42 protein-coding genes and 3 pseudogenes (1 of these 45 cut by a window edge) are annotated in these 57,671 nt (G+C 72.9%); 30 read left to right on the plus strand and 15 right to left on the minus strand.

Annotated elements, in window-relative coordinates:
* Window positions 1-811: 811 nt before the first annotated feature.
* Together RZ84_RS28170 and RZ84_RS28175 are read right to left on the minus strand one after the other, a co-directional pair.
* Window positions 812-1,546, minus strand: coding sequence for a hypothetical protein (locus RZ84_RS28170; protein ID WP_078894282.1), 735 nt, complete (start codon window positions 1,544-1,546; stop codon window positions 812-814).
* On the minus strand, window positions 1,543-1,737 hold the full coding sequence (locus tag RZ84_RS28175; protein ID WP_043266891.1) for a hypothetical protein: 195 nt from the start codon (window positions 1,735-1,737) through the stop codon (window positions 1,543-1,545). The genes RZ84_RS28170 and RZ84_RS28175 overlap by 4 nt, the downstream gene beginning before the upstream one ends.
* 255 nt (window positions 1,738-1,992) lie before the next feature.
* On the opposite strand from RZ84_RS28175, the gene RZ84_RS28180 reads away from it, so the two are divergent.
* Window positions 1,993-3,435: a nucleobase:cation symporter-2 family protein gene (locus RZ84_RS28180; RefSeq protein WP_043266893.1), complete on the plus strand. Its 1,443-nt coding sequence runs from the start codon at window positions 1,993-1,995 to the stop codon at window positions 3,433-3,435.
* A 69-nt stretch (window positions 3,436-3,504) separates the two neighbouring features.
* Here RZ84_RS28180 and RZ84_RS28185 read toward each other — a convergent pair whose 3' ends face one another.
* Window positions 3,505-4,224, minus strand: a complete 720-nt coding sequence (locus RZ84_RS28185) for a transcriptional regulator (RefSeq protein ID WP_241777887.1) — start codon at window positions 4,222-4,224, stop codon at window positions 3,505-3,507.
* 720 nt (window positions 4,225-4,944) lie between these two features.
* Here RZ84_RS28185 and RZ84_RS28190 point away from each other — a divergent pair.
* From RZ84_RS28190 to RZ84_RS28200, 3 genes are all read left to right on the plus strand, one after another.
* A complete protein-coding gene (locus RZ84_RS28190) occupies window positions 4,945-7,314 on the plus strand; it encodes a glycosyltransferase (protein ID WP_043266895.1) in 2,370 nt (789 codons plus the stop codon).
* A complete protein-coding gene (locus RZ84_RS28195; protein WP_241777888.1) occupies window positions 7,311-8,531 on the plus strand; it encodes an acyltransferase family protein in 1,221 nt (406 codons plus the stop codon). The genes RZ84_RS28190 and RZ84_RS28195 overlap by 4 nt, the downstream gene beginning before the upstream one ends.
* 217 nt (window positions 8,532-8,748) lie before the next feature.
* On the plus strand, window positions 8,749-8,970 hold the full coding sequence (locus RZ84_RS28200) for a hypothetical protein (protein ID WP_043266899.1): 222 nt from the start codon (window positions 8,749-8,751) through the stop codon (window positions 8,968-8,970).
* On the opposite strand, the gene RZ84_RS28205 is transcribed toward RZ84_RS28200, so the two are convergent.
* Window positions 8,921-11,044, minus strand: a complete 2,124-nt coding sequence (locus RZ84_RS28205; protein ID WP_241777889.1) for an APC family permease — start codon at window positions 11,042-11,044, stop codon at window positions 8,921-8,923. The two genes, RZ84_RS28200 and RZ84_RS28205, sit on opposite strands and share 50 nt — an antisense overlap.
* A 272-nt stretch (window positions 11,045-11,316) precedes the next feature.
* Between RZ84_RS28205 and RZ84_RS41835 the strand changes: the two genes are divergently transcribed.
* On the plus strand, window positions 11,317-11,778 hold the full coding sequence (locus RZ84_RS41835) for a DUF4118 domain-containing protein (protein ID WP_241777890.1): 462 nt from the start codon (window positions 11,317-11,319) through the stop codon (window positions 11,776-11,778).
* Window positions 11,779-11,800: 22 nt separating this feature from the next.
* Here RZ84_RS41835 and RZ84_RS28215 read toward each other — a convergent pair whose 3' ends face one another.
* Window positions 11,801-14,605 (minus strand): SpoIIE family protein phosphatase, encoded by a 2,805-nt coding sequence (locus RZ84_RS28215; protein WP_052230196.1) that lies wholly within the window; start codon window positions 14,603-14,605, stop codon window positions 11,801-11,803.
* 411 nt (window positions 14,606-15,016) lie between these two features.
* Between RZ84_RS28215 and RZ84_RS28220 the strand changes: the two genes are divergently transcribed.
* The gene (locus tag RZ84_RS28220) at window positions 15,017-16,399 is read left to right on the plus strand and encodes a family 2B encapsulin nanocompartment shell protein (protein WP_043266901.1); all 1,383 of its coding nucleotides are present in this window, start codon (window positions 15,017-15,019) and stop codon (window positions 16,397-16,399) included.
* Window positions 16,386-17,693 (plus strand): cysteine desulfurase, encoded by a 1,308-nt coding sequence (locus RZ84_RS28225; protein ID WP_043266904.1) that lies wholly within the window; start codon window positions 16,386-16,388, stop codon window positions 17,691-17,693. The genes RZ84_RS28220 and RZ84_RS28225 overlap by 14 nt, the downstream gene beginning before the upstream one ends.
* Window positions 17,694-17,803: 110 nt before the next feature.
* Here the strand turns inward: RZ84_RS28225 and RZ84_RS28230 are convergent.
* A pseudogene (locus RZ84_RS28230) lies at window positions 17,804-18,351 on the minus strand (cation diffusion facilitator family transporter); the annotation flags it as partial.
* A gap of 136 nt (window positions 18,352-18,487) precedes the next feature.
* Here RZ84_RS28230 and RZ84_RS28235 point away from each other — a divergent pair.
* The 5 genes and pseudogenes from RZ84_RS28235 to RZ84_RS41840 all read left to right on the plus strand — a co-directional run.
* Entirely contained in the window at window positions 18,488-18,889 is a 402-nt protein-coding gene (locus RZ84_RS28235) for an ArsR/SmtB family transcription factor (RefSeq protein ID WP_241777891.1), read from the plus strand.
* 99 nt (window positions 18,890-18,988) lie between these two features.
* On the plus strand, window positions 18,989-19,678 hold the full coding sequence (locus tag RZ84_RS28240) for a response regulator transcription factor (RefSeq protein WP_043266907.1): 690 nt from the start codon (window positions 18,989-18,991) through the stop codon (window positions 19,676-19,678).
* A gap of 313 nt (window positions 19,679-19,991) precedes the next feature.
* Window positions 19,992-20,426, plus strand: coding sequence for a hypothetical protein (locus RZ84_RS28245; RefSeq protein ID WP_043266909.1), 435 nt, complete (start codon window positions 19,992-19,994; stop codon window positions 20,424-20,426).
* A 721-nt stretch (window positions 20,427-21,147) separates the two neighbouring features.
* Complete coding sequence (rsgA, locus tag RZ84_RS28250) at window positions 21,148-22,293, plus strand: ribosome small subunit-dependent GTPase A (protein WP_043266911.1); 1,146 nt, start codon at window positions 21,148-21,150, stop codon at window positions 22,291-22,293.
* A gap of 383 nt (window positions 22,294-22,676) precedes the next feature.
* Window positions 22,677-23,247: pseudogene (locus RZ84_RS41840) on the plus strand (AlkA N-terminal domain-containing protein); the annotation flags it as partial.
* Window positions 23,248-23,341: 94 nt separating this feature from the next.
* Here RZ84_RS41840 and RZ84_RS28255 read toward each other — a convergent pair.
* Window positions 23,342-23,824 (minus strand): DUF456 domain-containing protein, encoded by a 483-nt coding sequence (locus RZ84_RS28255; RefSeq protein WP_198540062.1) that lies wholly within the window; start codon window positions 23,822-23,824, stop codon window positions 23,342-23,344.
* Window positions 23,825-25,148: 1,324 nt separating this feature from the next.
* Here RZ84_RS28255 and RZ84_RS41850 point away from each other — a divergent pair.
* Both RZ84_RS41850 and RZ84_RS28265 read left to right on the plus strand, forming a co-directional pair.
* The gene (locus RZ84_RS41850) at window positions 25,149-26,027 is read left to right on the plus strand and encodes a protein phosphatase 2C domain-containing protein (protein WP_052230197.1); all 879 of its coding nucleotides are present in this window, start codon (window positions 25,149-25,151) and stop codon (window positions 26,025-26,027) included.
* A gap of 163 nt (window positions 26,028-26,190) precedes the next feature.
* Entirely contained in the window at window positions 26,191-27,933 is a 1,743-nt protein-coding gene (locus RZ84_RS28265; protein ID WP_043266917.1) for a pyruvate dehydrogenase, read from the plus strand.
* A 45-nt stretch (window positions 27,934-27,978) separates the two neighbouring features.
* On the opposite strand, the pseudogene RZ84_RS28270 reads toward RZ84_RS28265, so the two are convergent.
* Window positions 27,979-31,098: pseudogene (locus RZ84_RS28270) on the minus strand (glycoside hydrolase family 38 C-terminal domain-containing protein).
* A 341-nt stretch (window positions 31,099-31,439) separates the two neighbouring features.
* On the opposite strand from RZ84_RS28270, the gene RZ84_RS28275 reads away from it, so the two are divergent.
* Window positions 31,440-31,826, plus strand: coding sequence for an ATP-binding protein (locus tag RZ84_RS28275; protein ID WP_043271047.1), 387 nt, complete (start codon window positions 31,440-31,442; stop codon window positions 31,824-31,826).
* Window positions 31,827-31,866: 40 nt separating this feature from the next.
* Here RZ84_RS28275 and RZ84_RS28280 read toward each other — a convergent pair whose 3' ends face one another.
* A complete protein-coding gene (locus RZ84_RS28280; RefSeq protein WP_043266918.1) occupies window positions 31,867-32,997 on the minus strand; it encodes a DUF2637 domain-containing protein in 1,131 nt (376 codons plus the stop codon).
* Window positions 32,998-33,201: 204 nt separating this feature from the next.
* Window positions 33,202-34,041, minus strand: a complete 840-nt coding sequence (locus tag RZ84_RS28285; RefSeq protein ID WP_043266920.1) for a (2Fe-2S)-binding protein — start codon at window positions 34,039-34,041, stop codon at window positions 33,202-33,204.
* 129 nt (window positions 34,042-34,170) lie between these two features.
* On the opposite strand from RZ84_RS28285, the gene RZ84_RS28290 reads away from it, so the two are divergent.
* Window positions 34,171-34,938 carry a GntR family transcriptional regulator gene (locus tag RZ84_RS28290; RefSeq protein ID WP_043266923.1) on the plus strand — a complete coding sequence of 256 codons (768 nt, stop codon included), beginning with the start codon at window positions 34,171-34,173 and terminating at the stop codon, window positions 34,936-34,938.
* Between the two features lie 159 nt (window positions 34,939-35,097).
* On the opposite strand, the gene RZ84_RS28295 is transcribed toward RZ84_RS28290, so the two are convergent.
* The 3 genes from RZ84_RS28295 to RZ84_RS28305 all read right to left on the minus strand — a co-directional run bounded on the left by RZ84_RS28295 (window position 35,098) and on the right by RZ84_RS28305 (window position 39,852).
* On the minus strand, window positions 35,098-35,964 hold the full coding sequence (locus RZ84_RS28295; protein WP_043266925.1) for a hypothetical protein: 867 nt from the start codon (window positions 35,962-35,964) through the stop codon (window positions 35,098-35,100).
* Window positions 35,965-36,778: 814 nt separating this feature from the next.
* A complete protein-coding gene (locus RZ84_RS28300) occupies window positions 36,779-37,651 on the minus strand; it encodes a hypothetical protein (protein ID WP_241777892.1) in 873 nt (290 codons plus the stop codon).
* A 479-nt stretch (window positions 37,652-38,130) separates the two neighbouring features.
* On the minus strand, window positions 38,131-39,852 hold the full coding sequence (locus RZ84_RS28305; protein ID WP_043266928.1) for a PucR family transcriptional regulator: 1,722 nt from the start codon (window positions 39,850-39,852) through the stop codon (window positions 38,131-38,133).
* A gap of 262 nt (window positions 39,853-40,114) precedes the next feature.
* Between RZ84_RS28305 and RZ84_RS28310 the strand changes: the two genes are divergently transcribed.
* The 6 genes from RZ84_RS28310 to RZ84_RS37160 all read left to right on the plus strand — a co-directional run bounded on the left by RZ84_RS28310 (window position 40,115) and on the right by RZ84_RS37160 (window position 47,466).
* Window positions 40,115-41,002, plus strand: a complete 888-nt coding sequence (locus RZ84_RS28310) for an FAD binding domain-containing protein (RefSeq protein WP_043266930.1) — start codon at window positions 40,115-40,117, stop codon at window positions 41,000-41,002.
* On the plus strand, window positions 40,993-41,607 hold the full coding sequence (locus tag RZ84_RS28315; RefSeq protein ID WP_043266932.1) for a (2Fe-2S)-binding protein: 615 nt from the start codon (window positions 40,993-40,995) through the stop codon (window positions 41,605-41,607). Before RZ84_RS28310 ends, RZ84_RS28315 begins: the two co-directional genes overlap by 10 nt.
* A gap of 2 nt (window positions 41,608-41,609) precedes the next feature.
* A complete protein-coding gene (locus RZ84_RS28320; protein WP_043266935.1) occupies window positions 41,610-43,997 on the plus strand; it encodes a xanthine dehydrogenase family protein molybdopterin-binding subunit in 2,388 nt (795 codons plus the stop codon).
* A 254-nt stretch (window positions 43,998-44,251) separates the two neighbouring features.
* Window positions 44,252-45,712, plus strand: a complete 1,461-nt coding sequence (locus tag RZ84_RS28325) for an NCS2 family permease (protein WP_043266937.1) — start codon at window positions 44,252-44,254, stop codon at window positions 45,710-45,712.
* Between the two features lie 66 nt (window positions 45,713-45,778).
* Window positions 45,779-46,972: an XdhC family protein gene (locus RZ84_RS28330; protein ID WP_043266939.1), complete on the plus strand. Its 1,194-nt coding sequence runs from the start codon at window positions 45,779-45,781 to the stop codon at window positions 46,970-46,972.
* Window positions 46,973-47,307: 335 nt separating this feature from the next.
* Window positions 47,308-47,466, plus strand: coding sequence for a hypothetical protein (locus tag RZ84_RS37160; RefSeq protein WP_198540063.1), 159 nt, complete (start codon window positions 47,308-47,310; stop codon window positions 47,464-47,466).
* A gap of 78 nt (window positions 47,467-47,544) precedes the next feature.
* Here RZ84_RS37160 and RZ84_RS28335 read toward each other — a convergent pair whose 3' ends face one another.
* Entirely contained in the window at window positions 47,545-48,795 is a 1,251-nt protein-coding gene (locus RZ84_RS28335; RefSeq protein ID WP_052230198.1) for an MFS transporter, read from the minus strand.
* A gap of 168 nt (window positions 48,796-48,963) precedes the next feature.
* Here RZ84_RS28335 and RZ84_RS28340 point away from each other — a divergent pair, with 168 nt between their 5' ends.
* A complete protein-coding gene (locus RZ84_RS28340; protein WP_043266941.1) occupies window positions 48,964-49,944 on the plus strand; it encodes a winged helix-turn-helix domain-containing protein in 981 nt (326 codons plus the stop codon).
* A gap of 273 nt (window positions 49,945-50,217) precedes the next feature.
* Here the strand turns inward: RZ84_RS28340 and RZ84_RS28345 are convergent, their stop codons facing one another.
* Entirely contained in the window at window positions 50,218-50,778 is a 561-nt protein-coding gene (locus RZ84_RS28345; RefSeq protein ID WP_043271051.1) for a GNAT family N-acetyltransferase, read from the minus strand.
* Window positions 50,779-50,890: 112 nt separating this feature from the next.
* Between RZ84_RS28345 and RZ84_RS28350 the strand changes: the two genes are divergently transcribed.
* From RZ84_RS28350 to RZ84_RS28380, 7 genes are all read left to right on the plus strand, one after another.
* A complete protein-coding gene (locus RZ84_RS28350; protein ID WP_043266943.1) occupies window positions 50,891-51,814 on the plus strand; it encodes a LysR family transcriptional regulator in 924 nt (307 codons plus the stop codon).
* A 202-nt stretch (window positions 51,815-52,016) separates the two neighbouring features.
* Complete coding sequence (gene dmpI / locus RZ84_RS28355; RefSeq protein ID WP_043266945.1) at window positions 52,017-52,199, plus strand: 4-oxalocrotonate tautomerase DmpI; 183 nt, start codon at window positions 52,017-52,019, stop codon at window positions 52,197-52,199.
* A gap of 254 nt (window positions 52,200-52,453) precedes the next feature.
* On the plus strand, window positions 52,454-53,995 hold the full coding sequence (locus RZ84_RS28360; protein WP_043266947.1) for an AMP-binding protein: 1,542 nt from the start codon (window positions 52,454-52,456) through the stop codon (window positions 53,993-53,995).
* Window positions 53,996-53,998: 3 nt separating this feature from the next.
* On the plus strand, window positions 53,999-54,592 hold the full coding sequence (locus tag RZ84_RS28365; protein WP_043266949.1) for an SUKH-4 family immunity protein: 594 nt from the start codon (window positions 53,999-54,001) through the stop codon (window positions 54,590-54,592).
* 310 nt (window positions 54,593-54,902) lie between these two features.
* Window positions 54,903-55,091: a hypothetical protein gene (locus RZ84_RS28370; protein WP_043266951.1), complete on the plus strand. Its 189-nt coding sequence runs from the start codon at window positions 54,903-54,905 to the stop codon at window positions 55,089-55,091.
* Complete coding sequence (locus RZ84_RS28375; protein ID WP_241777893.1) at window positions 55,088-56,794, plus strand: AMP-binding protein; 1,707 nt, start codon at window positions 55,088-55,090, stop codon at window positions 56,792-56,794. Before RZ84_RS28370 ends, RZ84_RS28375 begins: the two co-directional genes overlap by 4 nt.
* Before the next feature lie 306 nt (window positions 56,795-57,100).
* Window positions 57,101-57,671, plus strand: the 5' portion of a protein-coding gene (locus RZ84_RS28380; protein ID WP_043266953.1) for a hypothetical protein. The gene runs 107 nt beyond the window's last position; only the first 571 of its 678 coding nucleotides appear in the window; the start codon lies at window positions 57,101-57,103; the stop codon falls past the right edge of the window.

Consider the following 57,671-nt stretch of genomic DNA (forward strand, 5'->3'; position numbering starts at 1 on the left):
GCGGTCATCAGGAGCCCGGCCGCCAGCAGGGCGGGTATCAACCGGGCGGTGTGGCGACGTGTTCCGGCGTGCACGAAGGTCCCTCCAAAGCAGAACAACTGAGAGCGGCGGAGCCCGAGCCTGTGGCATCCGCCGCATATCCAGACGTTTTGTCTGCTTCGGAGGTTGTGTGGTGCATCGGTTAATTAGGACACAGTTCGGTATCTACGCGGCCGGAGGGGGTCGGAGGGAGTCGGAGGGGGTCGGAGGGGGTCGGAGGGGGCCGGGTGTCCTGGCCGGACGGCCACCGGCCCCGCCGCCCGTGCCACCGCCTCCGCCCCCCCGTCGCCCCCGCCGCCGGGGCCGCGCGAGGGGAGCCGGCCCGCCCGGCGTGGTGGGCTGCTACGGCTGCCGCCAGGGGCGGGTCGGTTCGTGCGGGGCTCGGACGGGGGCGCGGACGGTGGCCCCCGCACGGGGGGCCGGTCGGGCGCCCCGGCGGCCGGCCTTCCGGCGGCGGTGGAGAGGTCACGGGGCCCTCTTCCGACGCTTTCGGATCATCCGGAATCGGGCGTTTCGGCCGTACTTGTCCGTATTGGGTGCATTGTGTGCGGCTGCCCGGCGTGCTGCGCAAGCGGGGCCGAGGCCCCGTGCTTGCCGTGGCCGGGACGCCACCCCCGCCCCGGGAAGCCGCATCCAGGGCCCGCTCCTGCACCCCCGTACCGCGTCTCCAGCGGCAGCCCTCCGTCGCGGTCCAGCGGTGCCCGCAGATCGCTGCCCCGGACGTAGCGCGTCGCGATGGGGGTGGCGTGGTCCCGCCGCGCGGGCCGCCCGTTCACCGGAAGTCGCCGGGACGCCGCGGCGGTTCGGGCGGCGGACCGCCCGGCTCGGCGGAGCCGCCGGCGTCGGCCGGGGAGCCGGCGTCCGGCCGCTGCTGCGGCGGCTCGGGCTCTCCCTCCGGCCAGAAGGGGACGTGCGCCGGCGCCGGCCCCGCACCCGTACCCCGTCCCGCGTCCACCTCCGCCCCCGCTGTCATCCCTGCGCTCCCCTCACCACCCGCCTCCCCGGGCTCGCCCGCATCCGCCGAGGGCGCCTGAGCCACCACGCACGTCCGGAGCGCCGCCCCGTCGCAGTAGCACCACCGCTCGTGCCGTGCGTCGTAGAGCCACACCGCGTCGCCGTCGACCACCACCCCGACCCGCGTCCCCCGGGTCCGCGCACCGAACGACTCCTCGTCCAGCCGCCCGGTCAGCAGCTCGTCCACCAGCTGCCGGTAGCGGGCAAGGGCGTCCTCCACGGTGCCCAGCAGCGGCCGGGGGTCCGTGGTGCGGGCGGCGGGCTGCCCGGCGGCCGGCGGGCCGTGCGGCACGGACAGCAGCAGCCGCCCGTCCACCCACGCCGACCAGCCGTTGGAGCAGAGCGCCAGCGCCCAGTCGCCGCGCCGCTCGACGACCTGCACGGGCAGCAGCGGATCGAGCGGCACCAGCGGCCGGGTGGCGTCCGGCGCCGCCCAGGTCGCCAGCCCGCCCGGCGGGACGACATGGCTGGGAAGGAAGTCCGGCGAGGTCACAGGAGGCTCCTCGGTGCGCGCCTACGTGGCACCACCGGCATCCGCAGATCCAGCGGCCACGGGCCGGCCGCGTGCCGGAACGGTGGGTCCGAGCTGATCGGCCCCGGCTGCGACCGGTGCGGGTCGACGGTGCCGCCGTCGGATTCGACGACGAATTCGGGCGCGGTGGGCGCATCCGGCCGCTCAGCCATATCCCAGATTTTACGGCGGCTGCCGCGCGCCCGCCCCCGGCTACTCGCGCGGAACGGCGGAGGTCAACTAGGGTGATCGCCCCGATGCGCCGGCACCTGCAAATCCCAAGGAAATGCCGGACTTTGCTCCGCTGATCGAAGGATGTCCAGGCGAAACGGGACACACTACGCAACGCCGGGCACCGCAATGCAGGCACTGTCATGCAGGGCCCGCTGTTCCCTCTTATTCACCTACCTCATGAAGGCAAGGCAGAGATGGCACGACGCGCGCGACAATCCCCCCAGCAATTCCCCGGCCCGGAAGCCCATCCCGTCGACGAGGTGCTCCCGCTCGGCAAACTCACGCTCTACGGTTTCCAGCACGTCCTCGCCTTCTACGCGGCGGCGGTCATCGTTCCGATCCTGCTCGGCAACGCCATCGGTCTGTCCCGGGACCAACTCGTCTACCTGATCAACGCGGACCTGCTGACCTGCGGAATCGCCTCGATCATCCAGGCGTTCGGCATCTGGAGGATCGGCGCGCGGCTGCCGCTCGTCCAGGGCGCCACCTTCACCGCGGTCTCGCCGATGATCGCCATCGGACTGGGCGCCGGCGGTGGCACCGCCGGACTGCTGGTCGTCTACGGCGCGGTCATCACGGCCGGTATCGCGACATTCCTTTTCGCCCCGTTCTTCAGCAAGTTGGTGAAGTATTTCCCGCCGGTCGTCATCGGCACCATCCTCACCATCATCGGCTTCACCCTCATACCCCAGGCCCTCCAGGACGCGGCCGGCGGCGCCCAGTTGCTGGGCAAGCCCGAATACGGCGACGTCAAGAACCTCGGATACGCCCTCGGTACCCTGCTGTTCATTCTCGTCGTCGTCCGGCTCGGGAAGCCGATTCTCAGCAGCGTCGCGGTACTTCTCGGACTCGTCGCCGGAACCGCCGCCGCCTGGCTGCTCGGTGATGCGGATTTCAGCGCGGTGGGGCACGCCGACTGGTTCGGCGTCAGCACCCCGTTCCATTACGGATTGCCCAAGTTCGAACCGTTCCCGATCCTCGCGATGATCGTTGTCATGCTGATCACGATGGTGGAGACCACCGGCGACGTCTACGCCATCGGCGAGATCACCCGCAAGCCGGTCAGCAACGACACCGTCGCCCGGGCCCTGCGCGCCGACGGCGTCGCCACCGTCCTCGGCGGAATCTTCAACTCCTTTCCCTACGTGGCCTTCGCCGAGAACATCGGCCTGGTCCGGATGTCCAAGGTGATGAGCCGGTTCGTGGTGGTCGCGGCCGGCGGCTTCATGATCGTGCTGGGGCTGCTGCCGAAGGCCGGCTCGCTGGTCGCCGCGATCCCGCACCCGGTGCTCGGCGGCGCCGCGCTCTCCATGTTCGGCATGGTCGCCGCGGTCGGTATCCAGATCCTGGGCAAGGTGGACCTCCGAGAGGAGCGCAACGCCCTGATCCTGGCCGTCAGTCTGGGCGCGGCCTTCCTGCCCACCGCCGTCGGTCCGTTCTTCGACCGGATGCCCCAGGAGGTCAGGGCGGTCCTCGACAGCGGCATCACGCTCGGCGGACTGACCGCGATCGTGCTCAACCTCTTCTTCAACGTCCTCACCCGCCGCAAGTCGGTGGAGATCGACTGGGACGAGTTCGCGGACGACGACGAGCCGGCGGCGGCCGAGCCGCCGCCGCACCCCCAGGGCGCGTACTGACACCCGGAGTTGCCCGGGGAGGAGGGGGCGGGGCAGCGACCCGCCCCCTCCCCGCTGTCGGCCGTGCGCTCACTGCACCGAGTGGAACGGCGGTGCCTCGCCCGCCTCCCCGATCAACTCCCAGAAGTGGTCCACCAGTCGGCGCAGATATGCCGATCGCTCCGCCGCGACCTCCTTGAGCCGGGCGTCGGCGTTACGGGCCACCACATGCCCCATGTACCGCTCGGCGAACGCCGCGAACTCCCCGTGCATCACCCGCAGCGCATCGCCCACCCGCGTCTTGTTCAGCGTCGTGATCTCGCAGACCGGCCCGACATGCGACTTCCAGCGCCCCTCGACGGCCGCCCGCAGATGCCCGGCCAACTCGTCGACCCGGCCCATCACTCCGATCAGCTTGCGCAGCGACAACCCCAGCGCCTCCACCAGCGCCTTGGTCTGCCGGTAGTCGCCGTGCCACCGGTTGGCCGCCTCCGCCGACCGGTACGCGTCCGGATCCATCCCGATCAGCTGCGCCAGCCGCTCCGCGCTCAGCTGCCGCGCCATCCGGTGCTCGGCCAGCGTCCGCGGCTCCACACCCATCAGCACGGCCGGCGGGCACCACAGCACATCGGCCAGTGCGAACAGCTGCGGCTCGGTGGGCCCCTGGGAGCCGTACTCCCATGCCTCGACCAGCTCGGGGCGTACCGGCGCACCGCACGCCGACATGGCCTGGGCGACCTGAGCCGTGGTCAGGCCCACCCGGGCCCGCGCGGATCGCGCCTGTGCGGGAGAGAACGGAACGCTGTACACGAACGGGACACCTCGCTGCACCCGGCGAGCAGAGGGTGCTTCGGGGGAGGGGAGATGGAGGAACCTCCAGGGGCGGGCAGATTAACAGATGGGAGAGACGTACGAATCTCCAGCTCAGAACTCCCGTACCGGGTATAGCCGATTCACCCTCCCTTACCGGTTGGTAGCGCACTCCGGGGTCGCCGCGACTGCTGGACGTAATCAAGGTGTTACGTGGATGAAGGTGTGGTGTCACAGTGATCACGGAGGCTGGCTTTGCCGACGGGCCTTGCCGAGCAGAGTCCGTCGGTGTACACCTGACATCCGGTCCTCCCCCCACAATCCGATCAGGATGGGACCCTTCCTATGCGATACGAACTCGACCGCGTCCGCGCGGTCCGAGACCTGGAGCCTGCCTTAACGGCCGTGCGCCGGTACGCCACCGTCCGTTCCGCGGAGAGAAGACGGATCCACGGGCGACCGCCGCAGTTCCCGCTGTCATGCATCTGACAATCATGCCCGCGTACGCCGCCTGATTGCCGCCGGGCGCGCCCCCACGCGCACCCCGGACACGCCGGCCCCCACGTAAGGCCGCCGGGAAACCCGGAACTCGCCCACGCCGACGGGCGGTTGAGCCGCCCTGCCCGCGTACGGCCACCGGGCACCCCCACGGCCACCGCCGGCTTCCGCATGCCATCGGACGGAACACCGCCGGACTTCAGCCTGAAAGGACACCCCCAGGTGCTCACTTCGCAGCGAGCCACCCCCCAGGGCTCACCCACGGCCCTGCTCCCCGCAACGGACGACCGGCCCGCCCCCGGGACACCCCCACCCGGCGGCCACGTCCTCGTGGTCGGCACTCCAGGGCCGCGCCTGGAGCGCCTCACCCGGACCCTGCGCGCCACCGGCCACGACGTCAGCCACGCGCCCCCCGGTGAGGTGGACCCCCACGTCCGCCAGGCACCCCCGGACGCCATCGTCGCCCTCGACGAACCCGGCGACCGGCACGCCGGCGTCGACGTCATCCGCGAGGTTCGCACCGTCCCCGCCGGACGGGCGCTCCCGCTGCTCATGGTCACCGACACCCCGGAGCCGGCCGGCGTCGTCGACATGCTCCGCCAGGGTGCCGACGACTGCATACCCGAGGCATCCGACCCGGTGGAACTCTCCGCCCGCATCGAGGCCAAGCTCCGCCGTGTCCCGGTCCCCGTCGAGAACCTGCTGCGCGACCCGCGCACCGGGCTGTACTCCCGGCCGCACTTCGTCGACGAACTCGACCGCGAACTGAGGCGCCCCGGCGCCGCCCGGCACGGCGGCGTGCTCGCCGTCATCGGCGTCGCCGAGACCGACACCCTCGAAGCCCGGCTCGGCCCCCGGGTCCGCCGCGAGATCGCCGAACGGCTGGCCGGCGTCGCCCAGCAACTCGGCAGCTTCTGCGACCGGCTCGGCCGGGACGACGAGGGCCGGCTGCTGATGCTGCTGCCCGGCGTCGACGAGGAGACCGCACTGCGCGGCCTGCGCAAGTTCGCCGCCACCGTCGCCGGCACCCGCTTCATCGTCGCCGACGAGAACGTCCGGCTCACCCCCGCCATCGGCTGGCTGCCGCTCGGCGAGTGCACCGACGGCGGCCCCTCCGTCGAACAGGCCCAGGACGCGGTACGCGAAGCCCTCCGGCACCGCGACCTCCAGCCCGTCCGGTACGCACCGTGGATGCGCGGCGCCCCCAACCGGCACCGGCGCCCCCCGCTGCGCACCCTCATCCGCCCCGCGGTCTCCGCCTTCTCGCCGGTCCTCGCGCTGCTGCTCGGCATCGGCGTGCCGTTCCTCCTCTACCAGCAGGCGTACCTGGCCGGCTGGGACCTCGGCTCGGCCATGTACTGGGTGGTGGTCGCCGGACTGGTGCTGTCCGCGCTGCTGATCGTCCTGGAATGCCTCTACTCGCTCGACGCCCCGTCCCGGCCCGAACGGCCCGGCGCGCCCTATCCGCCGGCCAGTGCGGTGATCGCCGCGTACCTGCCGAACGAGGCCGCCACCATCGTCGACACCGTCGAGTCGTTCCTGCGCCTGGACTACCCCAACGACCTGGAGGTCGTCCTCGCCTACAACACCCCGCACCCGCTGCCCGTCGAGGACACCCTCCGCGAGATCGCCGCCCGCGACCCGCGCCTGGTCCTGATGCCGGTCGCCGGCAGCACCTCCAAGGCACAGAACATCAACGCCGCGGTCACCCGCGTCCGCGGCGAGTTCGTCGGCATCTTCGACGCCGACCACCACCCCGCCCGGCACTCCTTCCGCGACGCCTGGCACTGGCTCTCCCACGGCTACGACGTCGTCCAGGGCCACTGCGTCATCCGCAACGGCGAGAGCTCCCGGGTCGCCGAGACCGTCGCCGTCGAGTTCGAGGCCATCTACGCCGTCAGCCACCCCGGCCGCACCCGCCTCTACGGCTTCGGCGTCTTCGGCGGCTCCAACCGCTTCTGGCGCACCGACCTGCTCGCCCGCACCCGGATGCACGGCTCGATGCTCACCGAGGACATCGACTCCACGATGCGGGCCCTGAACGAGGGCGCCCGTATCGCCGTCGACCGCACCCTGATCTCCCGTGAACTGGCGCCCACCACCCTCAAGGCGCTGTGGAACCAGCGCTCGCGCTGGGCCCAGGGCTGGCTCCAGGTCTCCCTCAAACACCTCTGGCGCGGCCTGCGTTCGCCCGTCTTCACGGTCCGTCAGAAACTGGGCCTGCTCGTCCTGCTGGGCTGGCGCGAGGTCCAGCCCTGGCTGACCCTCCAGATCCTGCCGATCCTGGCGTACTCCGCCTGGAAGGCCGGCGGGCTCCAGCGGCTCCACTGGACGGTGCCGGTCTGCGTCCTCGCCATGCTCTTCACCCTCGCCGCCGGTCCCGTGCAGGCACTCTTCGCCTGGCGGCTCGCGGTCCCCGAACTCCGCGCCCGCACACCGTGGTTCTGGGCCTACTTCGTCATCTCCACCGTCTTCTACAGCCACTTCAAGAACATGGTGGCCCGCCAGGCACACCTCAAGGAGGCCCTGGGCGACCGGCAGTGGCGGGTCACCCCGCGCGCCGCGGCGGTCAAGGCGGTGGCCCGCCGATGACCACCGCGACCGCCCCTGCCGCCCGGCCGCCCGGCCGGGAGGCCGACCCGCCCCGCCGCCGGACCCGCGACCTCGACGGCTTCCGCGGACTGGCCGCGCTCAGCACCGTCGCCTTCCACGTCTGGCAGGAGTACTTCGTCTACGACGGCACAGGCGGCCACCCGCCGGTGAAGAACCCGGCCCTCGGCGCGGTGCTCTCCCTCGAAGTCATCGACCTGTTCTTCGTGGTCTCCGCGTTCCTGCTGACCCTGTCGTACGCGCGCGCCGCCATCGACGGCGGCTCCACCCGGCCCGCCCGCGCCTTCCTCTTCCGGCGCGCGGTCCGCATCCTGCCGCTGTACTTCCTCGCCGTCCTGGTGGTCTGGGCCACCCGCAACCCCGACCTGCCCGGCAACTGGCAGGACCTGCTCGAACACCTCACGTTCACGCACGTCTTCGACCAGGAGCGGATCTTCTACACCCTCGGTCCCACCTGGTCCCTCTCACTCGAAGTCCTCTTCTACTTCGTCCTGGTGGGCCTCGGCCCGCTCGCGGTGCGTGCCTGCCGGCCGCTGCGCCGGCGCGGCAGCCGGATCGCGGTCTGCGCGGCCGGCTGCCTGTTCCTGTACGCCGCGCCGCTCGTCTGGATCACCGTCGCGCACTACGGGCTCGGCATCCCGCCCACCGACTGGGTCGCCTACTTCGGCCCGCAGGCCCGCTTCGGCGGCTTCGCGGCCGGGATGGCACTGGCGGTGGCGGTGACCGCCCTCGGCGACCGTGCCCGCCTCACCCCGCGCACCGCGCTGCCGCTCACCGCGCTCGCCCTGGCCGGCCTCTTCTGCCTGTCCCGGTACTCCGACGCGGAGGGGAACACATTCACCTACTACCACCCCATCGCCTCCGCCCTGTGGGTGCTGCTCCTCTTCAGCACCCTGCACATCCGCCGACGCACCTTCTGGAACCGCTTTCTGACGGCGCGTTGGCTCACCCCCATCGGCCTGATCAGCTACAGCCTCTTCATCTGGCACGAGCCGGTGATGCTGCTGCTCCACAACGCCGGACTGCTGCCCGCCGGCCCGTCCGGCTTCCCCCTGGCCATGCCGATCGTCTTCCTCGCGGCCCTCCCCACCGCCGCGGTCAGCTACTGGATCATCGAATACCCGGCCGGACTCCTCGGCCGCCTCAAGGACGCCGGCGGACGCCCCCGCGAGTTCTACCCCGAACCCGCCCTCCGCTGACGCCCGTTGGCACCGGGGCCGGCGTCCACGGACGGCGGCCCCCGGCCTCGGCTCCGTCCGCGTTCCCGGACGCGTCCCCGGGCGCGGCGGGACCGTCGGTGAAGATCGTCCCCGGCCGGGTAGTCCAGCGTCCGCCGGGCGTCCGCCGGACGGACCCGCGGGCCGGCTCCGCCGCGACCCCACCCACACCCCGTGCGCGGACTCCCGGAGGAGCGCCATGAAGTACGACGCCCTGCAGATCACCGGCGCGGTCCTGACGGCCCTCGCCACGCAGAGCGTGATCCGCCTGCTCGTCGACCACGGCGACACCGGGCTGCTGGGCGGCCTCGGCCCCGGGTTCCCGGCCCTGCTCACCGTCTACGCGGCGCTCACCACGGTCGGTGTGCTGCTCACCGGCTGGTCCCACTCCCGCGCGAAAGCTCCCGGCCGCCGGAACTGATCCGGCGGCCGGGAGAGCGGGGAACGGAGGCGGGCGGACGGGCAGTCGGTACCGCCCCTCCCCCCCCCGGGCGGGGGGGGCAGCCCACGTGCACGCGCGGGCGCCGGCTCAGGTCCGGCTCGGCGCGGCGCAGCACCTCGCGGGTGACCGGGGCGACCTCGCCGTCGCCGAAGACCAGGAACCGCAGCAGATGGCTGAACGGATGGCCCTCGGTCCAGTGGAAGTACGCGTGCGGGACCTGGCCGGTGCGCTCCCGCAGCTGCATCAGCACCGCGGCCATGGTGTTGGCCACCACCGCGCCCTCCACCCGCAGGATCCGCGCGCCGGACCGCTCCTCGCCGTGCACGTCCAGCACGGTCGTGAAGTCGGAGGAGTCCTTGACGACCACCTCCAGGAACAGCACCGGGCCGCCGTCGGGGATGTGCGTCTCCTCGCGCCGGCGGTACTCCTTCTCCCGGTAGTCCTCCGCCACGTCCCGGTCGTCGGGCTCGTTGGCGATCACCCGGAGCGGTCCGGCCGCGATCGCCTCGTCGATCAGCCGCGCGGCGGTCTCGTCGAAGGCGACCTCCACGGCGCGCAGTTCGAAGGCGCGGTGGACACGGGACGCGAACGAGGTCAGCAGGATGCCGAGGATGAACAGCAGCGCGATCTTCAGGCCGTCCGGCCGCTCGATGACGTTGGTGACCGTGGTGTAGCCGAAGACCAGGGTGATCGCACCGAACCCGATGGTCGCCTTCCGGTTCCGGCGGTGCCGCGCGGCGACCGTCGAGGCGAACGAGGCGGACAGCATGAGCACCAGCACACCGGTCGCGTAGGCGCCGCTCTGGTCGTCGACGCTGGCGTCGAAGAACACCGTGATGGCGAAGGCGATCACCATGAAGATCAGCACCAACGGGCGGACCGCACGTGTCCATTCGGGAGCCATGCCGTAGCGCGGCAGATAGCGCGGTACGAGGTTGAGCAGCCCGGCCATCGCCGACGCCCCGGCGAACCACAGGATGGCGATGGTCGAGATGTCGTAGACGGTGCCGAACGCCTCGCCGAGGTGCTGGTGCGCCAGGTACGCCAGCGCGCGCCCGTTGGCCGCGCCGCCGGCCGCGAACTCCTTCTGCGGGATCAGGATGGTGGTCGCCAGGCTCGACAGCAGCAGGAAGCCGCTCATGATCAGCGCCGCGGTGGTCAGCAGCCGCCGGGTGTCCCGGATCCGCCCGGCCGGCTTCGCCGGGTCGTCACCGGCATCGCCGTCGATCTGCGGCATCACCGCCACACCCGTCTCGAAACCGGACATGCCCAGCGCCAGCTTCGGGAAGACCAGCAGCGCCACGCCGACGATCGCCAGCGGAGAGGAGTGCTGGGCCGTCATCGCGTCCCACCAGTTGCCGATCGCCACCGGCTTGGACAGCACCTGCCACGCCGACGTGGCCAGCACGACGACATTGAGCACCAGGTAGACGCCGACCAGCGCCACGGCGATCCCGATGGCCTCGCGGAACCCCTTGAGGAACACCGCGCCCAGGGCGGCGAGCAGCAGCAGCGTGATCCAGAGGTTCGCGCCGTGCAGCATCGCCGGGGCGAACGGGTTCTCCACGACATGGGCGGAGGCGTCCGCCGCCGACAGCGTCATCGTGATGAGGAAGTCGGTCGCCGCGAAGCCCAGCAGCACCAGCACCAGCAGCTTCCCGGCCCACCAGGGCAGCAGCCGCTCCAGCATCGCGATCGAACCCTCGCCGTGCGGGCTCTCCTTGGCCACCCGCCGGTAGACCGGCAGCGCACCCAGCAGCGTCAGCGCGATCAGCACCAGCGTCGCGAACGGCGACAGCAGTCCCGCCGCCAGCGCCGCGATACCGGGCTGATAGCCCAGCGTCGAGAAGTAGTCCACACCCGTCAGGCACATCACGCGCCACCACGAGTGCCCCTTGTGTTCTGCCGGCGGCGTGCCGTGCGGCCCGGGGTGCCGGGCGCTCTGCTCGCTCAGCCCGTCCAGCAGCCAGGACCGCCACCTCGGCGAGGCGGGGGTGGGGGGCGGAGTCTGGTCCACCGGGGGCGGAGTGGGGTCCACCTGTATACCGGTCATGCGGGCACGTCCTGCCGATCGTCGTTCGTCGGATTTGGCAACGAGGAGCGAGTATGCAACACACCCCCCTCGGCCCTTCGCGTCAGGGGCGCATCAGGAAACATCCGCTTCCCGTACCCGCCCCGTTAAAGTCCCCACCCGAGCGCTCCGCACCGCACTCACCGGCGCAACCTGGCACCGGGTCCCCGCCCCCGGGGACCCGCGCGCTCCGGAGGTCCCCGGCCCGCCCGGCCCCGGAGCCGCGGCGACCGGGTCCGCGCAGGAGGTGCCCCATGGCCACCACCCATCACGCAGTCACCACGCGCTCCGTCGCCGGGCGCCGCCCCGCCGCGGCGCGTGCCGCGGCCGTGCGGCGCGCGGTGGCCCGCCGCCCGCCGCCCGCCCCCGACCTCGGGCGCGACCTCGCACTGCCGGTCGGCGCGGCCGTGACGGCGATGCTGGTGACCGCCCTGCTGGTGACCGGCCAGGCCGCGCACCTCTCCTTCTCGCTGGCGGTCTTCGCCCTGCTGACCTTCGCCGTCGCCGCCCCGGCCCGGCCGCTCCTGGTCCCCGCCGTCGTCCTGGTCTCCTGGATGTTCTTCGACGGCTTCGTGGTGCACCAGCGCGCGGAGCTGGCCTGGCAGCAGGCGGACCGGACCAGCCTCTGCGTCCTGGCCGGTGCCGGCCTGGCGGGCGCGGGCTGCGCTGCGGTCGTCCGGGCGGTCCGGCGGCGTACCGCGCGGCGGGGAACGTAACGGGCGGCCCGGCGCCCCGGGTTCACCCTGCGGAGTCGTCCCACTGGTCGAGGAGGGCGTCGATCCGGTCGCCCTCCGGGGCGGCCGGGCCGGGTACCTCGTCCAGGGCCTGCTCGGTCCAGATGACCTTGCCGCCGGGGGTGTAGCGGGTACCCCAGCGCTGCGCGAACTGAGCCACCAGGAACAGGCCCCGGCCGCCCTCGTCGGTGGTGGCGGCGCGGCGCAGGTGCGGGGAGGCGCTGGTGCCGTCGGAGACCTCGCAGATCAGGGCGCGGTCGCGGAGCAGCCGGACGCGGATGGGCTGGGCGCCGTAGCGGATGGCGTTGGTGATCAGTTCGCTGAGGATCAGTTCGGTGGTGAAGCCGATCTCGTCCAGTCCCCAGGTCTCCAGGGTGCTCATGCAGGCGGAGCGGACGGTGCCGACGGCGGCCGGGTCGGAGGGGACGTGCCATTCGGCGATCCGGTCCGGGTCCAGCAGCCGGGTACGGGCCACCAGCAGGGCGATGTCGTCGCTCGGGCGCGCGGGGAGCATGGCGTCCAGGACGGCGGTGCAGGTCTGCTCCGGTGTGCGGTCCGGTGCGCCGGCCAGGGTGGTGCGCAGCAGGTCCAGGCCGGTGTCGATGTCCCGGTCGCGGTCCTCGACGAGTCCGTTGGTGTAGAGGACCAGCCGGGAGCCTTCGGGCAGCGTCAGTTCGGCGGTTTCGACGGGCATGCTGCCGCCGAGGCCGAGCGGCGGGGAGACCGGCACGTCGGGGAAGGAGACGGTGCCGTCGGGGAGGACCAGGGCGGGGCCGGGGTGGCCCGCCCTGGCGAGGGTGGTGCGGCCGTCGACCGGGTCGTAGATGGCGTAGAGGCAGGTCGCGCCGGTGATTCCGGCGCTGCGGTCGCCGGCCGGCGCCCCGTCCGCCCCGGCGGGCCGGTCCGCGGACCGCTCGCCCTCGGGGGGCGGGACGTCGGCCGCGGACCGCACGGCGCCCTCCCGCGCCTCGTCCGTGTCGATGTGGCTGACCAACTCGTCCAGGTGGCCCAGGAGTTCGTCGGGCGGGAGGTCCAGGGCGGAGAAGTTGAGGACGGCGGTGCGCAGCCGACCCATGGTGGCGGCGGCGTGCAGACCGTGGCCGACGACATCGCCGACGACGAGGGCGACCCGGGCGCCGGGGAGCGGGATGAGGTCGAACCAGTCACCGCCGACGCCCGCCTGGGCGGGCCGGTACCGGTGCGCGACCTCCAGGGCCGTCTGCGCGGGGAGGGCCTGGGGGAGCAGGCTGCGCTGGAGGGTGATGGTGGTGGCGTGCTCGCGGGTGAAGCGGCGGGCGTTGTCGATGGAGACCGCGGCACGGGTGGCCAGCTCCTCGGCGAAGGACAGGTCCTCCTCCTCGAAGACGTCGGAGGTCTCGGCGCGCCAGAAGTTGACCAGGCCCAGGACCACGCCGCGGGCGCGCAGCGGTACGGCGAGCAGCGAGCGGATGCCGTTGTCCAGCACGCGCTGGGTGCCGACCGGGTCCTGGGCGCGCCAGTCCTGTGAGGCGTGCAGGTCGCGGACGAGGACCGGGCGGCTGTCGGCGAGGCTCACGGTGAGCAGGGCGCCGGGCGCGTACCGGATCTGCTCGCCGACCCGGTAGATCGCCGAGTCCTCGGGCACGCCGATGACCGCCAGCCGGCGCATCGGGCCGTGCTCCCCGCCCGGCTCGTCGCCGCGCAGCACCTGCTCCAGCAGCTCGACGGAGACCAGGTCGGCGAACCGCGGGACCGCGACATCGGCGAGTTCCTCCGCGGTCCGGGCCACGTCCAGGGTGCTGCCGATCCGCATCCCGGCGTCGTACAGCAGCTTGAGGCGTCCCTGGGCCACCTCCGCCCTGCCGGTGAGCGCCTGGAGTTCGGTGGTGTCCCGGAGGGTGACGGCGGTGCCGGCGGGGCCGCCGTGCGGGGCGGTGGGGCGGATGTTCACCGCCAGCAGCCGGCCGCCCGCGGGGTGCACCTCGTCGGTGGCCGGCCGTCCGGAGGCGAGCAGGGCGGCGGTGCCGGGCTCCAGGCCCAGTTCGGTGACCGGGCGGTGTTCGGCGTCGTCGGGCAGGCCGAGCAGCCGCCGCGCCTCGTCGTTGGCGAGCAGCAGCCGGCCGTCGCTCCCGATGATGAGGACGCCTTCGCGTACGGCGTGCAGCACGGCGTCGTGGTGGTCGTACATCCGCGTCATCTCGGCCGGGTCGAGTCCGCGGGTCTGACGGCGCAGCCGCCGGCTCACCAGCGCCGCCCCGGCCGTGCCGACGACCAGCGCACCGGCGGCCGCCCCGATCAGCAGCGGCAGCCGCTGGAGCGCCCATTCGTCGGTGCGCTGCACCGTGATGCCGGCGGCGACCAGACCGACGACCGAGCCGTGGGAGTCCTGGACCGCGACGGTGGTGTCCACGGCGCGGCCGGAGGCGGAGTGCGAGGTGGCGGTGTACGGCTCGCCGGCCAGCGCCTTGCGGTAGTCGCCGGGGACGCGTCCGCCGATCAGCTTCGGGTCGGGGTGGGTCCAGCGGACACCGGACGGGCTGAACGCGACGAGGTAGTCGAGCCCGGCTTCCTTGCGGGCCTCCTCGGCCCTGGGGCGGAGCGCGGCGCCGGGGTCGGCGGACCGCATCGCGGCGCGGGTGCCGGGGGCGTGCGCGAACGCCTGGGCGGCGACGACCGAGCGCTGTTCGGCCTCCGCCAGGCTCGCCCCCCGCGCCTGCAACACGAGCGCGACCCCGGCCGCCACCACCAGCAGCACGACGAGGCCGAGCTGTAGCGCGAGCACCTGGCCGGCGACGCTGTGCACGCTCAGCAACGAGCGAACGCGGCGCATTGCGTCAGCTTTTCGCCCGAAATTTTCCCTCACGCGCCATATTTAGCATTCTGTGCTCTGTATCGCGATCACCTGCGCCGGCCTCATAAGCAATCCTTTCGGAATAACAAAGTGCCTTTATGAGGGCAAATTTGGTCGCTTGTGGGAACCGGCGGGCCGCCGGTAAGCGGTGTGTGACCTCTTCGGATCACCCGCCCCGGCCGCCTCCACGCGTGGTAGTGGGCGTGGCACGCAAGGTAGTCGCACGCATATGCGGAATCACGGATTCACGGCATCGAGCGTTTCCGGCCGCGGGTCCGCCAACGGCCCGTTGCGGGCGCCCGATTCCGGGCACGACGATCCGGTCATTCCGCGTGTCACCGGCCGTACGCGGCCGGCCGGCATGCCCATTCACCCTGCGAGGAGGTCCCTGTGAACGACCGGATGAGTCTCGGCCCGGATGCGGCACGGCAGCTCGCCACCACCACCAAGACCACTCCGCAGATGCGCGGTATCACCCCGCGCTACCTGCTGCGCGCGCTGCCCTGGGTGGACGTCGAATCCGGTGTCTTCCGCGTCAACCGACGCCGCACCTACGTCGTCGGCGACGACCGCATCAGCACCTTCACCGAAGGCGACGACATCCGGGTCATCCCCGGCGATCTGCGCGAACTCCCCTACCTGCGGGCCGCCGACGACGAGCTGCTCACCGAACTCGCCGCCGCATTCACCCAGGTGCCCTTCGAGGCCGGGCAAATGCTCGTCGAGGACGGCGAGATGACGGACCGTCTGATGGTGATCGCCCAGGGCCGCGCCGAGAAGCGGGCGCACGGCCGCTACGGCGAGGACGCCCTCCTCGAAGTCATCGGCGACGGCCAGTTCTTCGACCTCGACTCCTGGACCCGCTCCGCTCCCATGCCGTACCGGGTCAAGGCGCTCACCCCCGGTGTGGCGCTCTGCCTCGACCGCGCCGCGCTCGCCCGGCTGCGCGACCGCGACGCCGGCATCCGCACGGCGATCGACGCCTACCTCGCGGCGGACGGCGTACTGCCCGGCGCCGAGGTGCCGGTGGACCTGTCCGCCGGGCACAGCGGCGAACCCGACCTGCCGGCCACCTTCGTCGACTACGAGGACGCGCCGCGCGAGTACCACATGACCCTCGCGCAGACCGTGCTGCGCATCCACACCCGGGTCTCCGACCTCTACAACGGCCCCATCGACCAGACCCGCGCCCAGTCCAACCTCACCGTGCACGCGCTCCGCGAACGGCAGGAGGCGTCGCTCCTCAACCACCCCGAGTTCGGCCTCTTCAACAACGTCGCCCCGGGCCAGCGGGTACAGGCGCGCCACGGTTCCCCCACCCCCGACGACCTGGACGAGCTGCTGACCCGGGTGTGGAAGCAGCCCGGCTACTTCCTCGCCCACCCGCGGGCCATCGCCGCGTTCGGCCGGGAATGTACCCGCCGGGGCGTGCCCCCGGTGATCGACACCAGCTTCGGCAGCCCGCTGCTGACCTGGCGCGGGGTGCCGCTGCTGCCCTCCGACAAGGTGCGGTTCTCCGGCGGCTCGGGCCTCGGCACCACCGAGATCCTGCTGATGCGGGTCGGCGAGGCCGAGCAGGGCGTGGTGGGGCTGCGCCCGTCGAAGGTCGAGGACGAGGTCGAACCCGGCCTGGCCATGCGGAACATGGGCGTGGACCAGAAGGGCATCACCTCGTACCTGATGACCGCCTACTTCAACGCCGCGGTGCTGGTGGAGGACGCCCTCGCCGTCCTCCAGAACGTCGAGGTGAACAACTACCATGACTACGCCTGACCTGGAGCGGGCCGGCCGGCCGTCCGCCGGCCGGTCGCCGACGGCCGTTCCGTTCCCGCGGCTCACCCCGCCGCCCGCCTTCTCGCCGGAGCTGGCCCGCCAGGACTTCCCCATCCTGCACCGGACCGTCAACGGCAAGCCGCTGGTCTGGCTCGACAACGGGGCCACCACCCAGAAGCCCCGCCAGGTCATCGAGGCGGTCGCCGGCTTCTACGGGGCGGGCAACTCCAACATCCACCGCGGTGCGCACACCATGGCCCGCGAGGCCACCGAGGCGTACGAGGCGGGCCGGGCGGCGGTCGCCCGGTTCCTGGGCGCGGCGTCCCCGGACGAGATCGTCTTCGTCCGCGGCACCACCGAGGCGATCAACCTCGTCGCCCAGAGCTGGGGCCGGTCCCACCTCGGCCCCGGTGACGACATCCTGGTACCGGTGCTGGAGCACCACTCCAACATCGTGCCCTGGCAGCTGGTCGCCAAGGAGACCCGGGCTCGGGTGGTGCCCGTACCGCTGCGCCCGGACGGGCAGATCGACTTCGGCGCCTACGCCGACCTGCTCTCCATGCGCACCCAACTCGTCGTCATCAGCCAGGCGTCGAACGTCCTGGGCAGCGTCCCGCCGGTGAAGGAGATGACCGCGCTCGCCCACCGCTACGGGGCCAAGGTCCTGGTCGACGGAGCCCAGGCGGTGGCCCACTTCCCCGTCGACGTGCAGGACCTGGACGCCGACTTCTATGCGTTCTCCGGCCACAAGCTGTTCGCCCCCACGGGCATCGGCGCGCTCTACGCCAAGCCGGAGGTCCTGGAGAGCATGGCGCCCTGGCAGGGCGGCGGCAACATGATCGAGTCCGTCGGCTTCGACCGCACCACCTATGCGCCGATGCCGCACCGCCTGGAGGCCGGCACCGGGCACATCTCCGGTGTGGTCGGCCTGCTCGCCGCGCTGAACTGGCTGACCTCCTTCGACCGGGACGCCATCGCCGCGTACGAGAACGGCCTGCTGGCGTACGCCCAGCAGGCCCTGGCGACGGTCCCCGGACTGGAACTGCTGGGCTCCGCCCCCGACCGGATCGCCGTCCTCACCTTCACCCTGGCCGGCCACGACCCGGCCGGGATCGCCGACTGGCTGGACCGCGACGGTATCGCCATCCGCGCCGGCCACCACTGCGCCCAGCCCGCCCTGGCCCACTACGGCCTGGACAGCGCGGCCCGCGCCTCGCTCGCCCTCTACAACACGTCCGAGGAGGTGGACCAACTCGTCGCGTCGCTGGGGCGGCTGGTACAGACCGCCGCCTGACGCGCACCGAACCGCGATGCTGCGGGCGGGGGTAGCCGGACTCGTCAACCCACCGCCTGCAGCGTCTACTTGATGCAACGTCAGTTATCGACCGTCAGTTACCGTCTGTGCTACTGACCGTGTGCGCGGCGGCGCTTGTGGCAACGTCGGTGATGGTGGGCGAGGGCGGCGTGCGGATCCGCGCCCTCGTCCACCCGCGTGTGGTCGGCGTGGACGGTGGCCGCGGTCGGCCGCGGTACGCCGTGGATCAGCGCGTGTTCGGCGGCCACGGCCAGCCGGTGGGCCCGGACCACGGTCAGCTGCGGATCGATGACGATATCGGCCTCGGCGCGCAGCGCATGCCCGATCCAGCGCATCCGCAGCTGGCCGACGTCCCGTACGCCGGGCACGTTCCGCAGCGCGGTCTCCGCGGCCTCGACCAGGGCCGGGTCGACCGAGTCCATCAGCAGCCGGACCACCTCGCGGGCGGCGTCCTTGAGGACGAGCAGGATCGCGGCGGTGATCAGCAGCCCGATGACCGGGTCGGCGGCCCGCCAGCCGAGCGCCGCGCCGCCCGCACCCAGCAGCACCGCGAGGGACGTGAACCCGTCGGTACGGCGTGCGGTCCGTCCGCGACCAGCGCGGCGGAGCCGATCCGCCGCCCGGTGCGGATGCGGTACCCGTTCACGTTCTCGGTCTCGGTCTCGTCATGCGGTGTACCGGGGGCGGTTTGCTCACTCACAGGCCGTCGCACCTTCCCGCCAGGTCCCGGGCGCGGGCTTGTGTCCGCGCGCTCGCCCCCTCATTATGTGCGTATGACCGCACGCATGCATCTATCGGATGCGCATGGTTCGCAGCGGTCGGACGGAGGGAGCGCGGTCGGGCACGGGTCCGACGGGCAGGGGCCGGACGACGGGGAGCGCATCGCCGTCGCCGTGGAGATCCTGGGGCTGCTCGCCGACCGCACCCGGCTGGCCCTGCTGCGGCGGCTGGGCGCGGGTGAGGCCGATGTGACCACCCTGACGGAGGCATGCGGCGCCTCGCGTACGTCCGTCAGCCAGCACCTGGCCCGGCTCCGGCTGGCCGGGCTGGTCACCACCCGCAAGGACGGCCGTCGGGCCGTGTACGCCCTGCGGCACGGGCATCTGCGGCGCCTGGTGGACGAGGCCCTCAGCGCCGCCGACCACCGGGTCCGTCACCTCCCGCCGCACGACTGACCCGGCACCGCGCCCGGTGCGGTTCCGGCACCGGGGCGGGTGCGGCCAGGACACCGCGCTCCACATGTCGAACCCGCGCCGACCTCATACCGTGGAGGAATGCGCGTCCTGGTGGTCGACGACGAGGTCCGCACGGCGGCGCTGCTGCGGCGCGGGCTCTCCGAGGAGGGCTACGCCGTCGACCTGGCGGCGGACGGCCCGGAGGCGGTGTGGCGGGCCGGCGAGGTGCTGTACGACCTGATCGTCCTCGATGTCCTGCTGCCGGGCTTCGACGGCTTCGAGGTGTGCCGCCGGCTGCGGGCCGGCGGCTGCTGGTCGCCGGTGCTGGTGCTCAGCGCCCGGAACACCGTCAGCGACCGGGTGCGCGGGCTGGACGCGGGGGCGGACGACTATCTGGCCAAGCCGTTCAGCTTCGCCGAACTGTTCGCGCGGCTGCGGGCCCTGGTGCGGCGCGGCGCACACGCACGGCCGACGCTGGTGTCCGTCGGCGATCTGCGGCTGGACCCGGCCAGCCGCCGGGCCTGGCGCGGCGAGACGGAACTTCGGCTGTCGCCCAAGGAGTTCGCGCTGCTGGAGCTGTTCCTGCGGCACCCCGGCGATGTGCTGACCCGGACCCGGATCCTGGAACACGTATGGGAGTTCCCGTGCGACGGGGTGTCCAACGTCGTCGATCAGTACGTGGCCTATCTGCGGCGCAAGATCGACCAGGGGGACCCGGTCTCCCACCTGGAGACGGTCCGTGGCGCCGGCTACCGGCTGCTCGACCCGGCCCCCGTGAACGGCGGTTGAGGCGCGACGGCCAGCGCCGTGGCGCCGGCCGCCCTCGGGTGGCGCCGGCCGCCCTCGGCGCGTACGGGCCGGCCGGCCGCGCACTCCGCCCGGCGGCCCGGCCGGCCCGCGCCCTTACGCAGGAACGCCGCCTCGTCACCGACGCGGGCCGTGAACTGCGCGCCCCCTGACCGCCCTCACGGCCGAGCCGCAACTCGCCGGCGCGGCCCACATGTCAGCATTCACATCTTCCGTACACGGTGGCCTCACCGACCGATCCGCACACTGACGGCAAGAACACCCCGGAACCGGAATCCAGGTGAGGTGAATTCCTATGGGGAGCACCAAGAAGTCATACCGCCTGCGGACCGCGGCCATCGGCGCCGCGTGCGCCGCCCTCCTCGCCGGCGGCGCGGGCACCGCGGTCGCCGCACCGAGCGCCCTACCGGGCCACCACTCGGCCATCGCCATCACCGCGACCACGGCGAAGCCGAAGAAGGAATCGATCAGCATCAAGGCGAGCGCCAAGTCGATCAAGGCCGGCCAGTCGGTCACTCTCAGCGGGCGGACCAAGAACATCCCGACCGGCACCAAGCTCACCGTGCAGCACCTGAACAAGGGCAAGTGGACCACGCTGCACGCCAGCACCAAGACCAAGCACGGCGGCAACTACAGCACCAAGGTGAAGCTCAGCAAGAAGGGCACGGAGAAGCTCCGGGTGGCGCACGGCAAGACCGTCTCGCCCACCGTCACGGTGACCGTGCACTGACGTCGGCTCACCACCACCCCGTCCGTAACTCACCTCCACAACTCACCCCCATCCCGTCCGTCCCCGCGCCGCCGGGGCGCCCCTCCGCACCGGGGCGCGCCCTGGCGGCGCTCCTGCGCGGTCGAGGCTGAGGTAGTCGAATCCGAGCCCGATCAGGTGCTCCAGGCGCTCGACCAGATTGGTCACCAGTGTGGACACCGTGGGGTGGTCGACATCCTGACCGCTGCCATGAGGGCGCCGATTTCCATTGCGGCGTAGGAAACGGCTGTCCATGCGACTGGTGCCCGTGGACCGCTCCCGGATCGATGACTTCGTGGCTGATCAGCGGGTGGCCGCGCCAGATCAGGGGGTGCGAGGGCGGAACCGGTGATGGAGGTTGGCCATTACCGGTCGGTGTTGGTGACGGGCGAGGTGGCGGTGGATCAAGGCGATGGTGCCGGGGGAGCGGAGCTGGGCAGGGCGGCGTGGGAAAAGGGTTGGCGCGGTTGCCGGGGGCTGCTCTACGCTCGACGATGTTGTTGACGGTGGCCTGGGCTGCCGTCGTCGGCTGTTGAGCATTCCGGGAGGTGCGTACTGATGACTGTCGTTGCGATGGGCGTTGCCCGCCTGCAGAAGTTCATCGATCCCACCCCCGTGGTCTCCGGCTGACACGACGTCACTCCTTCTTCCGCGCGCGTTTTCGCGCGTTGCCGGGACCGCTTCTCCTTGAAGGGTCATCCCGTTGTTCGACACTGATCTTCCTGCTGCGCAGCCGCTGTCCGCCTATGGCTGGGACGACGGTTTCGCGGAGAGTTTCACCCCCTTCGCCGGGCAGGGGTTCGTGCCCGGCCGTATCGTCCGCGTCGATCGCGGACGGGTGGACGCCGTGGTGCCCGACGGCGACGGTAACGGCGACGGCGACGGCGACGGCGTCCGTACGGTGTTGGCGGACACCGCGTTGGTGGCGACCGGCGATCCCATGAGGGTCCCGTGCACCGGCGACTGGGCCGTGATCGACTTGGCGAACGGACGGGTCGGCGACCATCTCGACGGCGTGGTACGGGCGTTGCTGCCGCGCCGTACCGCGTTCACCCGGTCCGCCTCGTCGAAGCGTTCGGAGGGGCAGATCCTCGCCGCGAACGTCGAGCACGCGGTGATCGCGGTGTCCCTCGCCGACGCGCTGGACCTCGGGCGTATCGAACGCTTCGTGTCCCTGGCGTGGGAGAGCGGGGCGCAGCCGCTGGTCGTGCTGACCAAGGCGGACCTGGTGGGGGACCAGGCCGGGGTCGGCCATCTCGTCGCGGATACGGAGGGCGCGGCGCCCGGAGTGCAGGTGCTGGCGGTCAGCGCGGCGACCGGGGACGGAATGGACGTGCTGGGTGCCGTGCTCGCCGGCGGCACGTCCGTACTGCTGGGGCGTTCCGGAGCCGGGAAGTCGACCCTGGCCAATGCGCTGATCGGCGCGTACGTACAGGATGTGCAGGCGATCCGCGACCGGGACGGCAAGGGGCGGCACACCACCACGACCCGGGATCTGCTGGTACTGCCCGGCGGCGGGGTGCTCATCGATACGCCGGGCCTGCGCGGCGTCGGGATGTGGGACGCGGAGAGCGGTCTGGCCCGGACGTTCGCGGAGGTGGAGGAACTGGCTGAGCGGTGCCGCTTCGCCGACTGCGCGCACGGGGCGGAGCCCGGCTGCGCGGTGCAGGAAGCCGTCGTAGACGGTGAGTTGACGGAGCGCCGGATGGAGAGCTACCGCAAGCTCCAGCGCGAGAACCAGTGGATCGTCGCGAAGACGGACGCCCGACTGAGGGCGGAGCGCCGACGTGAATGGAAGCAGCGGCAGGCGCTGGGGCGGCACATGATGGAGCGGAAGAGGGGGAGGTAGAGCCAGCAGGGGCCGGGGCTGTGCCTGGTCCGGTTCGTTCGGGTTCGGTCCGTGCCCGGTCCCGTTCCGTGGCGCGTGCGGGGCCGGGCGCTGCGTCCGATTTCCGCCGGTGGGGGCGTGGACGGTCCGCGCACGCGCGGTGGTCCGGGGACCGGGCGGCCGGACGGCGCCGCCGATCACCCTGCGGGGGCCGGCGGTGCCGTACCCGGTGGGATTCCGCTGCGGCCGGCATATCGGGGGCCGTACGCCGCCACCGGGATCTTCGTCTTCCTGTTCCTGGAGACGCGGGCGGGGCCGGGCGTCGAGGAGGAATGGGAGATCCGGCCGGTGGGCGAGCCCCGGGGGCAGCGGAGGCATCCCGTCTCCACCGCCGCAGCTGCCGCCGCACCTCCCGCCGCACGGGGCGGCTCCCTTACGGCATCGGCATCGCCGAGGTCGACGAGCCGGGCGGGCAGGCCGGGCCGACTGGGCGTAGCCGGCCGCCGGCGGGGCTGGTGTGCCCGGCGGCGCGGGGGACCGGCGGCCGGCTGGACGGCCGACCGCGGCCGACCGATCTGCGGGATCTGCCGACGGCCGTGCAGCGGCTGCGCCGGCTCTTCGACTCGACCCGGACGCCATCCGTACGCCGTCGCCGAGCGGCTGGGCGCGGATCCGCTGCTCGCCGCGCCGGCCACCGAGCGCCCGGGGCTGCGTCCGCCGGGCGCCGCCGACCCGGCGGAACTGGCCGTACGGACGGTGCCGGCCGGCCCGCCCGCGAGGTGGACGGAGCGGGCCCCGAGGCGGCGGAGCGGGCTCCGAGTCGGTGGAGCAGGCGCAGAGGGGGCGGAGTGGGCACCGGGGGCATGGCGGCCGTGGGGCGGGTACGCCCTGCACCATCTGTGGCGGGCGGGGCCGCTGCCCGAGGGGGACATGGGCGGCGGAGCACCGGCCGACCCGGCGAGGGAGGCGGCCTGAGGGGCGGGGTGAGGGGCGTCCTGAGGGGTGAGGTGAGTGAGTGGAGCGCGGGCCGGCGGGATGTGGTGGCCGAGCCCGCCCGCCCGGTCGTCGCTCAGCCGGCGATCAGTGCCCCCAGCCAGGCACCCATGACCACCAGGCAGGCGAACAGCTCGACCAGCACGCTCAACCCGATGGCGCGCATCGCCGTACGGGTGGAGGCGCGGGCGTCGCCGTGGCTGCCGAGGCGGATGCGTTCGAGGGCGTACAGCCCGCCGACGGAGCCGAGCAGGACGCCGATGACCGGGATCAGGAAGAAGCCCGCGATTCCGGCCATGCCCGCGAGGAACAGCGTGCGGTACGGCGCGCCCGCGTCGCGCAGACTGCGGGCCGGAAGCAGCCAGGTGAGTACCTGGTTGAGGAGCAGTACGGCGGTGGCGGCCATCAGTACCGCCCAGGCCGACGAGGCCCGCTCGGTCGTCGCCCACCACAGCAGACCGGCCCACACGATGAGCGGCCCCGGAATGCCCGGAACCAGCACCCCGAGTACCCCGAGCAGCATGACGAGCCCGACGGCGACCAGCTGCCACACACTCATGCGACGGCCCTGGGGGTGGCGGGGGTCTGCGCGGCGGGGGCGTGCGCGGGGTGGGCTGCGGGCCGTGCGGGGGTACGGCCGGCGCCGCCGGTGGCGGTACGCGCCCCGAGCGGCGCGCGACCGGCGTCGGCTCGCACGCTGAGCCCTCTCTCGGCCTTCCTGACGGCCCACATGGCCCAAGCCTGCCGGACGCGGGCGGGACGCGCTTGCCGGCACACGGGGGACGGGGGACGGTGCGCCGGGCGCGCGCCGGTGCCGACGGCGCCACCGGCGCGCACACGGTTTGCCGGACGCGCTTCAACCGGCATTGCCCGTAGGTGACTTGGGTGTTCGTGCGCCACTCGTACGGACATGGTGGGAGCGCCAGCAGAATGCCCATTTCGCGCCCTGTCTCAAGGGCGTACATCCAAGGACAATGCGGTCCATGAACCGGCAGGGGGCAGGGCACGGCAGGCGGGACGACTGGTGGTGGCGCGAGTTGTACGGCGACGGTGACGGCGCCGGCGCCGGGGAGGCAGCTGACGGCGGCAAGGGCAGAAGCGGCACCGTGCCGGACGCCGGCCCGTCGGACGCTCCGGACACACTGGACGAACGGGTCGCCTCGGCACTCCGTGCACTCGCGGGACGGGAGCGGGCGCGGCCCCCGGCTGCCCCGGACCCGTCCGCGGCACCCGATGTGCCCACGGCACCCGATGTGCCCATGACGCCCGATGCGCCCATGACGCCCGGCGTACCGGACGTTCAGGGTGTGCCGGATTCCCGCGTGGCACCGCGGCCTCCGGCCGGCGCGGCATCCCCGTCGCCACCCTCGCCCCCGTCCCCGCCCTCGCCCCCCACTGCGCCAAAGCCCGGTGATTCCCGGCGCCTTGACCCCCAGGGGGCAGGTGACCAGGGAGCCGATGCCCAGCGGCCCGACCGCCAGCGACCCGGCCCCCAGCGGTCCGGCCCCCAGCGACCCAGCCCCCAGCCGTTTGATGCCCGGCGGTTCGAGCCCAAGCCCTTCGAACCTCGGCGATGGGAGCCGACTCCCTGGGAGCCGAAGCAGTGGGAGCTGCCCAAGCGACGGCCGGCGCCACCGCCGCCACCCCCGCCGTCGCCGCCCATCCCGCTCCGGGCCACCGGTCCGGGGCCGCGCCCTTCCGCGCTCGCGCCCATAGGCCGCCCCAGCACCCCGGCCCGGGACGGCACCCCCGCCGACCCCCAACCACCATCCCCATCGAGGCCGCCCTCCCCACCGAAGCCCCCCTTCCCACCGGACCCACCGTCACCCGCGCCCCCCACCCGCGCCTCGGAGCCTGCGGCGCCCGCCCCCGAGCCGGCTCTCGTGCTCCCCGCCGCCGATCCGGACGCGCTCGACGCGCTGGCGCCCGACACCGTGCTGGACGGCGCCGGATACGGGTCCGTCACGCTCCGGGCCGTCTCCCAGCGCGGTGCCGCCGGCCGCGAACACGGTGAGCTGCGCCGCGACGCGCTGCTGACCGCCCGCTTCGGCACCGGCCGGGACGCGCTGCTGCTGGTGGCCGTCGCCACCGGCCTGCCGGCCGCCGGCCGGGACGCCCACCATGCCGCCCGCGACGCCTGCGCCTGGATCGGCGGGGCGGGCGGCCGCAACGCCACCCGATTGGCGGAAGACATCCGGGCCGACCGCCGCGACGCCCTCACGTCGGGACTCCAGCGCCTCACCGGCCGCACGTACGGGCAGTTGCGCGGCCGGGCGGCGGAACTGGGCGTGCCGCCCGAGGAGTACACGGCCGCCCTGCGCTGCCTCCTGGTGCCCGCCGCCCCCGGCTGCCGTACGCGGGTGTTCTTCGGCGTGGGCGCGGGCGGCATCTTCCGGCTGCGCAACGGCGCCTGGCGGGACCTGGAGCCCCCGGTGGCGGACGCCGGCACCGGCGCCGCTCCGGGCCCGCCCGGTGCCCCCGGCGCTCGCCGTGCCCGCCACGCGCCGTCCGGGCCCGGCACCGCGGGCCGTCCGGACCCGTTCCTCTTCCGTGCCACGCTCGCTCGCCCCGGGGACACGCTCCTGCTCTGCACCCCCGGCCTGGCCGACCCCTGGCACGGCGCTCCCGGCTTCGCCGCCCGGCTCGCCGGCCGGTGGTCCGATCCCCGGCCACCCGGACTGACGGACTTCCTGACCGACACCCAGACACCCCTCGCAGGCCATACCGAGGACCGCACGGCCGTGGGTGTCTGGGAGAGCTGACACGACGTGGCGGGGGGGCGCCGCGGAGCCCCGCCCCACCGCCCGTCCCCAGAGGCGAACCCCGCCACCCCATGGGTTGATGGAAGCGCGCCCCGGCCGACAGCCGAGAGGAGCGCGACCCAGCCGTCGGACAGGCACCGGCCGACCCGAGGAGTTCCCCTACATGGCCAAGCAGACCGTAGCCGAGCAGTTCATCGACATCCTGGTCCGCGCAGGCGTACGGCGGCTCTACGGTGTCGTCGGAGACAGTCTGAATCCGGTGGTGGACGCCATCCGCCGGCACTCCGGCATCGACTGGATCCAGGTCCGGCACGAGGAGGCCGCCGCGTTCGCCGCCGGTGCGGAGGCGCAGCTCACCGGGAAGCTGGCGGCCTGCGCGGGGTCCTGCGGGCCGGGCAACCTGCATCTGATCAACGGGCTCTACGACGCGCACCGGTCCATGGCGCCGGTGCTGGCCCTGGCCTCGCACATCCCGTCCAGCGAGATCGGCAGCGGCTTCTTCCAGGAGACGCACCCGGACCGGCTGTTCGCCGAGTGCAGCCACTACAGCGAGCTGATCTCCAGCGGCAGGCAGATGCCGCGGGTGCTCCAGACCGCGATCCAGCACGCCATCGGGCGGAGCGGGGTCTCGGTCGTCTCGCTCCCCGGCGACATCGCCGCCCAACCGGCTCCGGAGCGTGCGATCGAGCACGCGCTGGTGACCAGCCGCCCCTCGGTCCGTCCCGGTGACGACGAGATCGACCGGCTGGCCAGGATGGTCGACCGGGCCGGCAAGGTCACGCTGTTCTGCGGCAGCGGCACGGCGGGCGCGCACGCCGAGGTGATGGAGTTCGCGGAGCGGGTGAAGTCCCCGGTCGGGCACGCGCTGCGGGGCAAGGAGTGGATCCAGTACGAGAACCCGTACGACGTCGGCATGAGCGGGCTGCTCGGCTACGGTGCCGCCTACGAGGCCACCCACGAGTGCGATCTGCTGCTCCTGCTGGGCACGGACTTCCCGTACAACGCCTTCCTGCCCGACGACGTGCCGATCGTCCAGGTGGACGTCCGGCCGGAGCACCTCGGCCGACGCTCCCAGCTCGATCTCGCCGTCTGGGGCGATGTCCGCGAGACACTGCGCTGTCTGATCCCCAAGGTCCGGGAGAAGACCGACCGCAGGTTCCTCGACCGGATGCTGAAGAAGCACGCGGACGCGCTGGAAGGGGTGGTCAAGGCGTACACCCGCAAGGTGGAGAAGCATGTGCCGATCCACCCCGAGTACGTCGCGTCGGTCCTGGACGAGGAGGCCGCGGACGATGCGGTCTTCACCGTCGACACGGGCATGTGCAACGTCTGGGCGGCCCGCTACCTGAGCCCCAACGGGCGCCGGCGGGTGATCGGTTCGTTCACCCACGGCTCGATGGCGAACGCGCTGCCGCAGGCCGTCGGGGCCCAGTTCCTCGACCGCGACCGGCAGGTCGTCTCGATGTCGGGCGACGGCGGATTCGCCATGCTGATGGGCGACTTCCTCACGCTGGTGCAGTACGACCTGCCGGTGAAGGTCGTGCTGTTCAACAACTCCTCGCTCGGCATGGTGGAGTTGGAGATGATGGTCTCCGGTCTGCCGTCGTACGGGACGACCAACCGCAACCCCGACTTCGCGGCCATCGCCCGCGCGGCCGGGGCGCACGGCGAACGGGTGGAGAGGCCCAAGCAGCTGCGCGGCGCGCTGCGCGACGCGTTCCGGCACCGGGGGCCGGCGCTGGTCGATGTCGTCACCGACCCCAACGCGCTGTCCATCCCGCCGAAGATCAGCGCCGAGATGGTGTCCGGCTTCGCGCTCTCCGCGGGCAAGATCGTGCTGGCCGGGGGAGTGGGCCGGATGGTGCAGATGGCCCGCTCCAATCTCCGCAACATCCCGCGGATGTGAGGGAGTTGGGGCGCGGGTGCCGGGTGCCGGGTGCCGGGTGCGGGGTCAGGGTGAGGGGCGGCGGTGCTGCGGGCGCAGCCGCAGGGTGAGGATCTGGAACGGGCGCAGGGTGACGGTGAGGTCCGATGTCGGGCCGGCGTTCTCGTCGTGGACCGGGCGTTCCAGCAGGTCGGTGACGGTGGCGCGGTCGAGTGGGAAGCCGGGGGAGAGGGTGCCGGTCGCGCGACCGCCGTGGGATTCGTAGAGGCGGACGATCACATCGCCGCTGCGGTCGTCCGCGAGCTTGACCGACTCGACGGTGAGGGCGGGGTGGTCGAGGCGGACCAGCGGTGCGACGGGGGGTGCGGTGGCGGTCCGGAGGGGGAGGTTGAGGGCCAGTCCCTCGGCGATCGCCTCGCCGACCGCGGCGCCGGGGAGCAGCGCGTAGCGGAACCGGTGGCGGCCCTGGTCGGTCTCCGGGTCGGGGCTGTGCGGGGCGCGCAGCAGGGTGAGCCGTACGGTCGTGCCGAGGCCCTGGTCATGGGGGGTGCGGGTGACGTCATGGCCGTAGGTCGAGTCGTTGAGGAGCGCCACGCCGTAGCCGGGCTCGGCGACGTGCAGCCAGCGGTGGGCGCAGATCTCGAAACGGGCCGCGTCTCAGCTGGTGTTGGTGTGGGTGGGGCGGTGCACATGCCCGAACTGGATCTCGGCGGTGGACCGTTCGGCGTGCATGTCCAGGGGGAAGGCGGCCTTGAGGACCTTCTCCGACTCGTGCCAGTCGATGTCGGTGGCGATGTCCAGACGGCGCGATCCGGCCCGCAGGGTGAGGTCCTGGGTGACGCGGGAGTCGCCGAAGGTCCGGGTCACCCGCACGGTGGCGGCGAGCGGCCCGGCCGTGAGCAGCTCGACGGAGTCGGCGTCGGTGAGATCGGTGTGGCGGTTGCGGTAGTGCCGGTCGAGGTCCCAGGCGTCGTACCGGTTGGGGTGGTCGGGGTGCAGCTGGAGGAGGTTGCCGCGCGCGCCGGGCGCCAGCACCTCGCGCCCGGTGGCGAGATCGCATACGGAGGCCAGCAGGCCGTCGGTGTCGATGTCCACCCGCAGCTGCCCGTTGTCGAGGGTGAAGTGGCGGGCGCCGGCGCGGGTGCGGACGGGGGAGGGGGCGCCGGCGGCGGCCGGCGGGACGGGGGCGGAGCCCAGGGCGGGCACGTGGACGGCGACGGCCTCGGCATCCGGGCCGTCGGCCGGCTCGATGATCTCGTACCGGTCGTAGGGTGCGGCGTTGAAGACCGCCGGACCGGCCTGCCCGGCGTCCGGGCCCGCCGCGAGCGCCCCGAGCGCCTCCTCGATCAGGCCGGTCAGCTCCGCCTCCACCGCCGCGTAGGTGGCGCGCGCCTCACGGTGGACCCAGGCGATCGACGAGCCCGGCAGGATGTCGTGGAACTGGTGCAGGAGCACGGTCCTCCAGAGGCGGTCCAGCGCCTCGTACGGGTAGTCGTACGAGGACCCGCCGGGCTCCCCGGCGGACCGGACCGCCGCCGTCGCGGCCCACAACTCGGCCTCCCGCAGCAGGTGTTCGCACCGCCGATTTCCCTGTTTGGTCCTCGCCTGCGACGTGTAGGTGCCGCGGTGGAACTGGAGGTAGAGCTCACCCGACCAGACCGGGGCCGCCGCGCCGTACTCCTCGTGGGCGGCCGTGAAGAAGTGCGCCGGCGGCTCGACCGTGACGCGCGGGGAGCCCTCCAGCGAGCGCAGCCGGCGGGCCCGTTCGAGCATCTCGCGGGTGGGGCCGCCACCGCCGTCGCCCCAGCCGAACGGGACGAGGGAGCGGGTGGCGCGGCCCTTGTCGGCGAAGTTGCGTTCCGCGTGGGCGAGTTCGCGGCCGTGCAGTTGGGAGTTGTAGGTGTCGACGGGCGGGAAGTGGGTGAAGATCCGGGTGCCGTCGATGCCCTCCCACCAGAAGGTGTGGTGCGGCATCCGGTCCGTCTGGTTCCAGGAGAGCTTCTGGGTGAGGAACCAGCGCGCCCCGGCCAGCCGCGCGAGCTGCGGGAAGGCCGCGGTGTAGCCGAAGGAGTCGGGCAGCCAGATCTCCTCGGTCTCCACGCCGAACTCGTCGAGGAAGAAGCGCTTCCCGTGGGTCAGCTGGCGGGCCAGCGCCTCGCCGCCGGGCATGTTGGCGTCGGACTCCACCCACATCGATCCCACCGGCACCCAATTCCCCTTCCGTACCGCCTCCTTGATACGGGACCAGATGTGCGGTTGATGCTCCTTCACCCAGGCGTACTGCTGCGCCTGGGAGCAGGCGAAGACCAACTCGGGGTATTCGGCGGCGAGGTGGGTGACATTGGCGAAGGTGCGGGCGGCCTTGCGGACCGTTTCGCGCAGCGGCCACAGCCAGGCGGTGTCGATATGGGCGTGCCCGGTCGCCGAGACGCGGTGCGCGCTGGCGTGCGCCGGGCTGCCCAGGACGCCGGCCAGCGCCGCCCGCCCGGCCTGTGCCGTACCGCCGACGTCGTGCAGATCGACCGCGTCCAGCATGTTCTCCAGGGCCCGCAGGATCTCGTGCCGGCGGGTCCGGTCGACGGGCAGTTCGTGCATCAGCTCGGACAGCACCTCGATGTCGAGGATCAGCTGCCAGACGGTCTCGTCGAGCACGGCGAGCTCCGCGGACGCGAAGCGGTAAAGGGGGTGGCTTGGTGCGGTGCGCAGGTCGCCGAGGTCGGTGGGACGGAAGTCCCGCAGCACGGCCGGGTTCGCGGCGGCCTCCAGGAGGAGCCGGACCTCCTCGCCGCCCTCGGCGGGCGCGGCGACGGGGACGTGCCGGTTGCGCGGGTGGATGCCCTTGAGCGGCACGCCGCGGGCGTCGTGGACCAGCCCCTCCGCCTGGAACCCCGGTCCGTCGCCGCTGAAGCCGGGGTCGATGACGGCCTCCACCCGGCGCCCCGTCCACTCCCGCGGCACCTCGCCCGCCATCCGGAACCAGCTCGTCGACCACGGCGGCCCCCAGGCGTCCCCGACCGCGAACGGCTCGTACGCGGCCCGCAACGCCTCGTCCACGGGCACCGGTTCGCCGGGAGCGTGCCAGACCTCCAGCCGCAGCGGCCGGCGCGCGGCGTACTGCGCGGGCCGGATGAACTGCCCCAGCGCCCGCTCCAGGCGCCCCTCCACCAGCAGTCGGTCGTCGTGCACAGCGGCTCCTCACCTCGTACGGCACGCGCCCCGGCGCCGGGCCCGCGGACCGGGCGCGCTCCGGGCGTACCGGAGGCATACCCACTCGCGGGCCGGTGGCGAGCGCGGGGCGTCCGTCCGGGGCCGCCCGGACGCGGCGGCGGCGTCGCGGTCGGCAAGCGGAAGCATGGCGCCGGGCCGGGTGGGAATGCTGACCGTGAGGCTGTTCGAGACAGAGCGCTGAAGGTTCATCCGGGGCGGGGGAGAGCATGCGTCAGCCTGTGCGGCGCGAGGATCGGGACAGACGACAGGACACGGCCGGGAGGAACGGGGGCGGAGCGGTCGCGACCCGGGCGCCGGGAATATGGGAACGCAAGGTGCGGCAGGCCGATCTGAAGGCCGTCGGCGAGGTGCGCAGGGAGCTGCGTCAGCTGCTGCGGCGGTGGGCGCTGCCGGACGGCAGCGAGGCGGCGGACGCGGATGTCGCGACGCTGCTGGTCAGTGAACTGGTCACCAACGCCCTGGTGCACGCGGACGGCGGGGCGGTGGTGACGGCCCGGGTCACCGACCGGTTACGGGTGGAGGTGCGGGACTTCGCCGCGGGGCGCCCGGAGCCGCGGGCGGGCACGACTGACGGTACGTCAGGGAGGGGGCTGATGCTGGTGCGTTCGTTGGCGGATGCGTGGGGCATCCGGTCCGAGGGCGCCGGCAAGTGTGTGTGGTTCGAGTTGGGCGGCGGACCGGCCTGACGCGGAAGCGGGGGTGACGGTCGGCGCGGTCCGCCACCACTCACCCGAATTGCCGTTCGATCTCGGCGAGTTTCTCTTCCAGCGAGTCCAGTCGCGGCAGCGCCTGTGTGTCGTCCTCGGCGGTGAGATCCACGGTCGTACGTCGTCCGGGCACGGCGTCGGCGGCGTCAGCGCCGGTGACGGCCTTGAGGGCCGGGCGGGAGCGCTTTGGCGGGTCCCCTTGCAGCAGTGTCATCGGGTCGCCGGCTATGGCGGATTCCGGGCCGGCGTGCGCGCCCGCAGTCTCCCGCCCCGCTTCCGTGACGGCCTTCCCGGACACCTGCGCCGAGGTCTGCGGCCCCGCGGTCACCGCCAGCGGGCGCTGGCCGGTGCGGCCGATGCCCCAGGAGCGGTGCTGCCGGTTGAGCGCCCTTATACGGGCCCGGTCGAGCTTGCCCTGCTCGCGCCTGCGGAGCCGGTTCTGCTCCTTCTCCCGCTTGTCCTCGCGGACTTCCTCGACCGCCTCGTCCAGCGTCCGTACGCCCTCCAGCAGCATCAGCGACCAGGCCGCGAAGGTCTCACGCGGGGCCCGCAGCCAGCGCACGATCCGGATCTGCGGGAGCGGGCGGGGCACCAGACCCTGCTCGCGCAGCGCCGCCCGGCGGGTCTGCTTCAGCGCCCGGTCGAAGAGGACCGCGGCCGACAGCGACATGCCGGCGAAGAACTGCGGTGCGCCCGCGTGGTCCATGCCGCGCGGCGCGTGCACCCAGTTGAACCAGGCTGCGGCGCCCGCGAACGTCCACACCAGCATCCGGGAGCCGAGCGCCGCGTCACCGTGGCTGGCCTCGCGCACCGCCAGTACCGAGCAGAACATCGCCGCGCCGTCGAGGCCGAACGGCACCAGGTACTCCCAGCCGCCGGTGAGGCCCAGGTTCTGCACGCCGAAGCCGACCAGTCCGTGGAAGGAGAGCGCCGCGGCGACCGCGGCGCAGCAGAACAGCAGGAGATAGGAGGCCGAGGCGAAGACGGCTTCCTTGCGGCGGCGGCGCTCCTCGCTGCGCTCCCAGGAGTCTTCGCCGGTGCCTTCCCCGGCGCGTTTGCCGCGCAGCAGGACGACGGTGGTCGCCATGGCACCGGCGAGCAGCAGAACGGCTGGAATCAGCCAATTAAGCGATATATCGGTCATTTTCATTCCAGGTCCCTTGCTTCACGTTGCCGCGCGTGCGCGGATTCGCGCGCCATCCTGGCGGAAACGGCCCCGCTCCCAGGGGGTTTCGGAGCAAGAGGACGCCAAGGGGTGCCGGAGTGGGCAGTTGGACGTCCGTGGCGTCGAACTCCCTTTCAGATGGGGTGTGTTGCGTGCGAATTCATACCATCTTTTCGAGCGGCGTGCGGATCAGGCGGTTGCCGTGAGGCGCCGGATGCGGTCCGCGTCGCCGGTGCGCGGACAGGTGACGCAGGTGTCCTCGGGGCGCAGCGTGTAGAACATGCAGCAGCTCGCCCGGTCCCGCGTCGGCAGCGCCTCGCCGTCCGGCCCGGTCAGCTCGCGGAACGCGGCGCTCCCCACGTACGGGGCGGTGTCCCCCGGCAGCAGCCGCGTCAACTCGGCCACCGCGCGCCGCTCCTCGCCCAGCAGATGGCCGACGTACCAGAGCCCCTCGACGATCTCGTCGGACGCCATCCCCCACAGCGCCCGCGGCCCGCGCCGCATCCGGGTGCGGAAACCGTCGAGCACGGGCCCCAGGTGCTCGGCCACCGCCGCCCGCACCTCGGCGCGCAGGGCCTCTTCGTCCGCCACCACGCGGGCGCCGGACAGCTCCGCCGCGGGGTCGTCAGGAAGGCACCCGAACGAGCTGACGCGTACCGCCATCCGGCCCAGCGCCCGCTGGAAGCGGACGTCCTGAAGCGCCGGCCGCGGCACCCGGCGGTGCAGGAACCACGGGACGGTGATCAGCAGGCAGGCGGGCCAGGCGTAGCGGTGCAGCGCGAAGCTCGCGACGACGTCGGGGCGGGCGCGCTGCCCGTGGTCCCGCTGGATCTGCGCGTCGTCCCAGGAGAGGAAGGAGTCCAGCTCCGCACCGCCCGCGGCCAGTCCGGCCGCGCTCACCCAGCCGTCGCCGTCCGGTGGTGCCGCGTCCCACATGGTCACCCGCAGCGCGGGGAACACGTCGGTGAGCCGGGCGTAGGCGTCCTCGAGGGGGTGGAGAGCGGGCACGGCGGCGAGGGCAGAAGTCATGGGGGGACCACCGAATCGCGATCGTTAGCAGGTAAGGCTTACCTTATCCGAAATCCCTGCCCGCGCCTCGGAGTCGTGAACCGGTGCCTCGGCCGCTTATGGTGCTGGGAACCGTCAGGAGGAACCGTCATGGAGCAGGGCACAGCGGAGGAGCAGCCGCACACCTCGGCCTGGCTGCCCGCGCAGGCCGCCTCCGCCGTGCCGCACGACGCCCGGGGCGGTGACGACGGCCCCCGGCCGGCCACGCCCGGACCGCAGGTGCCGCGGCAGCGACCGCAGCGCCACTCGGTCCGCGGTCAGATCCTGGCGGCGCTGCGCCAGGCCCTGACCGCGGGCGAGCTGGTCGCCGGCGAGGTCTACTCGGCGCCGGTACTCGCCGAGCGGTACGGCGTCTCCGCGACCCCGGTACGCGAGGCCATGCAGCAGCTCGCCGGGGAAGGCGCCGTCGAGATCGTCCCCAACCGCGGCTTCCGGGTCTGCGAGCGCAGCGCCCGCGACCTCGCGGAGCTCGCCGAGGTCCGCACCATGCTGGAGGTGCCGGCGATCGTCCGGCTGGCCAGGGCGGTCCCGCCGGAGCGGTGGGAGGAGCTGCGCCCGCTCGCCGAGGCCGGCGTCACCGCCGCCGCCCACGGCGACCGGGCCGGCTACGCCGATGCCGACCACGCCTTCCACCAGGCCCTGATCGCCCTCACCGGCAACCGCCGGCTCACCCAGGTCACCGGCGAACTGCTGCGCCGCGCCCAGTGGCCGGCCGGCGGCACCCGGCGCCGTACGGCCGATCTGCTGGCCGACGCCTCCGAGCACACGGCCCTGCTCGACGCACTGATCGCCCAGGAATACGCGGTCGCCGAACGGATCGCCCGAGAGCACCTGTCGGCGGCCCGGCACCTGCACTGAGAAGCTCAGGCGGGCAGGGCGGGAGCGGCTACCGGAGTGGGCGGGCATCCGTCCGCGGCGGGCTGATGATCACGGGTCCCGGACGCGGCGCGCGCCGGCCGTGCGGCCGCGGCCGCGGTGTGCCGGGCGGCGTACGGCAGCCGGCCCGACGGCGCGGGGTCAGACGGAGGGCAGCAAGTCCACCAGCGGCAGGTCCGCGACGTCGCCGGCGGGCCGGGAGACGTACAGGTCGGCGTGGTAGAAGCCGTCGGACTCCTTGCCGGTGACGGACAGCCCGCGCGCTGCCAGCGCGTCGAAGGCCGCCCGCCGTTCGTCGCCGTCGGCGAACCGCCGCTGGCGGAACGTACGGGTGGTGACCTTCTCCGTGACCAGGCCGGCGCGGGACAGCAGCGTGGAGATCGGCCGGTAGGACACCGTACGCAGCACGAACGCGACGACCCAGGGCGGCGCGGTGACGCAGTCGAAGAGCTGGGCGAAGGTGCGCGCGGTGATGTAGCCGACGCCGCCGGTGACGGTGATCAGGTCGATGCCGTCGAGGGCGCGGCGCAGTGCGGGGCTGGGCGCGTCGCGCTCCAGGTTCTCCGGGAAGCCGTGGTCGATCAGGCCGACCGACCGGGCGTAGTCGACCGCGCGGTCCGCCGCGTCGATGCCGATCACCCGGGCCGCGTCGGGGCGGCGGCGGGTGGCGAAGAACCTGCGGTCGTCGCGGGCGAGTTGACTGCTTGTCAGCGCCTGCTGGGCGGGCGCGGTGTAGTGCTGGTAGAGGTCGTCGAGGACGATCTCGTAGTTGAGCAGTGCGGCGTTGACCCCGTATGAGCAGCAGAGGTCGACGACGCGGAGCGGTGGCCGGTCGCTGCGCCGGCGCTGAAGGGTTTCGGCGACGGCGCGGAACACCGCCTGGCCGTGGTGCGGAATCTGGTACTCCAGGGGTTGCAGCGTGCTGAAGTACCGGCGCGGATCAGGGCAGTTGTAGATCGCCTCGAAATCCGCCTTGCCCCAGTCGGTTCCAGCGGTGGTGTGGGTCACTCCTGGTGCCACGGTCGGCCTCCTGCCAAGGCATCTCTGCCGTAGGGAGCTGGTCCCGGACCAGCATCCAGGCCGCGCCGCCGCGTCACAGTGCGACTTGCGGCCATTCTCGGGGCCCCTGGGACGCGGAGCTACGTCCGGTCCGCGGCCCGCGCACCGGCACCATCCATCGTGGCCCGGCCGATCCCCCGCCGCCACCGCAAGCATCCGGCCAATCGCGCCGACGGGCGGCATGGCCGATGGCGGGGGGTTGACGGGGGCGGGGTGCCTGGCTGTACAGGCGGGGGTTGGGGGCGCGGCCGGCGTGGCTCGGGGGTGCGGCTCCGCGGGTGTGGGGCCGGGGTCGGGGCCCGGGGGTGTGGGGCGGGGCTGGGGTTACCGGTGTGCATGTGCGGGGGGGCTGGCGTTGGGGGGCGGGGTGCCTGGGGGTGCGTCGGGGCTGAGGCGCCCGGGTGCGGGGCGGGGGGCGTACGCGCCGTACGCAGCGTGGGCTTGGTGCGGGTGCGGGTGCGGGTGCGGGTGGGGTGCGTGGGCTTGGTGCGGGGTGCCCGCCTGTATGGCCCGCCGCCCACCCGTACCTTCTGTTTTTTCCCCGCCGCCCACCCCCCTTCGGGGGGTGGGCGGGTGTAGTGGTGAGGTTCGTAGCCCCCGGGGGCCAGTGGTACGGGGGCCAGAGCGGCCACGGTACGGGGGCCAGGGGACAGCCACGGTACGGGACCAGGGGCCGGCCCGGGTGTGTGGGCCGGAGGGGCGGCCCCGCATCTGCCCGCATGGCCGGGCGTGGGTCGGGGCCGATGTGCGGACCGACCGGGGGCTACGAGTCCGTTGGCTCCGGGGGGAGTTGGTCGGCGAGCCAGGTGGGGACGCCGCCCATGAGGCGGAAGAGGCGGGCGGCCTCGGTGCGGAGGCGGGCGGCCTCGTCGTCCGGGGCGGCGTCGGCCAGGGCGGCCAGGGCCGGGGCGGTACCGACGAGGAAGCCCAGTTCCTCACGGATCCGCAGGGACTCGGCGAAGCCGTGCCGGGCCTCCGTCAACTCCCCGTCGCGCAGCGCGAGTCCGGCCAGATGGCGCCAGGTGAAGGACAGCAGCAGGACGTCGCCGTGCGCGGTGGCACCGGCGTGCGCGCGGCGGTAGGCGGCGCGGGCCGCGTCCGGGCTGTCGGCGATGTGCTCGGCCATCAGCCCGCGCCGGAAGTCCAGCAGCGGCCGGCCGGCCGCCGCCGGGGCGAGCAGCGCGGCGGCCCTGCCCAGTGCCGAACGGGCTTCGTCGGCGCGGTCGCGTACGCCCAACACCGTTGCGGCGTAGGCGAGATGGCCGCGTTCACAGGCCGCGTCGCCGCGTTCCTCGTCGTCGCCGGCCAGTGCCTCCGCGGCGCGGAGCGCGTCCTCGGCCTCGGCCCAGCCGGTGGCCGTGAACATGCAGCGCTCGACGAGGAGCGCGGCGCGGCGCAGCGCGGCGGGGGCGTGGTGGGCGGCGTGCGGTTCCAGGAGTACGGCCGCGTCGTGCCAGCAGCCGCGGGAGCGCAGCCGCCAAACGGCGCGGTCGAGGGGGTCTTCCCCCTCGACCGTTCTGGCTGCTGCTGGTGGCACCGGTGCGGATGCCGGTCCTGGCACCTGGGCCGGTACCAGGTCCGCGGACCTGAGGGAATCCGCTGAATCCGCGGATCCTGACATGGCGGTATCCGCCACATTGCCCTCCCCGAGCGCGCCGTTGAGCGGGAATTCGGATGCAGTGGGCGAATCTCAGCACGAATTCCGGTACCGGGCCAAGGGGGTGGGTGAATGATTTCACAATCGGCTGAGGAGCCGCCGCGGCGGCTTCCGGGAGGCTGATCGGCCGTGGCCTGGCACGCGGCAGCCGACCGGTGCGCGATGGCCGTCGACGCGACGCCGCCCGATCGTGGTACCTCGAATGGCGGATAGGGGCGGATGGGAACGCGGAGGGGGGCGGATGCGTACGGGGCGGGCCGGATACGGGGGCGGGGCGGGCGTGCGCACCGGCGCCCCGGCACTCGCCCGCCCCCGGCGTCACGGGCTCGTACGCGGCGGGCGTCGGCGACCGTCTTCCGGTACGGGAGCCTCCGGTACGGGAGCCGTACGGGGCGGGGTCTCGGCGACCGTCGGCCGGCGCGGCTGCGCAGGTGCCGGGCCGGCGCTCCGCCCCGCCGTCAGCTCATCCGGAGGGCCAGGAAGAAGTCCAGCTTGTCCTCCAGGCGGGACAGGTCGCGGCCGGTCAGCTGCTCGATGCGGCCCACGCGGTAGCGGAGGGTGTTGACGTGCAGGTGGAGGCGGGTGGCGCAGCGGGTCCAGGAGCCGTCGCAGTCGAGGAACGCCTCCAGGGTGGGGATCAGTTCGGCGCGGTGGCGGCGGTCGTAGTCGCGCAGCGGGTCCAGGAGGCGGGCGGTGAAGGCGCGCCGGACGTCGTCGGGGACGAAGGGCAGCAGCAGGACGTGGGAGGCGAGCTCCTCGTGGCCGGCGGCGCAGACCCGGCCGGGGCGGGCGGCGGCGACCCGGCGGGCGTGCCGGGCCTCCTCCAGGGCGCCGCGCAGGCCCTCGGCGGAGTGCACGGAGGCGCTGACGCCGATCGTGAGGCGGCCGTCGCCGTCCAGGCCGCGGCTGAGCGGGTCCTGGACGACGCGGAGCAGGGCGTCGGCGTGCAGGCCGTCCGCCGAGGTGCCGTCCGTGGACTCGTCCGGGACGGCCGGCAGCGGGACCAGGGCCACCGCCTCGTCGCCGGTGTGGGCGACCGCGATCCGGTCGGAGGGCTCGGGGCCGAAGGTGCCGGGGTCGACCAGCACCTCCTCCAGGAGGCTCTGGGCCACCGGGCCGCCGGGGACGTCGCCGCCCTCCCATTCGACCCGGGCCACCACGATCTGCCAGTGCGGGGCGGTGCCCAGCCCGGGGAGCAGCACCGGCGCCGCCACCCGGAGCCGGGCGGCGATCTCGGCGGGCGGCGCGCCGGTCTGGACCAGCTCCAGGACCTCCTGGGCGAGCCGTCGGCGGACCGTGCGGGCGGCGTCGCGGCGGTCGCGCTCGACGGCGATCAGCTGGGTGACGCCGTGCAGCAGGTCGAGACGCTCCTCGGGCCAGTCGCCGGCGTCCGCCTCGACGGCCAGCAGCCAGTCGCTGAGCAGCGTCTGGCGCAGGTCGCGGCCCTCGTAGCGGATCGGGAAAAGGGAGTACGTGGCTCCTCCCGGCCCGTCGCCCGACCCCCGCCCCTCATCGAGGCGCTGCGCGCCGCCCCCCTCGATCGTGACCCGGTGGGGGCCGCGGCGGCCGGTGCGGGCGGCGGCCAGATGCTCCCCCGCGAGCCGGGCGCCCAGCTCCGCCGGCAGCTCGGGCCCGGAGTCGGCGAGCGTCGAGCCGGCGATCTGGCGGCCGGTGGGGGAGAGCACCCAGGCCCGCAGGTCGAGGTCGGAGCCGAGCAGGTCCAGGACGACCTCGGGGCCGCCGCCGGCCGGACCGGACGTCATCAGGCGCCGGTGCCGGTCCACCACGGCGGCCAGATCGCCGGCCCGCTCGCTGGAGACCTGCCGGACGACATGCTCGGTGATGGAGGCGAACGAGACGTCCTCGACGACCGAGAAGAGCGGCAGGCGGTGCCGGCGGCAGGCCTGTACCAGGTCGTCGGGGATCGCCCCGAGCTCGGCCTCGCCGGCCGCGAGTCCGGCGACCCCGGCGGCGGCCAGGATGCGGACGAACCGCTCGGAGTCCTCCGGTTCACGGCGCCAGGCCAGGCCGGTGAGCACCAGCTCACCGCCGGAGAGATAACGGCTGGGATCCCGCAGGTCGGTGGTCATCACGCCACGGACGGTGCGGTCCAGCTCATCCTCGCCCCCGAGGAGCCGGAGGCCCAGAGAATGTGTGTCCAGGAGTGCGCGGAGCCGCATGACCTCGCCCGCCGTTCTTTGCTGTCTCGTGTTGCCGGTGGAATGCCGCGAGGTTTTGATTCCTCGTCTTTCGTTCGAATCTACAAGACGGGCGCCGTGGCCAGCCAACCGCTTCATGGTTTCGGTGACTGCACCGGGTGGGGGCAGTGCGCGTTCACTAAGCCCAACCGCGTTAACAAGACATGAACGGCTCGATGGCGACGAGGACCCGCCGTCCTCACCATGAGCAGCGAACGACCCCATTTCGTAGAAGAGGCCACCCATGGACTTCCTTCGCCCCGCCAGCTGGGAGGAGGCGCTCGCCGCCAAGGCAGAGCACCCTACCGCTGTGCCCATCGCGGGCGGCACGGACGTGATGGTCGAGATCAACTTCGACCACCGCCGCCCCGAGTACCTGCTCGACCTGGACCGCATCGGTGACCTGAGCGAGTGGGAGGTCGGAGAGAAGACCGTACGCCTGGGTGCCTCCGTTCCCTACACCAAGATCATGGAGAACCTGCGGGCCGAACTCCCGGGCCTGGCTCTGGCCTCGCACACCGTGGCCTCCCCGCAGATCCGCAACCGCGGCGGCGTCGGCGGCAACCTCGGCACCGCCTCGCCGGCCGGTGACGCGCACCCCGCGCTGCTCGCCTCCGGCTGCGAGGTCGAGGTCGAGTCGGTGCGCGGCCGGCGGATGATCCCGATCGATGAGTTCTACGTGGGCGTCAAGCGCAACGCGATGGCGCCCGACGAGCTGATCCGCTCGGTGCATCTGCCGAAGGCCGACGGACCGCAGCAGTTCTCCAAGGTCGGCACCCGCAACGCCATGGTCATCGCGGTGTGCGCCTTCGGTATCGCGCTGCACCCCGAGACCCGCACGGTCCGCACCGGCATCGGCTCCGCGGCACCCACCCCCGTACGGGCCAGGGAGGCCGAGGAGTTCCTCGCCGCGGCGCTGGAGGAGGGCGGCTTCTGGGAGTCGGGCAACCCCATCCCGCCGTCCGTCGCCAGGCAGTTCGCCCAGCTGGCATCCGGCGCCTGCAACCCGATCGACGACGTGCGCGGCAGCGCCAAGTACCGCCGGCACGCCGTGGGCATCATGGCGCGCCGCACCCTCGGCTGGACCTGGGAGTCCTACCGCGGACACGAGAGGAGCGCACAGTGCGCGTGAACTTCACCGTCAACGGCCGCGAGCAGCAGGCCGACGACGTCTGGGAAGGCGAGAGCCTGCTGTACGTCCTCCGCGAGCGGCTGGGCCTGCCGGGCTCCAAGAACGCCTGCGAGCAGGGTGAATGCGGCTCCTGCACGGTCCGCCTGGACGGTGTGCCGGTGTGCTCCTGCCTGGTCGCGGCCGGCCAGGTCGAGGGCCGCGAGGTGGTGACCGTCGAGGGCCTGGCCGACTACGCCAGGCAGCGCGCCGAGCACGGCGGCTGCGCCACCGGGGCCTGCGGCACCGGCCTGGACGCCGCCAAGCAGTGGCAGGCCAAGCCGGCGGACTCGCAGACCGGGGAGAACGGCACCCTCCCGCATGCGACGCTCTCGCCGATCCAGCAGGCGTTCATCGACGCCGGCGCGGTCCAGTGCGGCTTCTGCACCCCCGGCCTGCTGGTCGCCGCCGACGAGCTGCTGGAGCGCAACGACTCCCCGTCGGACGCCGACATCCGTGAGGCGCTGTCGGGCAACCTGTGCCGCTGCACGGGCTACGAGAAGATCCTCGACGCGGTCCGGCTGGCCGCCGCCCGCGGCGAGAACCGGACCGCCGGACAGGGGGCCTGACCATGGCTGGTGCCACCCGTACACCCACCGACCTCACCCAGGGCGGCAAGACCGACGCCGGTATCGGCGCCTCCACGCTCCGCCCGGACGGCACCCTCAAGGTGACCGGTGAGTTCGCCTACTCCTCGGACATGTGGCACGAGGACATGCTGTGGGGCTTCACGCTCCGCTCCACCGAGGCACACGCCGAGATCGTCTCCATCGACACCTCCGAGGCGCTGGCGACCTCCGGTGTCTACGCCGTCCTCACCTACGACGACCTGCCCACCGACGTGAAGAACTACGGCCTGGAGATCCAGGACACGCCGGTTCTCGCGCACGGCAAGGTCCGGCACCACGGTGAGCCGGTGGCGCTGGTCGCCGCCGACCACCCGGAGACCGCGCGGCGTGCCGCCGCCAAGATCAAGATCGAGTACAAGCAGCTGCCGGTGATCACCGACGAGGCGTCCGCGACCGCCGAGGGCGCGCCGCTGGTCCACGAGAACCGCGACGACCACCACGCGGGCCACGTACCGCACCCCAACATCGTCCACCGGCAGCCGATCGTCCGCGGCAACGTCGCCGAGGCCGCCGAGAAGGCCGACGTCATCGTCTCCGGCGAGTACGTCTTCGGCATGCAGGACCAGGCGTTCCTCGGTCCGGAGTCCGGTCTGGCGGTGCCCGGTGAGGACGGCGGTGTCGACCTCTACGTCGCCACCCAGTGGCTGCACTCCGACCTCCGCCAGATCGCCCCGGTCCTCGGCCTGCCGGAGGAGAAGGTGCGGATGACGCTCTCCGGCGTCGGCGGCGCGTTCGGCGGTCGCGAGGACCTGTCGATGCAGATCCACGCCTGCCTCCTGGCGCTGCGCACCGGAAAGCCCGTCAAGATCGTCTACAACCGGTTCGAGTCCTTCTTCGGGCACGTCCACCGGCACCCCGCGAAGCTCTGGTACGAGCACGGCGCCACCAAGGACGGCAAGCTCACCCACATGAAGTGCCGGATCGTCCTGGACGGCGGCGCCTACGCGTCCGCCTCCCCGGCGGTCGTCGGCAACGCCTCGTCCCTCTCGGTCGGCCCGTACGTCATCGACGACGTCGACATCGAGGCCATCGCGCTCTATTCCAACAACCCGCCCTGCGGCGCGATGCGCGGCTTCGGCGCGGTCCAGGCGTGCTTCGCGTACGAGGCGCAGATGGACAAGCTCGCCGCGAAGCTGGGCCTGGACCCGGTCGAGTTCCGGCAGCTCAACGCCATGGAGCAGGGCACCATCATGCCGACCGGGCAGCCGGTCGACTCGCCGGCCCCGGTCGCCGAACTCCTCCGGCGCATCAAGGCGATGCCGCTTCCCCCGGAGCAGCAGTGGCTGGCGGCCGGCGAGGGCGCCGACGTCCGGGCGCTGCCCGGCGGCCTGTCCAACACCACGCACGGCGAGGGCGTCGTCCGCGGTGTCGGCTACGCCGTCGGCATCAAGAACGTCGGCTTCTCCGAGGGCTTCGACGACTACTCCACCGCCCGGGTCCGCATGGAGGTGCTGGCCGGTGAGCCGGTCGCCACCGTGCACACCGCGATGGCGGAGGTCGGCCAGGGCGGCGTCACCGTGCACGCCCAGATCGCCCGCACCGAACTCGGCGTCGAGCAGGTCACCATCCACCCCGCCGACACCCAGGTCGGCTCCGCCGGCTCCACCTCCGCCTCCCGCCAGACGTACATGACCGGTGGTGCGGTGAAGAACACCTGCGAGGCGGTGCGCGAGAAGGTCCTGCAGCTGGGCCGCGCCAAGTTCGGCACCTACCACCCCGCGTGGGCCACCGCCGAACTGCTGCTGGAGGGCGGCAAGGTCGTCACCGACGGCGGTGAGGTGCTGGCCGATCTCGTCGACGTCCTGGAGGGCGAGGCGATCGACCTGGAGCTGGAGTTCCGGCACCGGCCCACCGAGGCGTTCGACCTGGTCACCGGCCAGGGCAACGGCCACGTCCAGTACTCCTTCGCGGCCCACCGCGCGGTCGTGGAGGTGGACACCGAGCTCGGCCTGGTCAAGGTCATCGAGCTGGCGGTGGCGCAGGACGTCGGCAAGGCGCTCAACCCGCTGTCCGTCGTCGGCCAGATCCAGGGTGGTACCACCCAGGGCCTGGGCGTGGCGGTCATGGAGGAGATCATCGTCGACCCCAAGACCGCGAAGGTGCGCAACCCCTCCTTCACGGACTACCTCATCCCCACGATTCTCGACACGCCGTCCATCCCGGTCGATGTGCTCGAACTCGCCGACGAGCACGCCCCCTACGGGCTGCGCGGCATCGGCGAGGCCCCCACCCTGTCGTCCACCCCGGCCGTCCTCGCGGCGATCCGGAACGCGACCGGGCTGGAGCTCAACAAGACGCCGGTACGCCCCGAGCACCTCACCGGCACCTAACCGCATACCGCCTGGGGGCCACCCTCCCCAGGCCCCCACGCCCTCCGGGCGGTGCGTTTCAGGGGTGTCCCTGTCCGTCCTCCTCAGCGCACCGTCCGGAGATCTCCCCGCACCACGCAGTCGCTGACCCGCTCCACCAAGGGGCCGGCAGCACCCCGTTCGTCTCGGGCCGTTCCCCCGGGTCGTGCAGCCGAAGATCCATCCCAAATCTCGCCCCGAGCGAGTGCCCCTATGAACCTTGGGAGTAAGGCACCATGACCCAGCAGTCCACTGAGCCGATGACCACGGCGGAAGACGCGGGCGACGGCTCGCGTCAGCCCGCCGGCCGGTCCTGGCTCGACCGGTACTTCCACATCTCCGACAGAGGGTCGTCCATCGCGCGGGAAATGCGCGGCGGCATCACCACCTTCATGGCGATGTGTTACATCCTGCTGCTCAACCCGGTCATTCTGGGCTCGGTCCAGGACGTCCACAAGAACACCCTCGCGCACGCCGGCCTGGTCACCGCCACCGCGTTCGGCGCCGCCGTCTGCACCCTGCTGATGGGCTTCGTCGGGAAGGTCCCGCTGGCGCTCGCGGCGGGCCTGAACGTCTCCGCGGCCCTGACCACCCAGGTCGTCCCCAACATGACCTGGCCGCAGGCCATGGGCATGTGCGTGATGTACGGCGTCGTCATCTGCCTGCTGGTCGTCACCGGCCTGCGGGAGATGGTCATGAACGCCATCCCGCTCGCCCTCAAGCACGCGATCACCATGGGCATCGGCATGTTCGTCGCCCTGATCGGCCTGGTGAAGGCCGGGTTCGTCGGCAAGGGCATCGGCACCCCGGTCACCCTGGGCGCCACCGGCAACCTCTCCGGCTGGCCCGTCCTGTTCTTCTGCCTGACCCTGCTGCTGATCTTCATGCTGCAGGCCCGCAAGGTCCCCGGCGCCATCCTCATCGGCATCGTCGTCGGCTCGGTGTTCTCCATCGCCGCCACCAAGCTCGGCGGACTGACCGCCAAGGACTGGGGCGGCACGCCGCCGGCGCTGAACGGCAGCGCGGTGTCGATGCCGGACTTCGGGCTCTTCGGGCACGTGCAGTTCGGCGGCTGGGGCTCCATCGGCGCCCTCAGCGTCGGCATGATCGTCTTCACCCTGGTGCTGGCCGGCTTCTTCGACGCCATGGCCACCATCATCGGTGTCGGCACGGAGGCCAAGCTGGCCGACGACAAGGGCCGGATGCCTGGCCTGTCCAAGGCGCTGTTCGTGGACGGCGCCGGCGGTGCCATCGGCGGTCTCGCCGGCGGCTCCGGACAGACCGTGTTCATCGAGTCGGCCAGCGGCGTCGGCGAGGGTGCCCGTACCGGTCTGTCGTCCGTCGTCACCGGTCTGCTCTTCGCGGCCTGCCTGTTCTTCACCCCGGTCACCCAGCTCGTGCCGGCCCAGGTGGCAGCCGCCGCTCTGGTCGTCATCGGCTCGATGATGATGAGCGTCGCCAGCCATGTGGACTGGAGCGACCGCGCGGTGTCCATCCCGGTCTTCCTGACCGTGGCCCTGATGCCGTTCACCTACCAGATCACCACCGGCGTCGGTGCCGGCGTCGTCGCCTACACCGCCATCAAGGCGGCCCAGGGCAAGTGGCGCGAGATCGGCGGTTTCATGTGGGTGCTGACCGGCATCTTCCTCGTCTACTTCTCGCTCCATCCGATCCAGCAGTGGCTGGGCATCAAGTAACGCCCGTCCGCCCCCACTCTCGGCTTTACTCGAGTGGGGCCCCCATCCATCCGTAAGGAGACCGACATGCTGGACATCGCCGAAGAGCTGAACCGGTGGGTCGAGCAGGGACGCGCCTTCGCCGTGGCCACCGTGGTGGCCACCAACGGCAGCGCGCCCCGCCAGCCCGGTGCCGCCCTCGCCGTCGACCGCGACGGCACGGCGATCGGGTCGGTCTCCGGCGGATGCGTGGAGGGAGCGGTCTACGAGCTGTGCCAGGAGGTCCTGCGGACCGGCGAACCGGTCCTGGAGCGCTTCGGCTACAGCGATGAGGACGCCTTCGCCGTGGGCCTGACCTGCGGCGGCATCATCGACATCCTCATCACCCCGGTACAGGTGAGCGCCCCCGGATCCGCTGCCGACAGCGGCTCCGGGGGGCCTGTGGTGGACAGCACTGCCGCAACGCTCGCCGCCGCGCTGGCCGCCGCCGCATCGGGAGAGACGGCGGCGGTCGCGCGGATCGTCGAGGGCCCGGCCGAACTGGTCGGCAACGCCCTCCTCGTCCGCCCCGACGGCAGTCACACCGGCACCCTCGGCGGACACCCCGCCCTCGACCGCACCGCGGCCGGGGAGACCCGCGCCCTGCTGGACGCCGGGCGCACCACGACCCTGGAGATCGGGGTGGAGGGTTCGCGGTGCGGGACGCCGGTCGTCCTGCTCGTCGAATCCTCCGTCCCCGCGCCCCGGATGATCGTCTTCGGCGCCATCGACTTCGCGTCCGCGCTGGTCCGGGTCGGCAAGTTCCTCAACTACCACGTCACCGTCTGCGACGCCCGCCCCGTCTTCGCGACCCGGACCCGCTTCCCGGACGCCGACGAGATCGTCGTCGACTGGCCGCACCGCTACCTCGACTCCCAGGATCTCGACCCCCGCACCGTGCTCTGCGTCCTCACCCACGACGCCAAGTTCGACGTCCCGCTGTTGGAACGGGCGCTCAAGCTCCCCGTCGCCTACGTCGGCGCCATGGGCTCGCGCCGCACCCACCTCGACCGCCAGCAGCGGCTGCGCGACGTCGGCCTCACCGAGATCGAGCTCAACCGGCTCCGCTCGCCGATAGGGCTGGACCTCGGCGCGCGCACGCCCGAGGAGACCGCGCTGTCCATCGCCGCCGAGATCGTCGCCAACCGCCGCGGCGGCACCGGCGCGCCGCTGACCGGTGCGCACACCCCGATCCACCACGACACGGCCCGGCCGGTGGGGCGGATCGGGTCGGTGGCCTGAGGGCCGGGCGGCCCGAAGTCCGGCGGGACTCGGGGCCGGCAGGACCCGCGGGACCGGCGTACCTGACGCCGCCGGCCCCGCGGTCGGGCCTTGGGGCCGCTACGGCACGGGCGCGATATCCCTGCGGGGGGCGCGCCCGTGCCGTTGCCTTTTCGTGCAGCACGCCGCTTTTCGCGCAGCACACCGCGTTCGTGCAGCACACCGCGAGGGTGTGAACGCGATGGCGAAGGCGACAGTGGCGGCGACCGATAACGCGTCGGCGAGTGCGAATGCATCCGGGAACGAATCCCGCACGGCGCTTCCGCCGCCCGCCGCCCTGTCGCCCTGTCGCCGTCATGACGGTCGGCGTGTGGCTGCCGCTCTCGCCGGTGGCCGGTGTGCTCGGCATGCAGGCGCTGCCGATGAGCTACTTCCCGTGGCTGATCGGGACGTTGGCGGCGTACTGCCCGCTGACGCAGGGGGTCAAGAGCTGGGTACATCCGGCGGTTCGGTGAGCGGCTGTGACGCCCTGACCACAGCGCCCTTACCACCGCGCCCTGACCGCCCCGCCACCGCCCCGCGGCCCCCTGCCCTCACCCGCCGGGGGCCGCGGGCGCGCCGTCCGCGTCGCCGCCCGGTCGCCCGCCGTGCGGCAGCCGGCGCACCGCACCGGAGGCCAGCGGCAGCACGGCCGCCACGGCGGAGACCGCCCCTGCCACCGCGGCCACCCGGAAGCCGCCGTACGTCCTGGCGAGCGGCCCCACGCACAACTGCCCCACGGGGATGGCGACATACGACAGCAGATCGTTGTACGACGCGACCCGGGACAACACGTGCCGGGGGACGTGCTCCTGGAGCGAGGTGTCCCAGGCGACACCCGTCACCGCGACCCCGAGCCCGGCGGCGAACGCACCGGCCACCAGCCAGGGAGTGCCCAGCCGCGCCCCCAGCACCAGCAGCGGCAACGCGCTCAGCGCACTCGTCAACTGCCCCAGTCCGAGCAGCCGCCGCACCGCCAGCCGGTACAGCACCGCACCCGCCGCCAGCAGCCCGGCGCCCCGCACGCTCAGCACCACGCCCCAGGCCGCCGCACCGCCGGCCTGCCGGGTCAGCGCGGGCCCCAGGATCTGCCAGGTCCCGGTCTGCACCAGGTTGACGACGAAGAACGACAGCGTCCCCAGCCACACCCACCGGATACGCCGGAACTCCCGCCACCCGTCGCGGATTTCGGCCGCCACGGAGGACCGGCGCCGGTCCGGCGCCCCGCCGCGGAGCGAGACCCGGGCCAGGCACCCGGCCGCCACCAGATACGTCAGCGCGTCGAAGGCGATCGCCGGCCCGCTGCCGACCACCAGCACGCACCCGCCCGACAGCCCCGGCCCGAGCACCTTGGTCGCGTTCCGCACCGACCCCAGCAGCGCATTGGCCGACCGCAGCCGAGCCGCGCCGACGAGCTCCGGTACCACACCGCGCAGCGCCGGTGCGGTGAACGCGGCCAGCACACCGTTCAGCACCTCCAGCCCGGCCACCGGCAGCAGCGCGTAGTGCCCGGTCAGCAGCAGCCAGGCGACCGCACCCTGGGTGAGCGCCGCGCCCAGATTGGCCGCCACCAGCACCTTACGGCGCCCGAACCGGTCCGCCGTCGCGCCGCCCACCAGCAGGAACGTCAGCAGCGGCACCATACGGGCGGCCTGCACGACGCCGAGATCGCCGGCACTGCCGGACGCGGCGTCCAGTACCGCGAAGGTCAGGGCGACCGGGGCCATCGCACTGCCCAGCAGCGACACCGTCTGCCCGGCCAGGAACCAGCGGAAATCCGCAAGGGAGAAAAGGGAGGAGCGCACCCGACGGAGTCTGCGGGCCCCGTCCGGGAACCCTATGCTTTCGGCACCAGGCGAAAGAACTCGGGGAAGAAGACCGCGCAGAAGGCAGAAGATTGCGCAGAACACCGCGCAGAACACGCGAAGAAGGTCGGAAAGAAAACCGACGCCGCACCCCGACGGAAGGCCGCGATGACCACACTCCGGCTGAGCCCGCTCGCCCTCTCCCGCTCCCGCTTCGCGCTCTCCCCTCTCGCCGAAACGCTGGGCACGGCGATCGCCCTCGCCCGGCCCCACCCCGACCCCTGGTTCGCGTCCTGGCGCGCCCGCCACCTCCCCGACTTCACCGCCACCCTCGACGCCGACCCCTTCGCCAGGGGCCTGATCGGGCTGATCAGCTCCACCAAGTGGCTGCCCGGCTTCGTCGCGGTTCCGCCACCGGACGGTATGCGTACCGCCCTGCCCCGCGAACTCGCGGCCGTACGCGCCGTATCGGACGACGCCTTCCGCGCCGAGCTGGCGCCCTCGCTCAGCCACAGCTGGCGCCGCCACGACCTGGACTGGCTCACCGGACACGACTGGGGCCCCCGCACCGCCGACCTCCTCGACGCCCTCTGGACCGCCCACATCGCCCCCGACTGGCCCCGCCGCCGCGCCCTCCTCGAACGCGATGTGGCCTACCGGGCCGGGCTCCTCGCCGCGTACGGCTGGCCCCGCGCCCTGGAGCAGATGAGCCGGCACAGCACCTGGGTCGGCGCCGACGCCATCCGCTTCAGCAACCGCCCCGGCCCCGAGCGCGTCATCGGCGACGACGGCATGCTCTTCGTCCCGGTCAGCCTGTCCACCGGCACCTGGCTCTGCCAGGGCCCGCCGGGCCACTACGCCCAGGTCTATCCGGCCCGCGGCGCGGCCACCGCGCTCACCCCCGGCCGCCCCCGCGGCGCCCTGACGCGCCTCATCGGCACCGGCCGCGCCGCCATCCTCCACGAACTCGCCCACCCCGCCACCAGCACCGAACTCGCCGCCCGGCTCGGCCAGTCCCTCGGCACCATCGGCGGCCATCTGTCCGTACTGCGCGAGGCCGGCCTGGTGGCGGGGACGCGGGTGGGGCGGCGGGTGGTCTACCGGCGCACGGAGGACGGCGACCGGCTGGCGGGGGAGCGGGACCCCTGACCTCTCCCCGATGTCACCCTGGGCGTACGGGAGTTGGTGAGCTGCTGCCTCGGCGGCACCCCGTTGCGGCGGCTGGTCCGGGCCGGTCTCGTATCCGGCCGGCGCTGATCCTGCAAGACCTGCCGGTCCGCCGTCCGCCGGTCCGCCGTCCGCCGGTCCGCCGTCTGCCGGTCCGCCGGGCCGCAGGCGACGTGAGCCAGGAATCCCCCTCGTCCACGGCTCCGTTGGGCCCCAACGGAGCCGTCCACGAAGGGGAGGAGTCAATGGGGAGAACTACCGAGCGTCCGCCCGCTCGGGGCGCAGCGCCGCCATCACCAGTACGTCGTGCCAGGCACCGTCCCAGCGCAGGGCCTGGCGCATCCGGCCCTCCAGCACGAAGCCGCAGCGCTCGTAGGCGCGCCGGGCGCGGTCGTTGTACGCGAAGACCTCCAGCTGGACGCGGTGCAGGCCGATCCGTTCGAAGGCGTGGCCGAGGAGCAGCCGGATCGCCTCGGAGCCGATGCCGCGGCCGGTGGCGGAAGGGGCCAGGGCGATCCGGAAGCTGCCGTGGGCGTTCGCCGGGTCGATCCGGCTGAGTGCGAGATCGCCCAGGTAGCCGCCGGTCTCCCGGTCCTCGATGGCGAGGTCCAGCCGGTCCGTGCGGGTGGCGCACTCGGCGATCCAGGCGCGCATCCCCGCCACGGTCCAGTCCTGGTGGGTGCCGGTCAGCCGGCGGGTCTCCGGGTCCCGGAACGTGGCGTGGAAGGCGGTCGCATGCCGGTCCGACAGCGGGACCAGCCGGATGCGGTCACCGGTCAGCACCGGCTTCTCGGCGAGTGCCGTCGTATCGATCATGCGGGCATGATGGCCGGGCCGCGGCCGGCCGGACAAGGGAATTGACCGCCGGCCGGCGCGGTTGGTCCGGGTGGGGCCCGAGAGGGCCGGGGAAGGGTGGGGAGGGGCGGGTGTGGAGCTGCGGCAGGTGCGGTATTTCGTCATGGTCGCGCAGGAGCTGCATTTCGGGCGGGCCGCGGACCGGCTGCACATCGTGCAGTCGGCGGTGAGCCAGCAGGTCCGGCGGCTCGAACGGGAGCTGCGGACCGAGCTGTTCGACCGTTCGGCGCGCCAGGTGCGGCTCACCGCGGCCGGCGAGCGGTTCCTCCCGGAGGCGCGGGCGCTGCTCGCCGCCGAGGAGCGCGCCCGCGCCGTCGTCGCCGAACTGGCCGCGGCCCGCGCCACCACGCTCCGCCTGGGGACGAGTACGGGCCTGGGCACCCATCTCGACCGGGTGCTCGACGCGCTCGCCGGCAGCGCGCCGGAGATCCGTGTGGAGCTGGTCGCGGGACGGACCCGGGAGCGGCTCGACCGGGTCGCCGCCGGCGAGCTGGACGCGGCGTTCCTCCGCGGCGAGGTGGCCGACACCGGCCGGGACGGGCTGCGATACCTCCCGCTCTGGCAGGACCCGCTGGTCGCGGTCGTCCCGGCCCGGCACCCGCTCGCCGCCTCGCCGGGCACCGTCGCGCTCGCCGACTTCGCGGGCGTACCGCTGGTGCTGACCGAGCGCCGGAACAACCGGGCGCTGGTCGACCTGGTCGTCTCCGCCTGCCACGCCGCCGGCTTCGCGCCGGTACCGGGCCCCGCGTACGGTTCGCTGGACGACACCCTGACCGCGATCGGCGCGTGCGGGTCCGCCGCGGGCATGTGGACGGTCGTCTACGCGGCCCACGCCCGCCGGCTGAGCACGCCGCGGGTGGCGTACCTCCCGTTCCGCAACCCCGGCATGGAGCTCACCACCTATCTCGCGGTCCGCCGCGCCGACCCGCCTCCCGGGCTCGAAGCGCTGCTCCGGGCCTGTGCGACCCGCACCGCCGACGACGACCTTGCCCCGTGACCCGCGCCGCCGCCGGCGACCCCGCCCCGTGACCGGTCCTCCGCCGGCGATCTCGCTTCGTGATCGCTGCGTGCGCGATCAGCTTCTTGGTCACCGGACCCGTTCGCGATGGACTGGGGTCACCCCGGCGAGCCACCCGGAAACCCGGGGCGGACGGACATCCCAACCGCCGCCGCTCGCCATCGAGTTGAGGAGTACGGACATGCCCATCGTCACCGTTCAGCAGGGTCCCCGCAGCGTCGAGCTGAAGCGGGAGCTGGTCCGGCAGATCACCGACGCGTTCGTGGACGCGTACCGGATCCCCGCCGAGACCGTGCAGGTCTGGATCCAGGAGTACCCGGCCGACAGCTGGGGCGCGGCCGGGCAGCTCACCGCGGACAAGTAGCCGCAGCCGGTCGCCGCGCAGGGGGACGGGCCGGCGCCCCCGTCCCCCTGCGGCCGTGACGACGCCACCGCCACGTCGACGGAACCGCTCGCCCCGACGCACTCCGCACGCCGCCACCTGTGCTTTCGCCCATCAGGGGGTGGTGGGACCTCCGCCGCTGATTACATGCTGGCAGCAGGCACTGCGGCAATCATGAGGACAGCGCGGACGGCCGCCCGGCCGTGACAGGTGCTGTTCCGGATACAGGAGAGAGCATGCGGACACCGATGACGATCGCGGACTTCCTCGACCGGGCCGAGCTGGGCTTCCGGGACAGCCCGGGCGTGGTCGACGAGCCGCAGCAGCCCGCCACGCCGGTGCCCGAGTCGACCTACGGGCGGTTCGGCGAACGCGTCCGCGCCTGGCAGGCGGGGCTGGACGCCCTCGGCGTCGGCGAAGGCGAGCGGGTGGCGGTCGCCAGCCACAACTCCGCACGCATGCTGGAGCTGCTGTTCGCGGTACCGATGAGTGGCCGCATCTGCGTCCCCGTCAACTTCCGCCTCAAGCCCGACGAAGTCGACTACGTCGTCCGGCAGAGCGGTTCCGCCGTCCTCCTCGTCGACCCGGAACTGGACGACGCGCTCTCCGGCGTCACGGCGCGCCACCGGTTCGTCCTCGGTGAGCAGACCGACACCGAGGTGATGCGGTTCGGCGTCGAGCCGCGCCCCTGGTCGGAGCCGGACGAGGACGCCACCGCGACGATCAACTACACCTCGGGCACCACCGCCCGCCCCAAGGGCGTGCAGCTGACCCACCGCAACATCTGGGTCAACGGCATGACCTTCGGCCTGCACACCCGGGTGTGGGAGCGCGATGTCTACCTGCACACGCTGCCGATGTTCCACTGCAACGGCTGGGGCATGCCGTATGTGACGGCCGGCCTCGGCGTGAAGCAGGTGGCGCTGCGCAAGGTCGACGGCGCCGAGATCCTCCGGCGGGTCGACGAGCACGGCGTCACGCTGATGTGCGGCGCGCCCGCGGTATGGAACATGGTCCTGGACGCGGCGGCGAACTGGGAGGGCGAGATCCCGGGACGGGACCGGGTACGGCTGATCTGCGCGGGCGCCCCGCCGCCCACCAGGACCATCCGGCGCGTGGCGGAGGAACTGGGCTGGGAGTTCACCCAGCTCTACGGCCTGACCGAGACCTCGCCGCTGCTCACCTTCAACCGCACCCGCCCTGCCGACGTCGGCCTCCCCGCCGAGGAGCGCGCCCGCAGGCTCTCCCGCGCGGGCCTGCCCGCCCTCGGCGTCAAGCTGAGGGTCTCGGACTCCGGCGAGGTGCTGGCCCGCTCGAACACGGTGCTGGACGGCTACTGGGAGAAGCCCGAGGAGACCGCGGAGGCGCTGGTGGACGGCTGGTTCCACACCGGCGACGGCGGCACCCTCGACCCCGCCGACGGCCATCTGACGATCTCCGACCGGAAGAAGGACGTCATCATCACCGGCGGTGAGAACGTCTCGTCGATCGAGGTGGAGGACGCGATCTTCAGCCACCCGGCAGTCGCCGAGGTCGCCGTCATCGGCGTCCCGCACGAGAAGTGGGGCGAGACGATCAAGGCCCTCGTCGTCCTCGCCGAGGGTGCCACGGCCCAGGAGTCCGACATCATCGCCCACTGCAAGCAGCGCATGGCCGGCTACAAGGCCCCGACGTCCGTGGAGTTCCGCGACTCCATCCCGCGCACGGCCACCGGAAAGATCCAGAAGTTCAAGCTCCGCCGCCCGTACTGGTCGGGCCTTGAGCGAGAGGTCAACTAGCTTGTGACGTTCGCGATATCGCGCGCGGAGATCGCGGCCGTCTTCGGTGCCGAGGGGCTGGCCACGGTTCCGCCGGAGCGGATCAACCCGGCCGTCACACACGCCCCGACGGCCCGGTTCCTTGAGGAGGTCGGCCTGCCCGACGTCCCGGAGTTCGTCTTCTGGGACGACGGCGAACTGGGATCGGGGCTGACGAGTGCGCTGGACCGCATCGCGCATCTCGGCGACTTCACCGAAGCGCCGCTCGACGGCTGGGGCGTTCCCGGATACACCTGCACCGACACGTCCCTGCTCGACGGGGCCACCGGGAAGGTGTGGATCTTCCTCGACGGGGATGCCGGGGTCGCGTTCGTGAACAGCGGGATCGACCTCTTCGCACGGTTCCTCGCCGCGTTGCACCGCAACGCCGAACTGCTCCACCCGGACCACGACATGCCCGAGGACATCGAGGCCGTGGCGAAGGAGCCGAACGGAGAACTGCGCGCCCTCGACCCCGCCGCCTTCGCCGACGACCGGTGCCTGTGGCCCGTCATGCCCGAGCGCCTCGCCTGGGACTGGTCCCCGCCCACCCCTGACCCATCGGACAGGCCCCGGTGACGGGGCGTCACGGGTACGGCGACGCGTGGCCGGTGAGCGCCCCGGTCCCTCAACAGGGGCCGGGGCGCGTCCCGTTGCGGGGGGAGTGCGCCCGGTGGCCGCCGGCCGGCTGCCGGGCGCCGGCTGCCGTCCGGGGCGAGCCGGCCTCCGCGTGCGAAAGGGCGGGCGAGTCAGGGGCCTTTCGGGCACCCGGGACGCCATGCTGTACCAGGCGCGTAGGGGATGTTCCTGGAGTGACGCGTCCTCTCCAGTGGGCAGCCTTGCGGGTGCAGTGCAGCGATGGCCGACGTCGTGCTTCTGGGAGTAGTGGATGACCGCATGGGTGGATGTGTCGGACGGGGTGCCTCCGGAGGGCGGAGCGCTGCTTTCGCCCCTTGAGGCCAGGGGATGCGCCGATCTGCCGAAGACCGTCTCCGGCGAGATCCGCCGTACCGCCCGGCGCGTGGGCCGCGCGCCGGGCCACGGCGGCGCCGCGTACCGGAAGGAGAACCAGCGATGAGCAGCCAGCCGCAGACCGAGCTGTCGTACGCGAGCGGGGCGGCGGACCGTCCGCTGCTCGGCCGGACCATCGGGGCCGATCTGGCCCGGACCATCGCCCGCTTCGGCGAACGCGAGGCACTCGTCGAGGTGGCCGGGAACCGCCGCTGGACGTACGCGGAACTGGGCCGGGCGATCGACGAGGTGGCGCTCGGGCTGCTCGCCAAGGGCGTGGGCAAGGGCGACCGGGTGGGCATCTGGGCGCCCAACTGCGCCGAGTGGGTCCTCGTCCAGTACGCCACCGCGCGGCTCGGCGCGATCCTGGTGAACGTCAACCCGGCTTACCGCGTCCATGAGTTGGCGTATGTGCTCCAGCAGGCCGGGGTCAGCGTGCTGGTCTCCGCCGTCGCGCACAAGGCGAGCGACTACCGGCGGATGATCGAGCAGGTGCGGGCCGAGTGCCCGGCGCTGCGCGACGTGGTGTACATCGGCGACCCGACCTGGGGCGGGCTGCTGGCCGCCGGAGCGGCCGTACCGCACACCCGACTCGCCGAGTGCGAGAAGACGCTGACCGCCGACGACCCGGTCAACATCCAGTACACCTCCGGCACCACCGGCTTCCCCAAGGGCGCGACGCTCTCGCACCACAACATCCTCAACAACGGCTACTGGGTCGCCGAGACCATCGACTACACCGAGCACGACCGGGTGTGCCTGCCGGTGCCCTTCTACCACTGCTTCGGCATGGTGATGGGCAACCTCGGCATCACCTCGCACGGCGGCTGCATCGTCATCCCGGCGCCCGCCTTCGACGCCGCCGCCACCCTCCGGGCCGTCCAGGACGAGCGCTGCACCGCGCTCTACGGCGTCCCCACCATGTTCATCGCCGAGCTGAACCTCCCGGACTTCGCCGACTACGACCTGACCTCACTCCGCACCGGCATCATGGCCGGCTCACCGTGTCCGGAGGAGGTGATGAAGCGGGTGCTCACCGAGATGCACATGCCGGAGGTGTCCATCTGCTACGGGATGACCGAGACCTCGCCGGTCTCCACCCAGACCCGGCGGGGCGACGACCTGGAGCACCGCACCGCGACCGTCGGGCGGGTGCTGCCGCACATCGAGGTCAAGGTCGTCGACCCGGCGAGCGGGGTGACCGTACCGCGCGGCACCCCGGGCGAACTGTGCACCCGCGGCTACAGCGTGATGCTCGGCTACTGGCAGGACCCGGAGCGCACCGCCGAGGTCATCGACCCGGCCCGGTGGATGCACACCGGCGATCTCGCGGTGATGAACGACGACGGTTACGTCCGGATCGTCGGCCGCATCAAGGACATGATCATCAGAGGCGGTGAGAACGTCTACCCGCGGGAGATCGAGGAGTTCCTCTACTCCCACCCCAAGATCGCCGACGTCCAGATCATCGGCGTCCCGGACGAGAAGTACGGCGAGGAGATCGCCGCCTGCGTCATCCTCCGCGACCCCGAAGACCCGCTCACCCGCGACGAGTTGGCCCGCTACTGCCGCTCCCGGCTCGCGCACTTCAAGGTGCCGCGCCATCTGGAGATCGTCGACGCCTTCCCCATGACGGTCAGCGGCAAGGTCCGCAAGGTCGAACTCCGGGAGCAGCTGGCCCGGCGGCTGGGGACGGCACAGCGGCCACCGGCGGAGGAACGGCCCCCGCGCCAGGAGGGCAGGCTGGGCGGCCGGGCCGGGAAGACGTGACCGGCCGAGCGGGCGGCCCGGCAGCCTGTCGGTGAGCCGTGCCGACTCCGTGGCGTACGGGTGGTCGGCGTGGTCAACACCGGCCGCCCTGCGCGGTGTTCAGGGGTCGGCAATCCGGTCACCCCGACGGCCGGGCCGCGGCGCGCCGGCGGGGGTGCCGTCGGTGCCGGGCGGTGCGGTCGATAGGGTCCTGACCTGGCTCGTTCGGCCGCACCTGGCCGGGGGCCAGGCCGCGAATCAGGCCAAACACCAGGCCGACAACCAGGCCGGAAATCCTGCCAGGAATCCGGTCAAGAGGGGAATTCCATGACCCGTATTGCTCGTTGGGCGACCACTGCCGCCGCCGTGGCCGCCGCTCTGGGGAGCTTCGCCGCCCCCGCCTACGCCGATGTCGTCCAGCCCGGCAGCCCGGACAACCCCACCCGCGAGGTGCTCACCGCCGGCTGCGCGAGCGGTGTCGACGCGGCGACCGTGGCGCCGACGGTGGTGGACGCCGACAGCGCCGCCGGCTTCTACCGCTGCGATCCCGTCACCCATCGCGTCGCGGCCCACGAGGGGCGCGTGACCTGCGCCCCCGGCGGACTCTTCGACTGGTCCCGGGGGCTGTGCGAACCGGCCGCCGCCGTACCGCAGATGGCGACCCGGCTGACCGCCGGGAAGGCCACGCTGTCGACGAAGCCGCTGAAGGTCATCGGGCTGCACGCCACCCTGGTCCGGGCCCGGGACGCCGGCCCGGAGGACGCCCTCTGGCACGCGACCATCACCTTCAAGGACACCACCGGCAAGGTGCTGTGCGTGGCCAGGACCAACGCCGCCGGGCGGGCGTCCTGCACCGCCGACAAGCCGCGCTCCGGCGCCGACGTGCTCAAGGGCGGCT

It is taken from the genome of Streptomyces sp. CT34 (assembly GCF_000805335.1).
Classification (GTDB): Bacteria; Actinomycetota; Actinomycetes; order Streptomycetales; family Streptomycetaceae; genus Streptomyces.

What these genes read in the sequence shown, in the direction of transcription:
- RZ84_RS28175 (WP_043266891.1), bottom strand. Translation starts at nt 1,737, where the DNA reads ATGGCTGAGCGGCCGGATGCGCCCACCGCGCCCGAATTCGTCGTCGAA.
- RZ84_RS28180 (WP_043266893.1), top strand. Translation starts at nt 1,993, where the DNA reads ATGGCACGACGCGCGCGACAATCCCCCCAGCAATTCCCCGGCCCGGAA.
- RZ84_RS28195 (WP_241777888.1), top strand. Translation starts at nt 7,311, where the DNA reads ATGACCACCGCGACCGCCCCTGCCGCCCGGCCGCCCGGCCGGGAGGCC.
- RZ84_RS28200 (WP_043266899.1), top strand. Translation starts at nt 8,749, where the DNA reads ATGAAGTACGACGCCCTGCAGATCACCGGCGCGGTCCTGACGGCCCTC.
- RZ84_RS28205 (WP_241777889.1), bottom strand. Translation starts at nt 11,044, where the DNA reads ATGACCGGTATACAGGTGGACCCCACTCCGCCCCCGGTGGACCAGACT.
- RZ84_RS41835 (WP_241777890.1), top strand. Translation starts at nt 11,317, where the DNA reads ATGGCCACCACCCATCACGCAGTCACCACGCGCTCCGTCGCCGGGCGC.
- RZ84_RS28215 (WP_052230196.1), bottom strand. Translation starts at nt 14,605, where the DNA reads ATGCGCCGCGTTCGCTCGTTGCTGAGCGTGCACAGCGTCGCCGGCCAG.
- RZ84_RS28225 (WP_043266904.1), top strand. Translation starts at nt 16,386, where the DNA reads ATGACTACGCCTGACCTGGAGCGGGCCGGCCGGCCGTCCGCCGGCCGG.
- RZ84_RS28235 (WP_241777891.1), top strand. Translation starts at nt 18,488, where the DNA reads ATGACCGCACGCATGCATCTATCGGATGCGCATGGTTCGCAGCGGTCG.
- RZ84_RS28240 (WP_043266907.1), top strand. Translation starts at nt 18,989, where the DNA reads ATGCGCGTCCTGGTGGTCGACGACGAGGTCCGCACGGCGGCGCTGCTG.
- RZ84_RS28245 (WP_043266909.1), top strand. Translation starts at nt 19,992, where the DNA reads ATGGGGAGCACCAAGAAGTCATACCGCCTGCGGACCGCGGCCATCGGC.
- RZ84_RS28255 (WP_198540062.1), bottom strand. Translation starts at nt 23,824, where the DNA reads ATGAGTGTGTGGCAGCTGGTCGCCGTCGGGCTCGTCATGCTGCTCGGG.
- RZ84_RS28265 (WP_043266917.1), top strand. Translation starts at nt 26,191, where the DNA reads ATGGCCAAGCAGACCGTAGCCGAGCAGTTCATCGACATCCTGGTCCGC.
- RZ84_RS28280 (WP_043266918.1), bottom strand. Translation starts at nt 32,997, where the DNA reads ATGAAAATGACCGATATATCGCTTAATTGGCTGATTCCAGCCGTTCTG.
- RZ84_RS28285 (WP_043266920.1), bottom strand. Translation starts at nt 34,041, where the DNA reads ATGACTTCTGCCCTCGCCGCCGTGCCCGCTCTCCACCCCCTCGAGGAC.
- RZ84_RS28290 (WP_043266923.1), top strand. Translation starts at nt 34,171, where the DNA reads ATGGAGCAGGGCACAGCGGAGGAGCAGCCGCACACCTCGGCCTGGCTG.
- RZ84_RS28305 (WP_043266928.1), bottom strand. Translation starts at nt 39,852, where the DNA reads ATGCGGCTCCGCGCACTCCTGGACACACATTCTCTGGGCCTCCGGCTC.
- RZ84_RS28310 (WP_043266930.1), top strand. Translation starts at nt 40,115, where the DNA reads ATGGACTTCCTTCGCCCCGCCAGCTGGGAGGAGGCGCTCGCCGCCAAG.
- RZ84_RS28320 (WP_043266935.1), top strand. Translation starts at nt 41,610, where the DNA reads ATGGCTGGTGCCACCCGTACACCCACCGACCTCACCCAGGGCGGCAAG.
- RZ84_RS28325 (WP_043266937.1), top strand. Translation starts at nt 44,252, where the DNA reads ATGACCCAGCAGTCCACTGAGCCGATGACCACGGCGGAAGACGCGGGC.
- RZ84_RS28330 (WP_043266939.1), top strand. Translation starts at nt 45,779, where the DNA reads ATGCTGGACATCGCCGAAGAGCTGAACCGGTGGGTCGAGCAGGGACGC.
- RZ84_RS37160 (WP_198540063.1), top strand. Translation starts at nt 47,308, where the DNA reads ATGACGGTCGGCGTGTGGCTGCCGCTCTCGCCGGTGGCCGGTGTGCTC.
- RZ84_RS28340 (WP_043266941.1), top strand. Translation starts at nt 48,964, where the DNA reads ATGACCACACTCCGGCTGAGCCCGCTCGCCCTCTCCCGCTCCCGCTTC.
- RZ84_RS28345 (WP_043271051.1), bottom strand. Translation starts at nt 50,778, where the DNA reads ATGATCGATACGACGGCACTCGCCGAGAAGCCGGTGCTGACCGGTGAC.
- dmpI (WP_043266945.1), top strand. Translation starts at nt 52,017, where the DNA reads ATGCCCATCGTCACCGTTCAGCAGGGTCCCCGCAGCGTCGAGCTGAAG.
- RZ84_RS28360 (WP_043266947.1), top strand. Translation starts at nt 52,454, where the DNA reads ATGCGGACACCGATGACGATCGCGGACTTCCTCGACCGGGCCGAGCTG.
- RZ84_RS28370 (WP_043266951.1), top strand. Translation starts at nt 54,903, where the DNA reads ATGACCGCATGGGTGGATGTGTCGGACGGGGTGCCTCCGGAGGGCGGA.
- RZ84_RS28375 (WP_241777893.1), top strand. Translation starts at nt 55,088, where the DNA reads ATGAGCAGCCAGCCGCAGACCGAGCTGTCGTACGCGAGCGGGGCGGCG.